This is a genomic window from Exiguobacterium sp. s48, assembly GCF_018617395.1.
In the GTDB taxonomy this organism is placed as follows: domain Bacteria; phylum Bacillota; class Bacilli; order Exiguobacteriales; family Exiguobacteriaceae; genus Exiguobacterium.
This window is the reverse complement of record NZ_JACSKC010000002.1, coordinates 172,720-229,755: the sequence shown is the minus strand read 5'-3', so window position 1 is coordinate 229,755 and position 57,036 is coordinate 172,720. Positions and strand designations below refer to the sequence as shown.

General features: G+C 47.9%; 58 protein-coding genes, 1 pseudogene and 1 riboswitch (2 of these 60 cut by a window edge). Of the genes and pseudogenes, 30 read left to right on the top strand and 29 right to left on the bottom strand.

Features of this window, described 5'->3' with window-relative positions; translation table 11 throughout:
- Positions 1-752, top strand: the 3' portion of a protein-coding gene (locus KNO66_RS11520; protein ID WP_214742613.1) for an MFS transporter. It extends 427 nt beyond the left edge of the window; the window shows 752 of its 1,179 coding nt (coding positions 428-1,179); its start codon lies beyond the left edge, outside the window; its stop codon occupies positions 750-752.
- A 35-nt stretch (positions 753-787) separates the two neighbouring features.
- Here the strand turns inward: KNO66_RS11520 and KNO66_RS11515 are convergent, their stop codons facing one another.
- Positions 788-1,492 carry an alpha/beta hydrolase gene (locus KNO66_RS11515; protein WP_214742612.1) on the bottom strand — a complete coding sequence of 235 codons (705 nt, stop codon included), beginning with the start codon at positions 1,490-1,492 and terminating at the stop codon, positions 788-790.
- A 73-nt stretch (positions 1,493-1,565) separates the two neighbouring features.
- On the opposite strand from KNO66_RS11515, the gene KNO66_RS11510 reads away from it, so the two are divergent.
- Entirely contained in the window at positions 1,566-2,831 is a 1,266-nt protein-coding gene (locus tag KNO66_RS11510; RefSeq protein WP_214742611.1) for a purine/pyrimidine permease, read from the top strand.
- 19 nt (positions 2,832-2,850) lie between these two features.
- Here KNO66_RS11510 and KNO66_RS11505 read toward each other — a convergent pair whose 3' ends face one another.
- Genes KNO66_RS11505 through KNO66_RS11490 form a run of 4 tightly spaced genes read right to left on the bottom strand, consistent with a single transcriptional unit; the run spans position 2,851 to position 5,804 of the window.
- The gene (locus tag KNO66_RS11505) at positions 2,851-3,243 is read right to left on the bottom strand and encodes an RDD family protein (RefSeq protein WP_214742610.1); all 393 of its coding nucleotides are present in this window, start codon (positions 3,241-3,243) and stop codon (positions 2,851-2,853) included.
- The gene (locus KNO66_RS11500; protein WP_214742609.1) at positions 3,240-3,887 is read right to left on the bottom strand and encodes an NAD(P)H-binding protein; all 648 of its coding nucleotides are present in this window, start codon (positions 3,885-3,887) and stop codon (positions 3,240-3,242) included. The genes KNO66_RS11505 and KNO66_RS11500 overlap by 4 nt, the downstream gene beginning before the upstream one ends.
- A gap of 34 nt (positions 3,888-3,921) precedes the next feature.
- Positions 3,922-5,226, bottom strand: a complete 1,305-nt coding sequence (locus KNO66_RS11495; RefSeq protein WP_214742608.1) for a nucleobase:cation symporter-2 family protein — start codon at positions 5,224-5,226, stop codon at positions 3,922-3,924.
- A complete protein-coding gene (locus tag KNO66_RS11490; protein WP_214742607.1) occupies positions 5,223-5,804 on the bottom strand; it encodes a xanthine phosphoribosyltransferase in 582 nt (193 codons plus the stop codon). Before KNO66_RS11490 ends, KNO66_RS11495 begins: the two co-directional genes overlap by 4 nt.
- A gap of 77 nt (positions 5,805-5,881) precedes the next feature.
- Positions 5,882-5,983: riboswitch (purine riboswitch) on the bottom strand.
- A 126-nt stretch (positions 5,984-6,109) separates the two neighbouring features.
- On the opposite strand from KNO66_RS11490, the gene KNO66_RS11485 reads away from it, so the two are divergent.
- The 7 genes and pseudogenes from KNO66_RS11485 (at position 6,110) to KNO66_RS11455 (ending at position 12,632) form a co-directional block, all read left to right on the top strand.
- Positions 6,110-6,718: an NAD(P)-dependent oxidoreductase gene (locus tag KNO66_RS11485; RefSeq protein ID WP_214742606.1), complete on the top strand. Its 609-nt coding sequence runs from the start codon at positions 6,110-6,112 to the stop codon at positions 6,716-6,718.
- Positions 6,719-6,778: 60 nt separating this feature from the next.
- Positions 6,779-8,332, top strand: a complete 1,554-nt coding sequence (locus KNO66_RS11480) for an ABC-F family ATP-binding cassette domain-containing protein (RefSeq protein ID WP_015880457.1) — start codon at positions 6,779-6,781, stop codon at positions 8,330-8,332.
- Positions 8,333-8,352: 20 nt separating this feature from the next.
- A complete protein-coding gene (locus tag KNO66_RS11475) occupies positions 8,353-9,480 on the top strand; it encodes a DUF418 domain-containing protein (RefSeq protein ID WP_214742605.1) in 1,128 nt (375 codons plus the stop codon).
- A gap of 102 nt (positions 9,481-9,582) precedes the next feature.
- On the top strand, positions 9,583-10,587 hold the full coding sequence (locus KNO66_RS11470; protein ID WP_214742604.1) for an ABC transporter ATP-binding protein: 1,005 nt from the start codon (positions 9,583-9,585) through the stop codon (positions 10,585-10,587).
- Positions 10,584-11,378: an ABC transporter permease gene (locus KNO66_RS11465; protein WP_214742603.1), complete on the top strand. Its 795-nt coding sequence runs from the start codon at positions 10,584-10,586 to the stop codon at positions 11,376-11,378. Before KNO66_RS11470 ends, KNO66_RS11465 begins: the two co-directional genes overlap by 4 nt.
- Positions 11,375-12,164 (top strand): annotated as a pseudogene (locus KNO66_RS15035) (ABC transporter permease). Before KNO66_RS11465 ends, KNO66_RS15035 begins: the two are co-directional and overlap by 4 nt.
- An 18-nt stretch (positions 12,165-12,182) precedes the next feature.
- Positions 12,183-12,632, top strand: a complete 450-nt coding sequence (locus tag KNO66_RS11455) for a GNAT family N-acetyltransferase (RefSeq protein WP_214742602.1) — start codon at positions 12,183-12,185, stop codon at positions 12,630-12,632.
- Between the two features lie 38 nt (positions 12,633-12,670).
- Here KNO66_RS11455 and KNO66_RS11450 read toward each other — a convergent pair whose 3' ends face one another.
- From KNO66_RS11450 to KNO66_RS11435, 5 genes are all read right to left on the bottom strand, one after another.
- Positions 12,671-13,600: a manganese-dependent inorganic pyrophosphatase gene (locus KNO66_RS11450; protein ID WP_214742601.1), complete on the bottom strand. Its 930-nt coding sequence runs from the start codon at positions 13,598-13,600 to the stop codon at positions 12,671-12,673.
- Positions 13,601-13,693: 93 nt separating this feature from the next.
- Positions 13,694-13,822 carry a hypothetical protein gene (locus KNO66_RS14960; RefSeq protein ID WP_285800741.1) on the bottom strand — a complete coding sequence of 43 codons (129 nt, stop codon included), beginning with the start codon at positions 13,820-13,822 and terminating at the stop codon, positions 13,694-13,696.
- A gap of 97 nt (positions 13,823-13,919) precedes the next feature.
- Complete coding sequence (locus tag KNO66_RS11445; protein WP_074034990.1) at positions 13,920-14,201, bottom strand: HesB/YadR/YfhF family protein; 282 nt, start codon at positions 14,199-14,201, stop codon at positions 13,920-13,922.
- A 67-nt stretch (positions 14,202-14,268) separates the two neighbouring features.
- Positions 14,269-15,228 carry a LacI family DNA-binding transcriptional regulator gene (locus tag KNO66_RS11440; RefSeq protein WP_214742600.1) on the bottom strand — a complete coding sequence of 320 codons (960 nt, stop codon included), beginning with the start codon at positions 15,226-15,228 and terminating at the stop codon, positions 14,269-14,271.
- A 10-nt stretch (positions 15,229-15,238) separates the two neighbouring features.
- Positions 15,239-15,472 carry a hypothetical protein gene (locus tag KNO66_RS11435; RefSeq protein WP_214742599.1) on the bottom strand — a complete coding sequence of 78 codons (234 nt, stop codon included), beginning with the start codon at positions 15,470-15,472 and terminating at the stop codon, positions 15,239-15,241.
- Between the two features lie 245 nt (positions 15,473-15,717).
- Between KNO66_RS11435 and KNO66_RS11430 the strand changes: the two genes are divergently transcribed.
- Positions 15,718-17,001, top strand: a complete 1,284-nt coding sequence (locus KNO66_RS11430) for an NCS2 family permease (RefSeq protein ID WP_031424359.1) — start codon at positions 15,718-15,720, stop codon at positions 16,999-17,001.
- A 134-nt stretch (positions 17,002-17,135) separates the two neighbouring features.
- Here KNO66_RS11430 and KNO66_RS11425 read toward each other — a convergent pair whose 3' ends face one another.
- Positions 17,136-18,167: a DUF4097 family beta strand repeat-containing protein gene (locus KNO66_RS11425; RefSeq protein WP_214742598.1), complete on the bottom strand. Its 1,032-nt coding sequence runs from the start codon at positions 18,165-18,167 to the stop codon at positions 17,136-17,138.
- Positions 18,164-18,484 (bottom strand): PadR family transcriptional regulator, encoded by a 321-nt coding sequence (locus KNO66_RS11420; protein ID WP_214742597.1) that lies wholly within the window; start codon positions 18,482-18,484, stop codon positions 18,164-18,166. The genes KNO66_RS11425 and KNO66_RS11420 overlap by 4 nt, the downstream gene beginning before the upstream one ends.
- Positions 18,485-18,673: 189 nt before the next feature.
- Here KNO66_RS11420 and KNO66_RS11415 point away from each other — a divergent pair, with 189 nt between their 5' ends.
- Complete coding sequence (locus tag KNO66_RS11415; RefSeq protein WP_214742596.1) at positions 18,674-20,629, top strand: ATP-binding protein; 1,956 nt, start codon at positions 18,674-18,676, stop codon at positions 20,627-20,629.
- Between the two features lie 33 nt (positions 20,630-20,662).
- On the opposite strand, the gene KNO66_RS11410 is transcribed toward KNO66_RS11415, so the two are convergent.
- Complete coding sequence (locus KNO66_RS11410) at positions 20,663-21,460, bottom strand: glucose 1-dehydrogenase (RefSeq protein ID WP_214742595.1); 798 nt, start codon at positions 21,458-21,460, stop codon at positions 20,663-20,665.
- A gap of 189 nt (positions 21,461-21,649) precedes the next feature.
- Here KNO66_RS11410 and KNO66_RS11405 point away from each other — a divergent pair, with 189 nt between their 5' ends.
- The gene (locus KNO66_RS11405; RefSeq protein ID WP_214742593.1) at positions 21,650-22,972 is read left to right on the top strand and encodes a hemolysin family protein; all 1,323 of its coding nucleotides are present in this window, start codon (positions 21,650-21,652) and stop codon (positions 22,970-22,972) included.
- A gap of 199 nt (positions 22,973-23,171) precedes the next feature.
- Positions 23,172-24,164: a 5'-3' exonuclease gene (locus tag KNO66_RS11400; RefSeq protein WP_214742592.1), complete on the top strand. Its 993-nt coding sequence runs from the start codon at positions 23,172-23,174 to the stop codon at positions 24,162-24,164.
- A 14-nt stretch (positions 24,165-24,178) separates the two neighbouring features.
- Here the strand turns inward: KNO66_RS11400 and KNO66_RS11395 are convergent, their stop codons facing one another.
- Complete coding sequence (locus KNO66_RS11395) at positions 24,179-24,982, bottom strand: VOC family protein (RefSeq protein ID WP_214742590.1); 804 nt, start codon at positions 24,980-24,982, stop codon at positions 24,179-24,181.
- 104 nt (positions 24,983-25,086) lie between these two features.
- Here KNO66_RS11395 and KNO66_RS11390 point away from each other — a divergent pair, with 104 nt between their 5' ends.
- Together KNO66_RS11390 and KNO66_RS11385 are read left to right on the top strand one after the other, a co-directional pair.
- Positions 25,087-25,413 carry a winged helix-turn-helix transcriptional regulator gene (locus KNO66_RS11390; protein ID WP_015880434.1) on the top strand — a complete coding sequence of 109 codons (327 nt, stop codon included), beginning with the start codon at positions 25,087-25,089 and terminating at the stop codon, positions 25,411-25,413.
- Positions 25,414-25,476: 63 nt separating this feature from the next.
- Positions 25,477-26,484, top strand: a complete 1,008-nt coding sequence (locus tag KNO66_RS11385; RefSeq protein ID WP_214742589.1) for a S66 family peptidase — start codon at positions 25,477-25,479, stop codon at positions 26,482-26,484.
- Positions 26,485-26,488: 4 nt separating this feature from the next.
- Here KNO66_RS11385 and KNO66_RS11380 read toward each other — a convergent pair whose 3' ends face one another.
- Positions 26,489-27,709 carry a helix-turn-helix domain-containing protein gene (locus KNO66_RS11380; RefSeq protein WP_214742587.1) on the bottom strand — a complete coding sequence of 407 codons (1,221 nt, stop codon included), beginning with the start codon at positions 27,707-27,709 and terminating at the stop codon, positions 26,489-26,491.
- 109 nt (positions 27,710-27,818) lie between these two features.
- Here KNO66_RS11380 and KNO66_RS11375 point away from each other — a divergent pair, with 109 nt between their 5' ends.
- Complete coding sequence (locus KNO66_RS11375) at positions 27,819-29,072, top strand: MFS transporter (RefSeq protein WP_214742586.1); 1,254 nt, start codon at positions 27,819-27,821, stop codon at positions 29,070-29,072.
- Between the two features lie 20 nt (positions 29,073-29,092).
- Here the strand turns inward: KNO66_RS11375 and KNO66_RS11370 are convergent, their stop codons facing one another.
- The 4 genes from KNO66_RS11370 to KNO66_RS11355 all read right to left on the bottom strand — a co-directional run bounded on the left by KNO66_RS11370 (position 29,093) and on the right by KNO66_RS11355 (position 30,889).
- Positions 29,093-29,389, bottom strand: coding sequence for a DUF3817 domain-containing protein (locus tag KNO66_RS11370; RefSeq protein WP_214742584.1), 297 nt, complete (start codon positions 29,387-29,389; stop codon positions 29,093-29,095).
- A gap of 80 nt (positions 29,390-29,469) precedes the next feature.
- Positions 29,470-29,976: a DoxX family membrane protein gene (locus KNO66_RS11365; RefSeq protein ID WP_214742581.1), complete on the bottom strand. Its 507-nt coding sequence runs from the start codon at positions 29,974-29,976 to the stop codon at positions 29,470-29,472.
- A gap of 181 nt (positions 29,977-30,157) precedes the next feature.
- Entirely contained in the window at positions 30,158-30,571 is a 414-nt protein-coding gene (locus tag KNO66_RS11360) for a pyridoxamine 5'-phosphate oxidase family protein (protein ID WP_214742580.1), read from the bottom strand.
- Positions 30,572-30,688: 117 nt separating this feature from the next.
- Positions 30,689-30,889 carry a cold-shock protein gene (locus KNO66_RS11355; RefSeq protein ID WP_015880427.1) on the bottom strand — a complete coding sequence of 67 codons (201 nt, stop codon included), beginning with the start codon at positions 30,887-30,889 and terminating at the stop codon, positions 30,689-30,691.
- Positions 30,890-31,150: 261 nt separating this feature from the next.
- On the opposite strand from KNO66_RS11355, the gene KNO66_RS11350 reads away from it, so the two are divergent.
- On the top strand, positions 31,151-32,749 hold the full coding sequence (locus KNO66_RS11350) for a glycoside hydrolase family 55 protein (protein ID WP_214742578.1): 1,599 nt from the start codon (positions 31,151-31,153) through the stop codon (positions 32,747-32,749).
- On the opposite strand, the gene KNO66_RS11345 is transcribed toward KNO66_RS11350, so the two are convergent.
- Both KNO66_RS11345 and KNO66_RS11340 read right to left on the bottom strand, forming a co-directional pair.
- Positions 32,713-33,219 (bottom strand): flavodoxin domain-containing protein, encoded by a 507-nt coding sequence (locus KNO66_RS11345; RefSeq protein WP_214742577.1) that lies wholly within the window; start codon positions 33,217-33,219, stop codon positions 32,713-32,715. The two genes, KNO66_RS11350 and KNO66_RS11345, sit on opposite strands and share 37 nt — an antisense overlap.
- A gap of 103 nt (positions 33,220-33,322) precedes the next feature.
- Positions 33,323-34,972: a glycoside hydrolase family 13 protein gene (locus KNO66_RS11340; protein ID WP_214742576.1), complete on the bottom strand. Its 1,650-nt coding sequence runs from the start codon at positions 34,970-34,972 to the stop codon at positions 33,323-33,325.
- Positions 34,973-35,096: 124 nt separating this feature from the next.
- Here KNO66_RS11340 and KNO66_RS11335 point away from each other — a divergent pair, with 124 nt between their 5' ends.
- From KNO66_RS11335 to KNO66_RS11320, 4 genes are all read left to right on the top strand, one after another.
- Positions 35,097-35,876: an AraC family transcriptional regulator gene (locus KNO66_RS11335; RefSeq protein WP_214742575.1), complete on the top strand. Its 780-nt coding sequence runs from the start codon at positions 35,097-35,099 to the stop codon at positions 35,874-35,876.
- A gap of 85 nt (positions 35,877-35,961) precedes the next feature.
- Positions 35,962-37,302, top strand: coding sequence for a globin family protein (locus KNO66_RS11330; RefSeq protein ID WP_214742574.1), 1,341 nt, complete (start codon positions 35,962-35,964; stop codon positions 37,300-37,302).
- A gap of 19 nt (positions 37,303-37,321) precedes the next feature.
- Entirely contained in the window at positions 37,322-38,221 is a 900-nt protein-coding gene (locus KNO66_RS11325; protein ID WP_214742573.1) for a class F sortase, read from the top strand.
- Positions 38,222-38,323: 102 nt separating this feature from the next.
- A complete protein-coding gene (locus KNO66_RS11320) occupies positions 38,324-38,770 on the top strand; it encodes a hypothetical protein (RefSeq protein ID WP_214742572.1) in 447 nt (148 codons plus the stop codon).
- Positions 38,771-38,818: 48 nt separating this feature from the next.
- Here KNO66_RS11320 and KNO66_RS11315 read toward each other — a convergent pair whose 3' ends face one another.
- The 3 genes from KNO66_RS11315 to KNO66_RS11305 form a co-directional block, all read right to left on the bottom strand.
- On the bottom strand, positions 38,819-39,526 hold the full coding sequence (locus tag KNO66_RS11315) for an ABC transporter ATP-binding protein (protein WP_214742571.1): 708 nt from the start codon (positions 39,524-39,526) through the stop codon (positions 38,819-38,821).
- Positions 39,526-41,163, bottom strand: a complete 1,638-nt coding sequence (locus tag KNO66_RS11310) for an ABC transporter permease (protein ID WP_214742570.1) — start codon at positions 41,161-41,163, stop codon at positions 39,526-39,528. Before KNO66_RS11310 ends, KNO66_RS11315 begins: the two co-directional genes overlap by 1 nt.
- A gap of 133 nt (positions 41,164-41,296) precedes the next feature.
- The gene (locus KNO66_RS11305) at positions 41,297-42,358 is read right to left on the bottom strand and encodes a Fe(3+) ABC transporter substrate-binding protein (RefSeq protein ID WP_214742569.1); all 1,062 of its coding nucleotides are present in this window, start codon (positions 42,356-42,358) and stop codon (positions 41,297-41,299) included.
- A gap of 226 nt (positions 42,359-42,584) precedes the next feature.
- Here KNO66_RS11305 and KNO66_RS11300 point away from each other — a divergent pair, with 226 nt between their 5' ends.
- Together KNO66_RS11300 and KNO66_RS11295 are read left to right on the top strand one after the other, a co-directional pair.
- Positions 42,585-43,160, top strand: coding sequence for a TetR/AcrR family transcriptional regulator (locus tag KNO66_RS11300; protein ID WP_214742568.1), 576 nt, complete (start codon positions 42,585-42,587; stop codon positions 43,158-43,160).
- 19 nt (positions 43,161-43,179) lie between these two features.
- On the top strand, positions 43,180-46,332 hold the full coding sequence (locus KNO66_RS11295) for an efflux RND transporter permease subunit (protein WP_214742567.1): 3,153 nt from the start codon (positions 43,180-43,182) through the stop codon (positions 46,330-46,332).
- A 43-nt stretch (positions 46,333-46,375) separates the two neighbouring features.
- Here KNO66_RS11295 and KNO66_RS11290 read toward each other — a convergent pair whose 3' ends face one another.
- Positions 46,376-47,113, bottom strand: a complete 738-nt coding sequence (locus KNO66_RS11290; protein ID WP_214742566.1) for a YwqG family protein — start codon at positions 47,111-47,113, stop codon at positions 46,376-46,378.
- A gap of 149 nt (positions 47,114-47,262) precedes the next feature.
- Between KNO66_RS11290 and KNO66_RS11285 the strand changes: the two genes are divergently transcribed.
- From KNO66_RS11285 to KNO66_RS11265, 5 genes are all read left to right on the top strand, one after another.
- Positions 47,263-47,616 carry a CidA/LrgA family protein gene (locus tag KNO66_RS11285; protein ID WP_214742565.1) on the top strand — a complete coding sequence of 118 codons (354 nt, stop codon included), beginning with the start codon at positions 47,263-47,265 and terminating at the stop codon, positions 47,614-47,616.
- Positions 47,613-48,287, top strand: coding sequence for an LrgB family protein (locus KNO66_RS11280; RefSeq protein WP_015880412.1), 675 nt, complete (start codon positions 47,613-47,615; stop codon positions 48,285-48,287). The genes KNO66_RS11285 and KNO66_RS11280 overlap by 4 nt, the downstream gene beginning before the upstream one ends.
- Positions 48,288-48,384: 97 nt before the next feature.
- Complete coding sequence (pepT, locus tag KNO66_RS11275) at positions 48,385-49,623, top strand: peptidase T (protein WP_214742564.1); 1,239 nt, start codon at positions 48,385-48,387, stop codon at positions 49,621-49,623.
- Positions 49,624-49,675: 52 nt separating this feature from the next.
- Positions 49,676-50,125: an SACOL1771 family peroxiredoxin gene (locus KNO66_RS11270; RefSeq protein WP_396136464.1), complete on the top strand. Its 450-nt coding sequence runs from the start codon at positions 49,676-49,678 to the stop codon at positions 50,123-50,125.
- A gap of 134 nt (positions 50,126-50,259) precedes the next feature.
- The gene (locus KNO66_RS11265) at positions 50,260-51,885 is read left to right on the top strand and encodes an ABC-F family ATP-binding cassette domain-containing protein (RefSeq protein ID WP_015880408.1); all 1,626 of its coding nucleotides are present in this window, start codon (positions 50,260-50,262) and stop codon (positions 51,883-51,885) included.
- Between the two features lie 30 nt (positions 51,886-51,915).
- Here the strand turns inward: KNO66_RS11265 and KNO66_RS11260 are convergent, their stop codons facing one another.
- Entirely contained in the window at positions 51,916-52,665 is a 750-nt protein-coding gene (locus KNO66_RS11260; RefSeq protein ID WP_214742562.1) for a FixH family protein, read from the bottom strand.
- A 265-nt stretch (positions 52,666-52,930) separates the two neighbouring features.
- Between KNO66_RS11260 and KNO66_RS11255 the strand changes: the two genes are divergently transcribed.
- The gene (locus KNO66_RS11255; RefSeq protein ID WP_214742561.1) at positions 52,931-54,127 is read left to right on the top strand and encodes a LysM peptidoglycan-binding domain-containing protein; all 1,197 of its coding nucleotides are present in this window, start codon (positions 52,931-52,933) and stop codon (positions 54,125-54,127) included.
- A 65-nt stretch (positions 54,128-54,192) separates the two neighbouring features.
- Complete coding sequence (locus KNO66_RS11250; RefSeq protein WP_214742560.1) at positions 54,193-54,456, top strand: LlsX family protein; 264 nt, start codon at positions 54,193-54,195, stop codon at positions 54,454-54,456.
- A 26-nt stretch (positions 54,457-54,482) separates the two neighbouring features.
- On the opposite strand, the gene KNO66_RS11245 is transcribed toward KNO66_RS11250, so the two are convergent.
- From KNO66_RS11245 to aceA, 3 genes are all read right to left on the bottom strand, one after another.
- Positions 54,483-54,920 (bottom strand): hypothetical protein, encoded by a 438-nt coding sequence (locus KNO66_RS11245; protein ID WP_214742559.1) that lies wholly within the window; start codon positions 54,918-54,920, stop codon positions 54,483-54,485.
- A complete protein-coding gene (locus KNO66_RS11240) occupies positions 54,917-56,242 on the bottom strand; it encodes a PepSY-associated TM helix domain-containing protein (RefSeq protein ID WP_214742558.1) in 1,326 nt (441 codons plus the stop codon). Before KNO66_RS11240 ends, KNO66_RS11245 begins: the two co-directional genes overlap by 4 nt.
- 216 nt (positions 56,243-56,458) lie before the next feature.
- Positions 56,459-57,036: the end of an isocitrate lyase gene (gene aceA / locus KNO66_RS11235; protein ID WP_214742557.1), read on the bottom strand. It continues 691 nt past the right edge of the window; the window shows 578 of its 1,269 coding nt (coding positions 692-1,269); its start codon lies off the right edge, out of view; the stop codon is at positions 56,459-56,461.

Genomic DNA, 57,036 nt, shown 5'->3' with positions numbered 1-57,036 from the left:
GTGGATTCACAATGGCAAACGTGTTCGGGGTTCCGATTGGGACGTTTATCGGACAACAGGCAGGCTGGGAGTCAACGTTTTGGTTGACGACTCTGCTCGGTGCAGTCGCCTGGATTGCCATTTATCGTGTCTTGCCAAATCAATTGTCTCAAGAAAAAGCATCACTCCGTGAACAAATGGCACTCCTGACGAACCCTCGCATCTTGATCGCCTTCTTGATTCCGGCATTCGGTTTTGGGGCGACATATGTCGTGTATACGTATCTCGTGCCGATTTTAAAAGATGTCCTCGGTGTACCGGTCGCTTGGGTCAGTCCGATTTTATTCGCATACGGCTTCATCTCGATTTTCAGTAATATCGCTGCCGGAAAGATTGCCAGTCACAATCCAATCGGACGCTTACGGTTCGTCTTTCTCGTCCAGGCGTTCGTCTTGGCCGCTTTATTCGTGACGACGTCGAATGTGACGCTCGGTCTCCTCAATATCGCCCTTATGTCGTTCATGGCGATTTTATTGACGACATCGACACAGATTTATTTGATTGATTTGGCGGAGAAGTTCAATCCGAACGCCAAAGGTCTCGCCTCATCACTTATGCCCGTGGCGAGTAACGTCGGGATTGGGCTTGGTTCCGCTCTCGGTGGTGTCGTCTATGCGACGAGCCCCATCATGACGCTCGCACTCGTCGGTGGTCTGGTCGCACTCGTTACGGCCGGATTGACCGCAGTCAGCTATTCGCTCGATCAACGCTAAAACGTGCGCACCTCGATGAAGGTGCGCACGTTTTTTCATAACCATTCGAGAATTGCTGATAATACTTCGTCGAGTTGTTCTTTCGATGTGAGCGGACTTTCCTGATCGCCTTTTTGAGGACCATACATTCCGAAATTCGCATGATTCCCGTCTTTAATTTGTACGAATTGACTATCGTCAGGAAGATCACTTCGACTCGCCTCGATGTCTTCTGGGACAGCCAATCCATCTAGCTCACCCGAGATAGATAGCACGCGTAAGTCACTATCGACCATCGAGCTGATCGGATATGATGCAAGGAAAATGACACCTTCCACTAACTCTTGATGCTCAAGCGCGTAACCAGATGCCGCTGAACCTCCGAGTGAATGACCGGCTACGATCCAACGTTCAATCTCCGGATGTGCTTCGATGATGGGATCGGCTGCGTCGATATCTAAAATGCCTAAATTGAGACGAAGCGATGGAATGGCAACGAAGTATCCTTCCTCGGCCAAACGTGTTCCATAATACGCATACGCCTCTTTCTCTACTTTCGCCCCAGGGTATAGAATGACACCGACTTCACTCGCCGTGTCTCCAAACTCGAGACGGTTGTCGACCACTTTCCCCTCTTCCGCATACTGGGTCGCTTCATCGGTCGGTCCATACGTAAACTGTGTCCAAATCAAAAAGCCAGCTACCGCGACAAGGAGCAATCCTACGATTGTGAGTGCGGTCCACTTGAAGAATTTCTTCATTATATAGCCTCCATTTGCATCCACTTCACCATAACGTTACACTAATAAGAAAAAGTATGATCAGGGGGACACCATGACCAAAAGTAATGTAACCACGACGATTCAGTGGTTTATTTTTATTTTAGCTACAAATATTGTACCACCACTCTCCATCGCCGCCTTGTTTGAACTTTCGCCAGATGAGACGATGACCTTCATATCCCGCTCACTCTTCATCTTCGCACTCTTCAGCATCATCCAGACAATGCTCGGCCATCGCCTCCCTATTCTCGAAGGACCTGCCGGCATTTGGTGGGGCGTCTTCACCTTATACGCATCCATCGGTCCCGCCTTATATGGAAGTCAACAAGAGACGCTACAGGCACTCGGATTCATGCTATTTTTGAGCGGTGTGATCGGTGTGTTGCTGACTGTCACCGGTATCTTAAGACGCATGCTCTCCCTCTTTACACCACAAGTGCTTGGCGTCTATATGATTTTACTCGTCCTCCAATTATCAGGAGCCGTCATTAAAGGTGGCTTCGGGGTGACGGAAAACGGAATCAATGTCGTCCAAGCTGTCGCGACGGCAGGGCTCGTTTTGTTCGCGCTCACGCTCGAACAAAGTCGCTTCAAACAATACGGACTCGTCATGACACTATTCGTCGGGTTCGGCTTGTTCCATTTACTCGACCTTGGAAATCCAATCGTTCGTTCAGAATCCTTCTTCCTCGTACCGGAACTGCTTCCGTTCGGGAATTGGATGTGGGATTGGAACTTGTTGCCGACGGCTTTCGTCATCACCTTGCTTCTCATGACAAACGTCCTTGCGAACATCAAGTTGATTGAGCGCATCGTCAGTTCTCGCGAAAAACGAGAAATCAAAGGGAACGTTCCCGCATCGGGTGTCGCCAGTGGCGTCAGTCAAGTCGTGGCCGGTCTGTTCGGTACACCGGGTCCTGTCGCCATCTCCGGGACAGCTGGTTTCCTTTCTTCGACGGAGAGCGTCCAGCGTGCTCCGCATTTGATTGCCCACGCCCTCATGATGGGGTTAGCACTCATCGGTCCATTCGTCTCGTTGATTGCGAGTATCCCGGCTGCTGTCGGTTATGCGATTGTGACTCCGCTTATCGCGACGATGATCATCATCGGAATCAATGAGGCCGCCTTCGAATTAAAACAATCGACGGCCTCACTTACGGTCGGTCTCCCACTCGTCATCGGTGCCGGGGCGATGCTTCTGCCACCCGGTTCCATGAATGACTTGCCACCGCTCCTTGCGACCGTCTTTTCGAATGGACTCGTCCTCGGAACAATCGTCGCCTTAACGACTGCCATCTTAAGTAAAATCAAGGATTGAAAAAAGAACTGGCCTATGGTCAGTTCTTTTCACGTACATGCATATGGTAACGGGCATCGTGCGGTAACACGGCGCCGTCTTCTTGTTCGAAATGTGCACGGTCTTTCCAATAACGAACGACTGACGAAGTATCACGGTGTAGGGCGCGCTGTAGTGCTTGTTTCGCCGTGACAGGCGTTTCGTCATCGTTTTTCAATTCAAGCCCCATCAGTTTATAGCCGATGGTTTGTCCGCCTCGACTCATTTGGCAGGCTTCCATGGCGTACGTCAGCAGTGTCGGTGTGATGACCGCATGCACGAACTCGCTCTTTACTTTCTTGCGTACGAGTTGTTCCACGCCAACGCTGACAAGACCTGCAATGACACTATCAATCAAGACGGCTTTCGTTCGTTTTTTCGTCAATGGAGTCATCGGCTCATCCTCTGCATCATCCCTGACGTCAGCACTTCGACCCCTTCGCCTTCTTCAGATGCCATGATCAAGGCACGGGCGACATGCAGTGCTTGAATCGGTGCGACTTCCGGTGCCTTTTCCATTAACCATGGTTGGAACGGTCGACTGAGAACTTCAGCCGCTTTCTCTCCGAGTCGGAATGAATCACGTTCCCCAAGCAATAAAGACGGACGTGCGATAATCAAATGGTGGAAGTTGAAGATCCGTAACGCATTCTCAAGCTCCCCTTTTACCCGATTGTAAAAGAAGGATGAACGTAACGATGCACCTTGCGCCGATACGACCGCATAGCGTGTTGCACCATGTGCCTTAGCGATCCGGGCAACTTCAAGTGGCAACTCCAGGTCGACTTGTTTGAACGCTTCTTGCGATCCAGCGACCGCAATTGTCGTACCGAGTGCGCAATACGTGTCATCGATATGCGGAAGGGATGCATCCATTTCCTCGAACCCGACGACTTCATGTAGCTTCGGATGGCTCCAACGCTTCGAGCGACGGACGACAATCCAGACGGCATCATAACGATCACTTTCTAACAACTGTTCAACCAATTCGCGGCCAATCAATCCGGTCGCGCCTACGACAAGTGCAGTTTTCCCCATTCAAGACTCCTCCTCGACTACTATTTCCTTCAGTCTAGCCGACTTGTCGTTCCTCGGCAATGATTGTCCCGGGACGGAAACGGTCCATCATACGGAAGAATCCGTTCAATAATAGTGCTGTGAAGGAGCCTGCCACGATGGCACTATCTGTGAACAATTGAAGCCATTCCGGCATATTGGCGACGATGGCCGGATTTGCTGTAATACCGAGTCCGACACCTATCGAAAGTGCAATGGTGATCAAGTTCTCGTTTTTCGAAAAATCGACTTGGCTCAGAATCCGAATCCCAGAAGCGGCGACCGTTCCGAACATGACGAGCATCGCCCCACCTAAAACAGGCTTTGGAATCAAGGTTGTGAATGTGGCCACTTTCGGGAGGAACCCGAGCAAGATGAGTAACCCACCTGTCCAGAAGATGACACGGCGCGATTTCACACCTGACAATTGAACGAGTCCGACATTTTGACTGAACGTCGTGTATGGGAAGCTGTTGAAAATTCCTCCGAGAATCGTTGCGACGCCTTCCGCACGATACCCTTTCGTCAATTCTTTTGCACCGATCGGCTTTTTCGTGATGTCACTGAGCGCCAAGAACACGCCGGTCGATTCAATCATCGAGATAATGGCAACGAGCGTCATGACGAGGATGGCAGACACATCGAATGTCGGCACCCCAAAGTAGAACGGTTGAACCATTTGGAACCAACTCGCTTCACGGACAGGACTAAAATCGACGAGACCGAGCGAAGCAGCGACCCCTGTTCCGATGAGGACGGCAAAGAGGATGGCAGCGGCACGTGTGAAGACGGTCCCGACTCGGTTCAAGAAGAGAATGAGTAAAATCGTCAAACCACCTAATCCGAGATTCTGCATAGATGCGAATCCAGGCTCACCCGGCATCCCGCCACCGATGTCATTGATGGCAACCGGGATTAGTGAGAGACCGATAATCGTCACGACCGAACCGAGCACGACCGGCGGAAAAAAGCGTGCAAGTTTCCCGACAAAACCGGAAATGAGGATGACAATGAGCCCGCTCGCAATCAACGCACCATAAATAGCGGTGATCCCGTTCGCGCTTCCGATGGCAATCATCGGCCCGACCGCCGTGAACGTACATCCGAGGACGACCGGCAATCCGACACCCGTGAAGCGTGTCGTCCATACTTGTAGTAACGTCGCTACCCCACACATGAATAAATCAATTGCGACGAGATAGGCGAGTTCGGTCGGTCCAAGCCCGATGGCACCACCGACGATGAGCGGGACGATTGCCGCTCCCGTGTACATCGCGAGGAGATGCTGGAACCCTAGACTGGCTGTCTTGAACGTATTCATCGAACGACCTCCACGAACGAGATATGGTCTTTCTCTAATTTCGCGATACGTGCCAACGATTCGACGCGATAGCCACGCTCCATCAATTTATCGCGCCCTGGTTGGAACGACTTCTCGATGACGATGCCAACCCCTGCGACCTCTGCACCTGCGGCTTCGACGAGTTGTGTCAATCCGAGTGCCGCTTCCCCGTTCGCGAGGAAGTCATCGATGACGAGAACACGTTCGCCTGGTAAGACGAAACGCCGGCTCAAGCTGATGCGGTTCGTCTCCTGCTTGGTGAACGAATACACGTCTGCTTCCACGAGATCATCTTGGAGCGTCAGCGATTTCCGCTTACGCGCGAATACGAACGGGATGCCCATCTCAAGCGCCGTCATCATCGCCGGTGCGATTCCGCTCGATTCAAGTGTGACGATGCGGTCTATTTGAGCGTCTTTGAAACGCTTCGTGAATTCTTTACCGATTGCTTGCATGAGTACGGGATCGACTTGATGATTCAAAAAAGCGTCGACTTTCAACACTTGGTCGGATAAGGCCCGACCCTCTTCACGGATTTTGTCTTCTAACTGCTTCATTGTTGTTCCCTCCAATAAAAAATGCGATTCGTCACCCCTCATCGGGAGGCAACGAACCGCATGGAAATCAACGACAGCATACGACAAGCGCCACCCGTAGTCGAACCATTTACGGTAGTTCGGTAGAGACTTGCGGACCATATTTCCGCTGATATACGAGTGCGAATCTATTTTTCTAAGATAGACCTTATTGTAGACGAGCTGAAGAGAAATGCAATAGGTTGGAATCAAACGGTGAAATGTTCGATTTTTCTGAAACTGCTGTATACTGTAGATACTGGATATGAGAGAGGAGCCCTGCCCTTATGAAGTTATTCGTATTAGGCGCAACCGGTCGGACCGGACATCAATTCATCGATCAAGCCATCGAGCACGGTCATGACGTCACCGCGTTCGTTCGTGAACAGAAAAAGTTGATTCGAACCCCACAACTTGAAATCATCGAAGGCGACTTATATGACATCGATGCATTGACGGAAGCAATGCATGGTCACGATGCGGTTGTCAGCTGTCTCGGTACGGATTTAAGCGACCCGGACTTTTTAGCGAGTGTCACAGACAAACTCGTCCCGGCGATGAAAGCGAACAACATCTCACGTATCATCTATCTCGCTTCAGCGGGAATCGACAATGAAATTCCGGGACTTGCGGGGAAAGCCATTACGTTCATGCTGCGGAAACCGCTCCGCGATCATCGGGCAGCCGTGGACTTATGGCGAAATTCGTCATTCGACTATACCATCGTACGACCGATGCAATTGACGGATGGTCCTCGCACCTCGACTTATCGCATGGCCATCGATGAAGTGCCAGAGAACGGGAAACACATCTCACGGGCAGACGTCGCTCAGTTCATGCTTCATGCGATTGAAGAACAAGAACACGTACGGGAGTCGGTCGGACTGGCGTACTAATTTAATCGGATTCATGCTACAATATCGGGTAGTTTACTTTGAAAGGAACGAAAACGAATTATGAGTATATTAACGGTACAAAACTTGAGCCACGGCTTTGGTGACCGCGCTATTTTGAACGATGTCTCTTTCCGCCTTTTAAAAGGAGAGCACATCGGTCTCGTCGGAGCGAACGGTGAAGGAAAATCGACGTTCATGAACATCATCACACGCAAACTGCAACCGGATGAAGGAAAAATCGAATGGGCGAAAAACGTCCGTGTCGGTTACCTCGATCAACATGCGGTGCTTGAGCGCGGGATGACGATTCGGGACGTCTTGAAAGGTGCTTTCCAATACTTGATCGACATGGAGACGCGCATCGGCGAACTCTACATGGAGATGGGTGACGCGACACCGGAACAGATGGAAGACATGCTCGCTGAGGTCGGTGAACTTCAAGAGACGCTCGACTCGAACGACTTTTATATCATCGATGCGAAAGTAGAAGAAGTCGCACGTGGTCTCGGTATTTTAGACGTTGGTCTCGATCGTGACGTCACGGACTTATCAGGTGGACAGCGTACGAAAGTATTGCTCGCGAAGTTGCTTTTAGAGAAGCCAGATATCTTGCTCCTCGATGAGCCGACCAACTACTTGGATGAAGTGCACATCGAGTGGTTGAAGCGCTACCTCCAAAACTACGACAATGCCTTCATCTTGATCTCACACGATATCCCGTTCTTAAATAGCGTCATCAACTTGGTCTACCATATGGAAAACCAAGAGTTGAACCGCTACGTCGGCGACTATGACAAGTTCATGGAAGTGTACGAGATGAAGCGTTCGCAACTTGAAGCCGCCTACAAGCGTCAACAAGCTGAAATCGCGGATTTGAAAGATTTCGTTGCCCGAAACAAGGCGCGTGTGTCGACACGAAACATGGCGATGTCACGTCAGAAGAAACTCGATAAGATGGATGTCATCGAATTGAGCGCGGAACGTCCGAAACCAGAATTTCGCTTCTTGCAGGCACGTACGTCGGGACGCCTCATCTTTGATGCGAAAGGTCTTGTCATCGGATACGACGAGCCGCTCTCACGTCCGCTCGACCTCCAGATGGAGCGCGGTCAGAAGATTGCCCTCGTCGGAGCGAACGGAATCGGGAAGACGACGCTCTTGAAGAGTCTGCTCGGCTTGATCAACCCGCTTGAAGGAACCGTCGAACGCGGTGAGTTCCTTGAGATGGGTTACTTCGAACAGGAAGCAGCATCGAGCAACAACACATGTATCGAAGAGATTTGGAGCGAGTTCCCGTCACTCAACCAACAACAGGTACGCGCGATGCTCGCGAAATGCGGTCTCATGACGAAGCACATTGAAAGTAAAATCTCTGTCCTCAGTGGTGGGGAAAAGGCGAAAGTACGCCTGTGTAAACTCTTAAACAACGAAACGAACTTGCTCTTACTCGATGAGCCGACGAACCACTTGGACGTCGACGCGAAGGAAGAGTTGAAGCGTGCGTTGAAAGAGTACAAGGGAAGCGTCCTCCTCATCAGTCACGAACCAGAATTCTATGAGGATATCGTCACAGACGTCTGGAACTGTGAATCATGGACGACGAAAGTATTCTAACTCAGTAAAGGACGTGTCGTATGGCTGGCCCAATTCAAACGAATGAACGGATTATTTTGTATGATATTATCCGAGGGTTTGCCCTCTGCGGCATTTTCCTCGTCAATATCCCAAGCATGCTCGGGAGCGACTGGCTATTCGGTCGTCCCGACTATTATGGGAGCGACCTGTTCGTCCGCACACTCTTCGATTTGTTCGTGCAGACGAAGTTTTATACGATTTTCTCCCTCTTATTCGGAATCGGCTTTTCGATTTTCCTCGAGCGTTCTTACGCTCGTGGCGAATCGGTCAGTCGTTACATACGCCGCATTGCAATTCTTTTCTTATTCGGACTCGCACACTTGGCGATTTGGTCAGGCGATATCCTCCATACGTACGCGATGTGGGGCATATTGCTTCCCCTTTTCTATAAGTTGAGCAACCGTGCCATTCTGACGTGGGCATGGGGACTGTTGATTGGAAGTATCCTGCTCTTATATGGAACTTCCGCATTGAATGAATGGAGCGTGGGCGGAACCTATTACAGCGGTATTCCGTTCCCTGATGTATTCAATCAAGGGTTTGGTGCCTGGTTCGATTATCGATATTCTGTTGAGATCTTTAACGCCTTCTCCAACTCTTTCGTTGTCGGCTTCGAGATTCTCAGTTTATTCTTATTCGGACTGTACATCGGACGCGAACGAAAACTCCTGACGTGGCGTCTAGAAGGCTTAATGCGAACGGCCATCATCTGCGCCGTCCTCGCCCTCCCTTTCTTCGGCGTGATCATTTGGCATCACTACGGTGAAGGGTATCCATACTTTTGGCTGAACTTGTTCGCCGTCTTGATTTCCGGGAAGTTACTCGCCACGACTTACGTCTGTCTGTTCACGGTAGCCGTTCGTAAAGGTCGTACGTTCGTGCCGCTTCAAGCGCTCGGTCGGATGGCACTCACGAATTATTTGACGCATACACTGATCGTCTTCATACCGGTGATCGCACTCGGGGCATACGGGGCGCTTTCTTTAACCGAAGGCTTATTCCTCAGCATCGGAATTTTGATTGTCCAGGCGTTCTTCTCGATGTGGTGGCTGAAGAGTCACCGCTATGGACCGTTTGAGAAACTATGGCGTCTCGGAACGTACGGGCGACAAACAAAATCATCGTAAGATCGGACTTCATCGTCCGGTCTTTTTTTGTACAGGTAGGAAATCCCAGATTCACATGCTATTCTGATGAAGGAAAACGCTTGCATGAATGAGGAGGAACGTATGTCACAGTCAGCTATCGAGGTCCACGATCTCGTGAAACACTATCAAATTTTAGAACGTGATGCCGGCTTAAAAGGCGCCATCAAGGCTTTGTTTTCAAGAAAGTATCGCATTAAAGAAGCCGTGAAAGGAATCGACTTGTCCATCGCTCCAGGCGAACGCGTCGGATACATCGGCTTCAACGGTGCTGGAAAATCGACAACGATCAAAATGCTCGCCGGCGTCCTTCGTCCGGATGCTGGATCCGTCCGTGTCTTCGGCATCGATCCACACGAGGACCGGATTCAAAACGCTCGCCAAATCGGAGCAGTCTTCGGTCAGCGAACACAGTTGTTTTGGGATATTCCGGTTCGGGAGTCGTTTGACTTGCTTCGGGAAATCTATGAAGTGCCGCGTTCAGAGTTCGATGAGACCGTTGCTTGGTTCATCGAGCAACTCCAGCTAGAACTTCTGCTCGACGTACCTGTCCGCCAGCTATCACTCGGACAAAAAATGCGCTGTGAGCTCGCTGCCGCTTTCTTACATCGCCCCCGTGTGGTGTATTTAGATGAGCCGACAATCGGTCTCGATATCGATATCAAAGAGACGATTCGGGCGTTCATTCGGGAAATCAGTGATGCCTGGGGGACAACAGTCATTTTGACGACACACGATATGCAGGATATTGAAGAAGTGTGTGATCGGGTCATCGTCCTAGACGAGGGACGCATCATTTATGACGACCGCATCGAGACACTCAAACAGACGTTCAACAATGAACGGACGCTTGAAATCACACTCGACGAAGGGACAACATTCACCATCCCGCCGTCGGTGACAGGAGTCGTCACGGAACTTGCGTCCGAGACAGATACCATTCAACTGGCATTCAACCATCATGAAATTTCAAGCGGACAATTGATTCGTGAAATCGTGAACTGCAATCAAGTGAAAGACTTATCCGTTGTCGTACCGAAAATGGAGACGTTGATTCGAAACCTGTATCAGCCTGAGGTGAGCGCATGAGGCTTCAAAAATATGTAGCGCTCGCTGCCTCACAAATTAAAGTCGATATGGCTTATACGGCCTGGTACTGGGCAAGTATGTTCTCGGTGACGATGCGCCTGTTCATCTTATATTTCTTTTGGCAGGCCGTCTATGAGAATAAAACCGACGTGTCAGGCATCTCGCTCTCGATGATGTTGACGTATGCCGTACTTGCAACGATGCTCGATCAATTCCGAGGAGGCGCCGGACGTGAACTCGCGCATCTCATCAAACATGGCGGGGTCGCCGTCGAACTACTTCGCCCCTATCATTTACTGGATAAATTACTCGCTCAAGACATCGGGACAAAAACATCGACCTTTTTCCGTTCGACGCTACCGCTTCTTGTCATCGCCATGCTATTTATCGGGGTTGACCCTCCGACTTCCCTCGAGAGTGTGTTCGCCTTCTCAATTAGCGTCATACTCGCGATTTTACTTGCGACACTGATTGATTTACTCGTCGGCGTGTTGTCCTTTTATACGGTGAACGTGTGGGGACTTTCCGTATTACAGGAGGCGGTCATTACCATCATGTCTGGGGCAATCATTCCGCTCACCCTATTCCCGGAGTGGTTCCAGACAATTAGTTTGTATTTACCGTTCGCCTCACTCGTCTATGTGCCTGTCGCCATCTATACAGGTGGGATCGATGCATCTTCAATATGGTCGTCGATTTTGATTCAACTCGCATGGGTCGTTGCCTTCTTTCTATTTGTAAGACTCTTATTCGCGTATGCGGTTCGGAAAGTGACGGTGTTTGGCGGATGAAACGATATACGAAACTGTATTGGCTCTATGCCAAAAATCATTTTAAAGTGATGATGGAATATCGGATGGATTTCTTGATTGGGGTCTTGTCGGTCTTCGGTCAACAATTTGCCGCACTCTTCTTTTTATCGATTGTCTTTCAACACATCGAATCGCTGAACGGTTGGGGATTTTACGAGATTTTGTTCATCTATGGCATCGCGTTTTTAGGTCGAGCCGTCCATCATATCTTTTTTGATAACCTTTGGACGATCGGCTGGCAATACATCCGTACAGGGAACTTGGACCGTATTCTCATGCGTCCCGAATCCGCTGTTCCAAATCGTCGCCGAACGGGTTCAACAAGACGGGTTCGGTCAACTCTTGATTGGGGGGAGCGTACTATGGCTCGCCTCGAATGAGCTCGGAATGACATGGAGTGTGATGGACGTGATCGTTCTTCTCATCATGGTTCTCGCGAGCGGAATGATTTATATCGCGGTCAACTTATTCTTTGCGACGTTCTCGTTTTGGATGATTGATAGTCTACCGGTTGTGTTCGCTGTATTCAGTTTGAGTGATTTTGCACGCTATCCGATGACCATCTATTCGAAAGTCATCATGTTCGTATTGACGTATATCATCCCATTTGGCTTTACAGCATTTTATCCGGCGATGTATTTCTTTGAAGGACGTGGGTTCACCATGTTTGCACTAGCGACCCCGCTTGTCGCAACCCTCTCACTCGTCATCGCCTATCGGTTTTGGTTATATGGACTGCGCGCTTTTGCAAGTACAGGATCGTAATGAAGAAAGGGTGAGTGGATGAAGATTGTTCAACAGTGGAATCAGGAAGATCGCGAATATATTCGACAGCGTTTGATTGAATATAACGCATCACAATTGCCGGATGAAGTGAAGCACCCCATCGAACACGTGAGTTTCATCGTTCGGGACGATGACAATCAGATTGTCGGGGGTGTAACCGGGACGGTGTTTTGGTACTCGATGCATATTCATTTCTTATGGGTGGACGAACAGCTTCGAGGAGAGGGATATGGAACAGAGTTGATGACGCGTATCGAACAGTGTGCCATCGAGCATCAATGCCATCTCATTCAACTCGACACGTTCAGCTTTCAGGCACCTGACTTTTATATCGGACTCGGTTATGAAGTCGTTGGAGTAATCGAGAACCATCCGACAACAGAGCATAAACAATATTATTTGAAAAAGACTCTTCTTCAACAAAACGAAAAAACTGCAGACGATTAATCGGCTGCAGTTCCGCTCGAGGCATTCGCTTCGAGTTTTTATTTTGTTGCCGCTTCTGTTAAAACAGGCACGATTTGCTTCTTACGCGAGACGACGCCCGGAAGTGTCGCTAATCCGTTTTGAAGCGTGACGTTGAACGCTTGTTCGAAGAGTTCTGGTTTTGGTCCGACGACGATGGCTTCCGAATCGTTCGTCAAAATATTCGTGATGGCGAATACGAACAAGTCTAAGTTTTTCGCTGCAACCGTGTTGGCGATTGCGGCTTCGACTTCTTTTTTACGGTTCAAGACATCGTTCGCATCGACCGTGTTCACTTGCGCGATTTCAACACGATAGTCGCCCATTGCGAATTCTTTCGCATCGAGTGAGATGAGTTCTTCAATCGTTTTTTGGCTAAGGTCCGCCCCGGCTTTGAGCATCTCAAGCCCGTATGCTTCTGCATCGACGCCAGCGATCTCAGCGAGTTCTTTCGCGGCTTTGACGTCTTCATCCGTGCATGTCGGTGATTTAAAGAGAAGTGAGTCCGAGATGATAGCTGAAAGCATCAAACCGGCCATATCCGCTGCGATTTCGACACCATGCTCTTTATACAACTTCAACAAAATCGTCGCCGTACAGCCGACTGGCTCTGCACGATAGTAGAGTGGGTCTGCCGTTTGGAAGTTTGCGATGCGGTGGTGGTCGATGACTTCAAGGATTCGCACGTCCTCGATACCATCCGCACTTTGTTGGAACTCGTTATGGTCGACCAAGATGACTTCTTCGGTCTCACCTTTCACGCTTTCAATCAAGCGTGGTGCTTTTACGCGGAAGTGATCGAGCGCATATTGTGTTTCCCCGTTCACTTCACCGAGACGAACTGCCTCTGCGTCCATTCCTAATTTCTTTTTCAACTCGGCATAGGCGAGCGCTGACGTGATTGTGTCGGTATCTGGATTTTTATGTCCGAAGACTAGTACTGTACTCATGTCTCATTCTCCTCACTAAATAGTTTTCCCTTATCCATTATAACGTCCACGGCATTTCTTTCAATTCCCAAACAAAAAGAGCCGTGTCGGCTCTTATGATTGTTCGTCTTCATCTGTCTCTTCGAGGTCGGAGTGATCTCCTTTTGAATCTTCTTCATGGGAGATGTCCGGTTGATCTCGTTTCAACTTTTCTTCTTGCTCACGCTTTTCTTTGTCTGACATATCGTGTCATCCTTTCGAAAATCCGACTTGTCGTAATCTGTTCCCCAAGCCAGATTTCGTCAAACGACATTTCATTAAACGTAAACAAACTGAAACGTCAGGCCTGCACGAAGACGATTTCTTCTCCGCGAAGTTCGACTTTCACGTCTTGTCCTTGGAACAACCACTCATCTTGTTCCGCCACGACGAAACGAATGCCGTCTTCTTCGGTCTCAACAGCCGCATTGTTCACGTCTTCCGTGATGACCCCAACGGAGAAACCGTGCGTCAAGTCTGTCGAACCCCCATATTTTGCAAACAAACGAACCGTTTGGCCCGCTTCGACTTCCATTTCTTCTTTAAACCATTGGAGCGCTTCTTCTGTTACTTGAATCTTCATAACATCTCCTCCTCTCGACTACTCCTTTCATTCTAAACGTTTCAAAAGAGTCGAGCGAGGATGTTGCCTAAAGTGTCATTCCCGCTTGATAGTTGACAGTCATTCCGTGAATCTCTGGGATGGCTCCATTCATCTCAGCGAGCGTCGTTTCAAACAGGCGACGACCAATCTGTTCATTCGGGGAAAGCATCGTCGATAGTCCGAATGCCTGACCGATCGGATGTCCGTCAAACCCGAGCATGGCGACTTCCTCAGGAATCTTGATGTCTCGCCGTTGCATCTCTCCTAAAAATCCGAGAGCGACATAATCAGACGAGAAAAAGAGCGCTCGAGGACGCTCTTTTTGAGAGAGAAACGTTTCAGCTAACCGAATACCGTCCTCACTCGTCAAATAGCCGGTCCAAATCCATTGCTCACGCGCATGCGCTACTTCATCGAAATAGGCTTGCTGACGCGCAAGGGAACTTGGACTATGGCTTCTTGACAAGATGATTCCAATCTCTTCATATCCATGCTCCTGTAGCACATGAATACCTGATACGAACGACGCGTAATGATCGACATGGATCGACGAGATCGTTTCCGGTGCACCGACGGTCGCCACAGCAATCGGTCCGTACGCACGATATGTCTCCATTTCTTTAAAGGACATCTCGTGAGACAAGACAATTGCCCCATCGACTTCACGATGTTTCAATAAATCGAGCGCTTGTCGTTCCTCGCTCAACTTATACTCCGTCTGCCACATGACGAGCCGGTAATCGTGCTCGAGCGCCGCCTTGGCAAGCCCATTGACGAAGAAACCGTAATACGGATGATCCATATAAGGTAGAATGACGACGATTCGTTGCGTCTTCCCTGTCGACAACGTCAGTGCCTGTTGATTTCGCAAATACCCGAGTTCTTTCATCGCTTCGTGGACACGGGTCCGTTTTTCTTTCGATACGTACGGATGCTCGTTCAAGACGCGCGAAACCGTCGTCACCGAAACGTCAGCGTGCTTTGCGATATCTCGAATGTTTGCCATTCGTCTCACCTCAACTTGTCAGTCTTTGCATATAGTGTACCCACTCTGCTTGCTGACTGTCACCTCTTTCGATGACTTGACAACGAATCGCTTGAACGAGACGGAAGCGCTCTTCTAACGGCAGATGAAGAAACTCTTCACGGAAACGGGTACACAACATTTTTCCAAACGGTGTATACAACTGATTGATGACGAGCTCGTATACGATTCCACTGCACCATGTCTTCCACGTTGTCGGTTTCATATCGGTTCCCCTCCCTTTGTCTATACCGTATCTTCTGAAACGCGTTTCAGAGCAAGTATCTTTTTTAAAAAAGTTTATTTCCGAACATTATTTGTCTTCAATTTTCATTTTTCATGTTTTTTACTCAAAACAATTGACGGGAATCAAACATTTTTGTATAGTCATCAAGTTGATAACGTTAATTTAAACATTTTTCTCAATTAATGTTCGGAAATAGACCGAAATAAGGAGTTATATCGATGAATATTTTTCAATTGAAACAACATGGTACGAATGTTAAACAAGAAGTGACTGCTGGGATCACAACGTTCGTGACAATGGCGTACATCTCTGTCGTCAACCCAGCGATTCTATCTGACGCAGGGATTCCGTTCGCACAAGCATTCACAGCGACAATCATTGCCATCCTCATCGGGACTGGCTTGATGGCGTTTTATGCGAACTTACCAATCGCCGTGGCGCCAGGAATGGGGCTCAACGCATTTTTTGCTTACACGCTCGTCGCCCAAGAACAGATTGCACCGTCTGCCGCGCTCGGCGTTGTCTTCGTCTCGTCCGTCTTTTTCTTAATTTTGTCGCTCTCTCCAATTCGGACGAAGTTGATTCAAGCGATTCCGACTTCGTTGAAGCATGCCATCACGACCGGAATCGGTCTTTTCATCGCTTCACTCGGATTAAAATTATCAGGCTTAATTGTTGCTGACGAAGCAAACTTGGTGCGTCTCGGTGACGTGTCTTCTCCAGAAGTACTACTTGTACTCGGTGGTTTGATCGTCTCAGCACTCCTCTTCTCACGAAACGTACCCGGTTCTTTACTCATCGGGATGGTACTCACTGGGATTGCAGCATACTTCATGGATATCTTAAAAATCGATGGTGTCACGGCGATGCCGACGCTTCCGGAAGGACTCATGGTCAACCCCGTGACGGCATTTAGTGATGTCATTCAATACGGTTTGTTCGGTGCTGTCCTCTCGTTCTTCCTCGTCACATTGTTCGATACGACAGGTACGCTTGTCGGTGTCGGAAAACAGGCAGGTCTCTTAAAGGAAGACGGAACGATTGAAAATGGTCACCGTGCACTCTTTGCCGATTCACTTGCCACAATGGGTGGATCACTAGTCGGAACAAGCCCGTCTACGGCATACATCGAGTCTGCTGCCGGTGTCGCGCAAGGTGGACGTACAGGGCTCACGACGGCCGTCGTCGCTGGGTTATTCGGATTGACACTCTTCTTCAGCCCACTTATCGGCGCCATCTCTGGCGTTGCGGCGATTACGGCTCCTGCACTCATCATCGTCGGGGCACTCATGTTGACGAACGTCCGGTATATCGACTGGAGTGACTTTAGCGAATACTTCCCGGCGTTCATGACGATTTTGATCATGCCTTTGTCAGGAAGCATCGAACGGGGAATCGCCTTCGGCTTCATCTTGTACCCAATCTTCAAAGCGATGAACAAAGAGACGGTTCATCCGCTCATCTACTTGTTTGGCGCACTCTTCATCTTGGAAATGTTCTTCCTATAAATTTGACAGAAGATCCTTGTCATATGACGAGGATCTTTTTCTGTTGTACGTCCTCCATACCCGTTCGAGTCGCCTATGTGTTGGTGCATGACCTATAAATAAAGTCCCACCATCGATTGATGGTGGGACTTTATTTATCCTGATACCGTGACGCTCCCGTTTGAGCTTGTCAACTTCACTTCAATCGATCCGTCTCCGAATACGCATTCTTTCGAACGCTCCCCGAATACATTGACTTTCCCGTTTCGCGACTTCGCTCGGATTGTAACATCGTCCGGACGCTCATCGACTTGTAAGTCAATCTTCCCGTTGTTCGTTTTCAACCGAATTGGTGATTGAATCGATTGAACACTACAGTCAATTCGTCCGTTAGAGGTTTTGGCATCGATGGCTCCCTCGACATGATTGACATCGATTCGACCGTTCGAGGAATGGATGTTGATCCGCTCGAGTCGAGAATGTTTCGCTTCGACGCGACCATTTGAGGAATGGAGCTCCCAGTCGTGACCGTTGCAACTCGATGCGACCACTTTTCCGTTCGAAGTGCGCAGGACACCCTGTTTCGCTTGAATCTGATGCGCGACGATTCGACCGTTCTCACTCTCCACATGGAATCGTTCCGCTTGGAGATCTTGTACATCACTCGAACCATGACGATTCTTCAACTGAATCTGATGATAGGCGTGATGTGGTAATTCCACTCGAAGTACTGGTGCCTTCGACCCAAACCATGAGAACAGATCCGAAAGACCGAAACGACGTTCGGATTCAATGCGAATCTCCAACGTATCCCCAACGATATCCATCACGACCCCATGATCGGTCTCTGTTTCAAGCGTCGCATAAGCGTATCCGTCTTGTGAAGGAGTGACGAACACCTGCGCATGTTGAACTTGAACGAGGACACTTTGAAAAGCTACGGCCGAACTTTTCACAACCGCCGGAGGTCGTGTCGATACTGACTCTTCAAAGTCTACAGAGGCAAGTAATTCCGATGCGAGTACGCTCGGTTCCCCTAACTCACGTGCCATTTCTTCGTCACTTCTTCCTTCTAATCGACCGCTCGTGAAATATTCAGACACATCCCTTAATATATCGAGCCGATCTTTCACCTTCACGTTCATCAATAGTTGTTCGAGCTCTAACAAGTACTGTTCTTCATTCATCTGTCGTCTCCCCCTCGAATTAAGTCATTGACACCGTTCGTAAATACATCCCATTCCGTTCGCAAGTCAGACAAGTGCTCGCGGCCCTGTTCCGTAATTTGATAATACTTCCGTGGAGGGCCTTCCCCGGATTCCATTAAATATGTCGTGAAATAACCCTCTGTCGTCAATCGACGCAACAACGGATAGACCGCACCTTCTGAAATCGCCACTTTGGCCGAAATCGCCTGGACGAGCTCATACCCATAGCGGTCTTGTTCCGCAACGAGTGCTAACACACACAGATTGAGCACACCTTTTTTGAATTGAGGATTCATCATCCCACCCCCTATTATACATAGAACAATAGCATACTATCCACTACTGTTCAATGACCAATAGTGTTCATTACCTTGATTTCTCAATATCTAGCATCTAAAGAGTTGAATCTGTACAATGAAAGAACGACACACGTAGAATATTAGTCACAGTCGGAATGTTCAACATTCTAGGAAGGAACGGTCTTTATGAAGTCATGGATTGACCAACGGATCGGGAGACAATTTTTATTCGTCTTCTATTTATTCATCGGACTGATCCTCCTCACGTCGCTTGCCGTATATGTGTATACGGAAAACCAAATCGAACAGACGACGTCATCGCTTGAGAACATCAGTGAACGGCGCACAAATGCGACCGAATTGTTCGAGACATGGCAGTCGATGCAATATGAAATGCGCGGTTATGTCCTCCTTGGGGACGATGCGATGTTAGAACGTGTGCAAGATAAACAAGTCTTGATTGACGAACAGACGACTTGGTTCGAACAGAACGCAGTGACCGAAAAAGAAAAAACATACGCGAGCGATGCGCGTACACTGTTTGTCGCGTATCAGGAACGTGTCATGCCAAGCCTTGAACGTTATGTAGCAGGAAAACGGGACGGTAGTGTAACCGAGCCCTTTTTAAAGATGCCAACGCTCGGTAAGGTGAACCCTCAAAAAGAGCCACCGGCAGATCGTAAATTCAAAATCAATTCGAAAAGTGCTGCGGATATGAGCGCGAGCATCGTCGACATGGAGAGCGTCTTCACGGAATACCGGAACTCACTGAACGCAGAAGAGGATGCACTCCGTGCTCAACTTGCGACACATACGAAATGGGCACAGGCGCTCTGGCTCCTTTCTTTACTCGGGGTGCTCTTCATTCTCTTCATCGTCGCTCGACCTTACGTCAGACGCTTAACGGGTCAACTCCAGGAATTGATTGAAAACAGTAAACGTCTTGCCGGAGAGCGACAACCAGTCGCGACAGCTACCGTTCAATCTAAAAACGAAGTCGGACAATTGACGACCTCTTTCCGTCAGATGGCTTCCTCTCTCACGACACAGCGTCATCGAATCGAGGAAGAACGCGAGAAGACAGCACGGCTCCTTCACTCCATCCGTGATGCCGTCATCTACGTCGAACATGCGACAAGCGAAAAATTAGCGAACCAAGCGCTCTTCGTGTTGTTCAATCAGCCGATTACGAAACGAAATGAAGTCGATTTATATCGTTTGGATGCAAGTCTCGAAGAGCTTGGATTACAAGTTGACCAAAAGGATGCCTTTTTCGCGTTCATGGAACGATCATTCGATGGACAATGTAAAGAAGAGAGCGTCACGTTCTCAATGAATCAGGAAGAACGTTTCATTCAAATGTATGCGGAAAAAATTTACTTGAGAGGGACGCGTCACGGGACGATGCTCGTTTTCCGTGATGTGACACACGAAACAGAAGTCGACCGTTTGAAAACTGAGCTCGTTTCGACCGTTTCTCACGAACTCCGTACTCCGCTCACGAGTATCATTGGATTCACCGAGCTTCTCCGTTTCCGAAAGCTTTCAGCTGAACGTTCCGAAAAATATTTAGGGATGATTCATCAAGAAACACTGCGTCTCGAAGACCTGATTTCAAACTTACTCGATGTACAGCGGATGGAATCCGGAAAACAAACGTACCACAATGAGCCGGAACGCCTGTCTGATATTTTGGAACAGGCCATCACAGTGCATCGAGGATCAAGTCAACATCATCATATTTCGTTTGATTGTCAGGAAGATTTGTATGTATTTGGGGACCGGTCGCGACTCAATCAACTGTTCATGAATTTGCTCCATAATGCCGTGAAATATTCTCCTAATGGCGGAGAAATCAACGTCCGCATCTCATGTGAGCAACCGGATTGGATTGATATTTCGATTGAAGATCATGGCATCGGGATTCCCCAAACTGCACTCTCGAAGTTGTTTGACAAGTTCTATCGCGTTGACAACTCTGCCAGTCGTAAAATCGGAGGGACCGGTCTCGGGCTTGCGATTTGTAAAGAGATTGCAGAAGGTCACGGTGGAACGATTCACGCGACATCGAGTATTGGAAAAGGCTCTACTTTCACCGTCCGTCTCCCTAAAATGGATATGACCAATCAAATGAGTAGCTAAACGAAAAGAGGGTGCATCAGCGCACCCTCTTGTTTATTGGACTTTGTTCTCTGGGCCGAATGACGGATAAAGCGAAAGTCCGCCATCCGCAAAGATCGTCGTCCCCGTCACATAGGACGATTCATCCGATGCGAGCCAAGCAGCGACGGCTGCGATTTGTTCCGGCTTCCCGATGACGTGAGATGGGATGAGCGCTTCTAACCCCTTCTTCTCTTCCGGGTCGCTCATCGTCTCTTCGTTAATCGGCGTATCAATCGCCCCAGGTGCGATCGCATTCACACGAATGTGATTCGGTGCATATTCGAGAGCGACTGATTTCGTGAACATTTTTACGCCGCCCTTACTTGCTGCGTAATGTGTGTAACCAGGACGTGGAATGACTTCGTGAACAGAAGACATGTTGATGATATTGCCTTCAATTTTGTTCTCAACGAAGTACTTCAAGGCAGCCCGGACACCAAGGAACGTTCCGTTCAAGTTGACGTCGATAATTTTTTTCCAATTATCGAACTCCATCTCATGTGTTTTCGCTTCGACTTGTACACCGGCATTGTTGACGAAGATATCCATCTTCCCAAACTCAGAGATGGCTTTCTCGATCATCTTCTCGGCGAGTCCTTCTTCAGAAACGTCCCCTTTTACGGCGACAGCCTTCCCACCACCCGCCTCGATGCCACGGATGACTTCTTCCATCTCTTTTTCACTGCTACGATAGTTCAGGACGACGTTCATCCCTTCTTTCGCGTAGCGTTCCCCAATCGCACGTCCAAGTCCCTTCGAACTTCCTGTGATGACCGCGACCTTTCCTTTTAACTCTGGATAGTTTGCCATATCAATTCCTCCTTCATCTTCTCGGATTTAGTTCCCGCATTCACCTCTTCATCAAACATGTTTGACTGCATTTTGAATAATTCAAACAAATCAACTATACTGAAACAAACTATTCGTTTTCAGGAAACGCCTGAAAGACGTTTGATCTTATACTCAATGGAGGTGACTCCCCGATTTTTGGGGGAATTGTTGGACAGTCCCATGTTACTCAGCTTACTCGTCGTTGCGCTTTTAATCTTTCTGACTGCTTTTTTTGTAGCAGCCGAATTTTCAATTGTGAAAGTGCGTAGCGCTAGACTCGATCAGCTCGTGCTCGAAGGAAATAAGAAAGCGGTCAGCGCAAAAAAAGTCATCGAGAATATCGACGACTCGCTCTCTGCCTCACAGTTTGGCATTACACTGTCCGCACTAGGTCTCGGGTGGATTGGTGCCGATCAAATCGAAACGTACGTTCACACGTTGGTCGAACAGTTGAATATTTCACAATCACTCGTGACGTTCTTATCGTTCCTGATTGCGTTTCTCGTCATCGCGTTCGTTCACGTCGTTATCGGAGAATTGGTACCGAAAACGCTCGCCGTTCATGAAGCGGAAAAATTAACGCTCCTCGTTGCACGTCCGCTTTACGTGTTCACGAAACTTTTCTATCCGTTCATCCGTGCCTTGAACAGCATGGCTCGACTCACACTCCGTCTATTCGGTGTTCAGACGACTGCGCAGGAAACGGCACATTCCGAGGAAGAGTTAAAAATCATCATGACAGAAAGCTTCCGTAGTGGTGAAATCAACGAAAATGAGTTGGCCTATGTACAAAACATCTTCTCGTTTGACGAGCGCATCGCCAAAGATGCCATGGTTCCACGGATGAACATGGTCACGATCGATGAAGAAGATACGATTGAAGAGATTATTTCAGTTGTCGAAGAGCACCAATATACACGCTATCCGGTCACACGAGATGGCGACCGTGACGACGTGCTCGGATTTGTGAATGCAAAGCAACTCTTTACCGCGCAACTTTCAAAAAATGATGCACCGTTTGAGTCATTCATTCATCAATTGCCACTCGTTACCGAGTTCACGCCGCTTCAAGAAGCGATGGTGAAGATGCAAAACGCACAGACAATGATGTGTCTCGTCATCGATGAGTACGGGGGAACTGCTGGCCTCTTAACGATTGAAGACATCCTGGAAGAAATCGTCGGTGAGATTCGCGATGAGTTCGACCGAGATGAACAAGCAGAAATTACGGAAATTGCTCCGAAACATTATCGTCTCTCTGGACTTGTGTTAACACAAGAACTCGAGGAACGATTTGGAATCGAAATCGAAGACGATGTCGATACAGTTGGTGGATTTGTCTTATCGCAAAAAGCGAACGCTCGGACGGGCGAACGCTTCCTCTTACCTGGCGACCATGAATTGATTGTCAGTGAAGTTGATAACCACCGAATCGTCTTCGTCGACCTGATTTTGGCCTCACGTGAAGAGGAAGAGCCTCTCTCAGAATAAGGTTTCTATTAAACCCTTCTCTTTGATTTGGAGAAGGGTTTTTCATGTGTGAACCGAACTGTCGCTATATTTTCGCCTCTTGCCGTGATATACTGCACATATGTTGCTTATTTGAGTGTCACGCACTCAATGACACAACATCACCGTAACATGGCGAAATGTTCGGTTTAAACAGAAAGAAATAGAAAGAAGGTTACGCATGGAACGCAAACTATTTTTGATTGACGGTAACTCCATGCTGGCCAGTGCTTATTATGGTGCCGCCGCGAGCCGAACGAAAAAAGGACGCGAGGTATCCAAAAACGATCGGAGTGCCGTCATCGGAATGACCGGCCTCATTCGGACGATTCTACGCAGACATCGTCCAACTCATTTTGTCGTCGTCTGGGACGTCTCACGTGAAACATTATGGCGTCGAGAGTTATACCCGGGCTATAAACGCCGCAGACGCCAAACACCGCCTGAATTGAAAGCGCAGATGGAACTCATGCGCCAACTACTTGAGGATAGTGGCATTCCACAATTCCAAGTAGAGGGATATGAAGGGGAAGATTTGATTGCCCACATCGCACGTAAATTCAGTTGCAGTGCCCCTGTGGTCATCATGACAAAAGACAAAGACTTGTTACAGCTTGTCAGTCCACGAATCACCGTTTGGTTACAGACACAGGAGCTTCAGCAAATGCAGGCTCGCTGTGACATTCGTGATAACCGTCCGTTGCCGCTCAAGCGTCATTTAGAAATTCGACCAGAAGAGATTGCGGCGTTATACGAAGGATTGAAACCGAAGCAATTGTCAGCCGTCAAAGCGTTGACAGGAGACCGTTCTGACGGGATTCCTCCAGTTGCAGGACTCGACGAAAGCCAATCGGTTCAACTCATCAAGCGATTCGGTTCGCTCGATAAGCTGTATTCTGCCTTGAGTATCAAGGGTGACAAACGACAACAAGTAAATGAAACGATCGCGGCACTGACGTCAGAGGAGGTGCCCCGTAACTTGAGACGAACACGCAAAAAAGCAGAGCGCAACATGGAGCTCGTTCGTCTTGATGTCACGGTGCCGGCACTTGACCACTTGAAACTAGCTCATCTCGAGCTCAGTCTCAACCCAAAACGAGTCGAGCAAGCGTATCAAAAACGCGGACTTCGTCTCTCGTTTAACGCAAGTCAGAAGAAAACATCCGCACGTTAAAAAGAACGGACGCCTCAAGCGTCCGTTCTTTTAATATGCACCGTAATCCCATCTTCATCTGTCAATGACCATTCAGAAGACGTCCCTCCTAATGCCTGATTCGTCTCCTCATTGACGAGCAGCGTCCATGCCTCGATTCCAGCTTCCGCTCCGAGAGTTTCACTCGAACGGGCCCACACGTTCGTCCCAATGTGATGATGATAGCCATCTGCCGCAAGGAACAGCGCGCCTGGATAAGAATCCGTCGTGATAGAAAAACCGAGTCGATCATGATAGAAGCGTTTCGCCGCTTCGATGGACCGGACTTTAAAATGGACATGTCCCATGATCGTACCAATCGGTAAGCCATTGAACGGTCGATTGCTCGCCTCTTGAAGCATCGATTCATAGTCAACCGGTTCAGTCGCCATTTTCACATGACCGTTTGCTTCATACGACCATTGTTCTTTCGGACGATCGGCGTACAGCTCAATCCCGTTTCCTTCCGGATCATTTAAGTAGAACGCCTCACTCACTAAATGATCGCCTTGTCCGACTTCGATGCGCTGCTCAATGAGATGCGCCAATATACTTCCTAACTCCACGCGACTCGGCAAGAGAATCGCTAAGTGAAACAATCCAGCCGCACGCGGATTTGTCTTCGCCTGAGGGACACTGTGCAAGATGACAAGTGAACGCTCCTTCGTTCCGAGCGTAACCCATTCTTCGGCTTCTTCTAAAACGCTCATCCCAATCACATTTACATAAAATCGTGTCATTTGTGCGATATCTCGGACACGTAACATCACCGGTCCTAATTCAATATTCTCAATTTTCATTTCATCACCTCACCTTCACTATACCCGCTCGGCTCACATTGCAGAAGTAGGCACAAAAAGGTGGTATAGTTACCTCAACGATACTATTAGAAAGGAAGAGCAATGTGACCAATATAACAAGCTGCGAAGTCGATACGGCTCTCGAGCTGATCACAGGAAAATGGAAACACTCCATCCTCCTCGTTCTGATTAATGGAGATACGTTACGCTTCAGTGAGTTGAAGCGAGCGTTACCGAAAATCAGTCAAAAGATATTGACCGCGCAACTCCGCGACTTAGAAGAACAAGATATTGTCATCCGAACCGTCTATCCAGAAGTCCCTCCCCGCGTCGATTATCGCTTAAGTGAGTATGGAAAAACACTGATCCCGATTCTCGAAGCGATGAACGAATGGGGAATGCGTCATGCCGAACGGATGCGCTCCAACTAGTTGTCCACATGTGGATAACCTGCTTCTTTTACCGTACACATCACTTATCCACAGGAGGTCGTCATGATTCGTTATCCACAATTGACCGGGCATCACGTCGGTGTCACCGCCCCTTCGTCGGGCATACCAGAAGAACTACACCATTTATTGCATCAAGCGGAACAGAAGTTTTCCAATCGAGGATTTACGCTACAGTTCACTCCGAATGCGTGGAAACAACAATTCGGGAAGTCCGCCCCGGCTCGGGTACGCGCCCACGAACTGTCACATCTCTTGCAGGACGATACTGTCGATTTGATCATTCCGCCTTGGGGTGGAGAACTTTTAATGGAAATCCTCAATCAAATCGATTGGCAGTCCTTACCCGCAAAATGGATGCTCGGTTACTCGGATACGAGTTTATTGCTCTTCGTCTATACGCTAAAAACCGGAATCGCCTCGGCACACGGTCCGAATTTGGTCGACTTGCGTGCGGATGTGTGGGACGAGACGAGTTCACGCTGGCTCGATGTCCTCTCGACCCGCGTAGATGAGACGGTCATCCAACGCTCATCGGAGAAATTCCAAAAAGAATGGCAATACGACAATCCGACGCCACATCTGTTTCATTTGACGGAAACGACTGAATGGAAAGCCGTCGGTGGTCAACACGCGACTGGTCGATTGCTCGGTGGATGTCTCGATGTGCTCTTACATACAATCGGGACGCCATATGGAGACGTCAAGACGTTCCAGCGCGAACATCTGAATGATGAACCAATTCTTTGGTATTTTGAAAATGCTGAGCTAAACGTTCCGGCATTAAAAAGGACCCTCCTTCAAATGAAGTGGGCCGGTTGGTTCGATCATACGTCTGGTATTCTGTTCGGAAGGAGTGACGCCCCATCTATCCATCAAGACTATACGGCCGAGATGGTGTATGAGGAGCTCCATCACATGCTCGGAGTTCCTATCTTTTTCGATATCGACTGCGGACACGTTCCCCCGCAGATGACGCTCGTCAATGGGGCACACGCTTCTGTGCAAGTCGAGCATGGCAAAGGGACATTGATTCAAACGTTCAAGGGCTGATCCGTCAGCCCTTGATTTTAATAAGTAACTCCGTTAAGTTTTGGTGATAGTACCCTTCAGGGAATTGATCAATAAGCGCTTCAATCTCCTCTAACCATTGACTCCCACATCCGTAAAGGGTACCAAGTAACAGTCCTTCTAAATAAATGGCTTGATCAATCAAACTATGCTTCAGCTGCCATTCATTTCTTCTCTCCCACAATTCATTTAAGAATACATCTGCTTTTCCGATATCACCTTTCATCGCATAATACACTCCTTTGAACATTTCAAGAGGAGTAATGAAGCGTTTTTCTTCGTTCATCAACACATAACGTTCTTCTTTATGCAAGATATCTTCGATAATATTTAGTTGAACCCCCATCAAATCCACATTATTCTGCTTCATCGCCACTAAACCTTCTGTAAACGCCAACCTCATTTTAGAAGAATCATCTTCGGTAAAATCAACATACTGCCGAGCTTTCATGATTGCTTTCTGAATCAATTCGTTCTCTTTTCGATATAGTGCGCAAATGACGAGAGCTCGATATACATCATCTGCTCGATAATAAGTTCGTGTCTGTTTCATATAATTTAACGCTTCTTCTAAATATTGAATAGCGCGAGACAACTGAGCGTTATAAAGTAACTCTTTAAAAACGAGCAACATATAAAATTCGATACGTGTTTTTGTTTTCATCGCTTGAGAATCGAGCTGTTCAATCAATTCTATTTTTTCACTCGCTTCATCAAATCGATCCCAATGCATTAAATAGTATGCTTGACCGATTCGAGTCATTGCAATTTCATCTTTTTCTCCTAATCTTTCAAATAACTCAATCGCGCGATCATAATAATTTAATACTAAATCACGATTATCATTCGTCAAAATCGCATCACCATAAAAAACATACGCACGTCCCAACCAAATTGATTGCATGTCATTATCAAGAAACGGTTCTAAACGCTCGATAATATCTTTATTGTCCCATTTCATAAAACCCATATCTGCATATTCAATTTCCTCTACAAGTTCTTGTAGTTCAGACTCTCTAGGGTCTTTGAGCAAAAACTGTACTGAGACATCCAGTCGATTGGCGAGTTCTCGCAAACTGCGCATCGATGCCTCCGCTTTTCCATTCTCAATCATACTAAGCATTGATTTCGTGACAATGCCTTCCGCCAACTGTGTTTGAGTCATTTTTTTCTGTTTTCGCAATGTTTTAATGCGCTCTCCAATCATATGACACCCCTAAAAGTTAAATTATATTGAACTTTCTATTTACATTTCATCCCGATACCTTTATGATAATGTTAAATCACATTTAACTAATTTGTAAAGGAGACTTCCTATGAAAAAATCATTTTCGAATCTACACATCTTGTTAATCGGAAAATTCATGTCGTTGTTCGCCTCAAACTTGTTCACATTTATCGCCGGATTGACCGTTCTCACCACTTCTGGGTCTGGGTTACAATTTGCGATTGTCTTATTAGCAGGAACCCTACCTCGCATCCTACTTTCACCTTTCGCTGGTGCTTATGCAGACAAACTAAATCGTAAGCGTGTCATCGTAAATATGGAAACATTAAATGGATTGCTCTTTGTTCTTGCCGGAATTGCGAGCTTAATTTGGACATTTAATGTCCTTACTTATCTTTTGATCACCGCATTACTCTCTGTTTTTTCAACTTTCCTATCAGTGACTTTGTCTAGCTCGATTCCTCTTCTGTTTAAGGAAGAAGAGTTACAACGAACCAACTCATTAATCCAAAGTATCATCTCATTTTCAAGTATCGGCACACCTTTATTGGCCGGAGCTTTATTTAAAATTCTACCGATTTCCGTATTCTTGTTCAGCTCAGCTGTCTTATTTTTCATTGCAGGATTAGTCGCCACCCATCTTAAATTTCAATCCCGTAATACTCAAGAGACGTCTCAGTCGACTTGGAAAGAAGTGCAATCCGGTTTTCAATATCTGAAAAAACAGCGCGTTTTATGGACCATCGCCCTCCTCGCTACATTTCTTAATTTCTTTTTTGTCGCATCCGAAGTCTTATTCCCTATTGCCGCATTACAAGAAGTCGGAGTCTCACCTCTTCAGTTTGGATTTTTAGAAAGTATGTTCGCTATCGGATTTTTAGTCGCTTCGTTATTACATGCATTACCGTTCTTTAAAATTAAATACCGACTTTCAACGATGAGAAGTGCCTTAATTGTTTTAAGTTTATTGTTCATCGGTCCTGCCATCCCACTTTACTTTAAGTTCAGCGTATTGCCTGCTATCGTATTCTTTTCGTTTTTCGCTTTACTAAGTGGTCTCTTCGTTATTCGAGCCAATATCCCGATTCAAATGTATTTACAAACGAATACAGATCCCAATTATTTAGGTCGTGTAATGGGAGTTCTCGAATCGCTGGCGATGGGAATCACACCACTCGGTTTCATTCTTTTCGGATTTTTAAGTGATTTAATACTAGTCTCTCTCCTCTATACCATTTGTATGATTTGTTTGCTTAGTCTCACTTTATTTTCCATGCACCGTATCCGTCATGACATTCGAGCAGAACGAGCAACAGCTCAGTCAATGGAACAAGTGTCCTAACGAAAAAGACATCGAACGAATCAGTTCGATGTCTTCTCTGTTGACGGGAGTACCCGTTTTTCTAATAAAAATGGTCCAAATGGGATGACCGATGCCATCACGGCAAGCGTCAACACTTTGAATCCCCAGCGGTAGCGCCATGCCATATAGATGGCTGCAAGTACGTAGGCAACAAACAAGAACCCGTGTGCCGCACCGACGATACTGACCGCGAGTGGGATACCGGCCATATACTTGAGTGGCATCGCAATCAATAGTAACAACAGGAAGGATACCCCTTCTGTGTAACCAAGCCATTTAAAATGAGTCGTAGTCATATGCGTTCTCCTTTATCTCTGTAGGCTATATCTATCGTAGCCGAAACATGAGAGATTTGTCACAGGAGAGAGCACGGAATTTACGAGGCTATTTGACGATTTGGTGAACGGTGCATGACTTTCGTTTCGACAAAGCGACGAAGGAACAATCCATCCACACCGATTTTTCCAGCATTATGTCCAGCCACCAAAATCAATACAGATACGATTAACATGGTCGGGTTCGTACTGACCGTTCCAGAAAGTAAGAAGGCCATATTCATAACCAATCCGAAGAACGCCGCGCTACGTGTGAGTGCACCGAGCAATAATCCAAGACCGACTAAGAACTCGCCGTAAGGAATGAGGACATCGAATAATCCAGCGTTCGGAATCGCAAAGTTTTCCAAGAATGCAGCCCACCATCCTGCGACGGCTGGATGATCTCCAGTTGCGAGAGTCAGTGCGTTATTTAAAAAACCTTCCGTTCCAAAACCACCTGTGAGTTTACCCCACCCTGCTGTTAACCAATGATAACCGAGCCATACACGCAACACTGTCAAGATGGCTGTGGCAATGTTGTGATTTTGCCAAAATTTCGTGAACATGATGATTCCTCCCTTTCAAGAAGTTGAATAAATGAATAATGTGATTACATTCACAATATACCATTCATGCTCACCTATTCACATATGTATTTCCCTTTGTTCATGATTCGTCCATATGTATGCCATATTCTATTCACATTCATCCAAAAAAAGACACCTGATTTAGGTGCCTTTAAGGAAATTATAGTGTCACTTCTTGAGGTGGCTGACCTTTTTTGTTCATTACACGCATCGATTCTGGTTCGATTTTGAGAATAACGAGTTTCGGATCGTCCGGTCCGTCGAACCAGCCCTCGAGTTTCTCGTTCCATACTTTTTCTTTCATCGATTCATCATCTGAAACGGTCGCTTTCCCTAAGATTTCTAAGTAGGTGTCGCCCACTCCATCTCCGTCATAACCAATTAAAATATGTGTATATGGATTCTTCTCTAATTCCTCCACTTTATCTGTCTCATTTGAAGTTGCCGTATAGAGTGTGAGATCATCATGGAAAAATGTCATGTATCGACTATGTGGTTTTACCTTATACACCGTAGCCATCGTACCGACATCACTCGAATCTAGGATTTTCAAAGCTGTTTCTTTTGCACTCATTCCAAATTCCTCCTTCATGATTTGTCGCTCGTATACTGTTCCCTCAAACTATAGGATTAAACACAAAAAAACCTGCTCGCCGATGCGAGCAGGTATCATATTCCTTAGAAAGGAAGATTAGATTTTTTCAACGTTAGAAGCTTGTGGTCCACGAGCTCCGTCAGTGATTTCGAAAGTTACTTCTTGGCCTTCTTCAAGTGTTTTGAAGCCGTCGCCTTGGATTGCTGAGAAGTGTACGAATACGTCGTCTCCGCCTTCCATTTCGATGAAGCCGTAACCTTTTTCTGAGTTAAACCATTTTACTTTACCTGTGTTCATGAATGAACCCTCCTGAAATAAACGCTATGCGTTATAGTAGTGCCTTACTAGAAAAAACTTGACCAAAAAAAATACAAGCCTTTGGATTATCTAATGAAAAATAATCCCAAGCACTTGTGAATTATGATTCCAGCTATTCTTAATTAAGCACATACTGAATATAACACGACTAGATGCTTCTGTCTAGTAAATACTTCTGATTGCTAAAAAACGGACCGAAACGGGTACAAGCTAGAGAAGATGACGCTAGGAGGATTTATGATGAAACACTCACCTGAACAACAGTCCATTGCATCAATGATTGCCTCTTATTCCGATTGGTCCGAAGAAGATTTAATTCCACAAACGCTCGAATGGCATAAAGCTACGCGTGAAACGTCTTACTCAAAGAAACAACAAACCATCCCTTGTCGGATTCCGTTGACGGAACGGATCACCCCTATCGAAACGTCACTCCCGCTCGAACTCGTTGACGGAATTGTTCGCCCCGTCTGGATGCGCCGACTCGATGCTGAATATTTGAACTTGATGCAGACGACGAAACAACACGTCGATGTTACGAACTATGGCGCTGTCGGAGATGGAAAAACGGATTGTACCCTCGCCTTTCGTCTTGCCATCCGCTCGAACCGGCGCGTCTTCGTCCCGGCAGGTGTGTATGTCGTGCGAGGCATCCGTCTTCCTTCGAACTGTGCGCTCGAAGGCGCCGGACAAGATGTCACGATTCTCAAACTATCTGACCGTGCACCGAAGCATCGCCAACTCTTGCGGAACGCTACGCCTTTTGCCGGAAATCACCACATCGAGGTATCTCATCTGACACTCGATTGGAACGTCGCGCGATTAGGTGATGTGAAACGGACGACGAGCGGTGACACGACATCGAGCGCCTTAACGTTTGCGCATGTGACGTATGGCTGGGTGCATCATGTGACGGCTAAACATGCCGGTCTTCATGCGTTCGATATCACGTCTCCGCACTATCATTACTTAGGAGACGGACTACGTGCGGCAAACGGGAGTCGATATATCCATCTCGACCATCTCGAAGCGACGAATTACGGGGATGACGGGATCACGACACACCACAGTGACGCCATCTACATCACTAACTGCTATTGTCACCATCCTCATGGACGGACACACGCCTTAGGGTTCTCCAACTCGAACGGAATCGAGATTGATGACGGATCGCGACACGTCACGCTCGTTCACAATAGAACGGAAGGGTGTTTTGGAGGCATCGAAGTAAAAGCACATGGAACGTCATCAGCAGCACACGATGTCCATATCTTCGGACATCTCTCCGTTCACGACAATCGCTCGTTTAACTTCCGCCATATCGGTCATCATTTGGCAGACGATCCGAATTCAGAAACGGCCCGCTTCCTATCTGGTACGAACTTAGTGTCCCTCGAGCCGATTCGCAGTCCGTTGTATGCAAAATCCTCACCCCGAAGTTTGGTCGTTTCTGCCTACCAGGATGTCTTGATTCATGGATTGACCGCAATCGGAGATCCACTTTACGATTACGAACAGCACCCGGCGCTTGCGATTCAATACAAATCGAGACGCGTTCAACTGAAGCGTGTCTCCGTACGCGGGTTCACCACAGCCCGAGCCGACCTCGAACTGTTCGGAGGAGATAACCGGACCGATGATGTGAGCATCGAACAATTACGATGCCACGAATCGGCACCCATCGCTTTAAAAATCGGTCGTCAACTCGAACACCTCGCCCTTCATCAGATTGAAGGGCAGAAAAAAAGCGGAGATGTGCTCATCTCCACGAAAAGTCCGATTGATGCGAAAGACTTGCTCGCTCAGGGATTTTCAGATCGTGTCCGTTCGGATGTTTGAGCCGCCTCCACGAGCTGGTTTAATTTGCTCTCATCGAGTTCAAGTGAGCTTTCTTTCTGTTTGGCCATCATGCGGACGATTGCTTTGTCCAAAAAGCCCATTCGTTCAAAGTCATAGCCGCTCCCGACGACCTCGACGAAATAAGCATGGTTGCGGAGTGTGGAACGATACGCTTCTTCTAGCTCACGAATCCGTTCGGACTCTGTCGGTGTTCCCGCGCACAAGTACAAGGCGAGAGGGCGCTCAAGCAAATGTGCTTCATGAAGCATCAACCATTCCTTCATCTCGTCTTGGATGGTGCCCATTCGAATCGAGCTGCCGACGATGACGTGGTCTACCATTTCCCACATGATGTCTGGCTCTTCTACGATATTTTGGACACGAACGTCACCCGATAGACGTTCGGCGAGTAAAGCCGCCACTTTTTCACTCGTCCCATATCTGGAAGAGTACGCAATCAAAGTACCCATGTCGTTCCCTCTTTTCATGTCAGACGTTACTTACATTATTCCCGAATCATCGAGAGAAGATACGTATGCACTCAAAAAAGCTCGCCGTCTGGCGAGCTTTTCGTCACAGTTTATACACTTGTGCCTCGTAAGGACGAAGGGTGAACGGTTCAATCGGTTCCATATTTCCGATGACACGTTCTTTCACGTCATATGGTAACTCTCGTTGTTGTGTCTCGTCGGAGAAGTTACAGAGTACGAGCCAGGTCTCACCTTCGAACGACCGTGTGAACGCATAGACCGCCTCATCTTCCGGTAACAACAGCTCATACTTCCCGTAGACGACGATTGGGTTCGCTTTACGGAGCGCAATCAACTGACGGTAGTAATGGAAGAGTGAATTCGGATCTTTTCGTGCCGCTTCCGCGTTGATGTCGACATAGTTCGGGTTGACCTCAATCCAAGGCGTCCCTGTCGTAAATCCACCATGTGCTTCGTCTGACCACTGTACCGGTGTGCGTGAATTATCACGTCCTCGCTCATGGATGCCACGGAAAATCTCGTCGTGCGTCAATAACCCGTTTGATGTGTAATCGCGATAGGCGTTCAACGTCTCAATGTCCCGATACTGGTCAATGGAGTCAAAGGCGACGTTCGTCATACCGAACTCTTCCCCTTGATAAATGTATGGTGTCCCTTTCAATAGATGGAGAAGCGTCGCGAGCATCTTCCCGGAACGGACGCGATACTCGGGCGAATCGTTTCCAAAGCGTGAGATGGCACGAGGCTGGTCATGGTTACTCCAGTACAAGCTGTTCCACCCTTCCTCTTCGAGCCCTTCTTGCCAACGCGAGAAAATCGTCTTCAGCTCAGTCAACTTCCAGTCCGTCGGATTCCACTTCCCGAAGCTCCCGTTCCCGACATCCACGTGTTCAAAATGAAAGACCATGTTCAATTCGTTGCGGTCTTCTCCCGTGTAGAGCTTCGCTTCGTCCACACTGACCCCTGGCATCTCTCCGACCGTGATCGTGTCGTATTTCGACAAGACTTCCCGATTCATCTCCTGCATGAATTCATGGATGCGTGGTCCGTTAAAGAAGAATGGCGTGCCGTCACCATACCCCGTCCCTCGCGTTTGACCATCAGGATAGCTTTGATCTTTTGAAATCATATTGATGACGTCCATCCGGAACCCGTCGACCCCTTTATCGAGCCAATATGTCATGAGGTCGTACACTTCACGACGAAGCGTCTCGCTTTCCCAGTTCAAATCCGGTTGTTTCTTACTGAAGAGATGGAGGTAGTACTCATCGCTCGCTTCGTCATACTGCCACGCGCTACCGCCGAAGAAGGCCCCCCAGTTCGTTGGAGGTTGACCATCTTTCCCTTTTTTCCAAATGTAGTAGTCACGGTATGGGCTGTCTTTTGAAGAACGCGACTCCATGAACCATTGGTGCTCATCCGAAGAATGGTTGACGACGAGGTCCATCATGATTTTAATGCCGTGACGATGCGCTTCTTCAAGCATCGCATCAAAATCATCCATCGTACCAAACTCGTCCATGATGGCACGGTAATCACGGATATCGTATCCATTGTCGTCGTTCGGTGAATCGTACACCGGCGAGAGCCAGATGACATCGATTCCGAGCTCTGCCAAATAAGACATCTTTTCTGTGATCCCTTGAATATCGCCGATCCCATCTCCGTTTGAGTCATTGAAGCTACGTGGATAAATTTGATATACGACCGCTTCTTTCCACCATTGTTTCATGTTAGGTCCTCCTTGAAGTTCGTTTTCCGTTTCAACGCTTTCATCGTACTGCCTTCAAGTTTCCGAGACCATTCATGATATGATTAAAATATGCACAATTTTGCTATTAAATGAGGAGATTATTATGGAAATCGGCTTTTGTGGCTATTCGTACCATACAACGACTTATACTTTTCCATTTGCTACTACACTAGACACCTATTTAATCCGTCTGCAAACAGAAGGGACGGCACGGGTTGTCGTAAACGGAGAAACGATGTTGACACGCCCCGGTGACTTGTTACTCGTTTCTCCCGGAGATATGTATGAATTGCATGTCGATACGCCTGCGAGCGGAGACTATCATATTTTTTGTACCGGCTCCTCCATTGATTCATGGTGGAACGCCATTCCGCGCGAGCGCACCTATTCTATAAATGTTGACCCCCGACTACTTTCCCTTTGGCAACATATTACGGAAGAAGTACGTCGGCCACCCTCTGAACAGAGCGATGCCTTAATCGAAACGCTCGTACAGGCTCTTTTACTCATGCTTGATCGTTCGACGCAAGATGCCCATGTCCATTCTCGACCTCCCGTCGTCTCACGCATGATGCGCTTTATCGAGGCACGTGTAACAACTGACTTCAAAGTGGCGGATGTCGCCACTGCGGTCGGACTCAGTGTTTCAAGAACCGTCCATCTCTTTAAAGAAAACACTGGAATGACCATCATCGAATATGCACAATCAATTCGTCTTCAGCTTGCCGAGGAGCAAATGCGCTATACAAAACATTCATTAGAAACGATTTCAGAACTGTCTGGATTTCGAAGTTATCCATATTTCCACAGAATTTTTAAACGAAAATATGGCGTCGCACCGGGGGTTTATCGCACTCTTCAACAAAAAAACGAAAAAAAATAAAAAAAGAGTGATCCATTTTTTGAACCGCTCCGTTAGATGGGTGTAAATAACGACAACACTCACTTACGAAAAGGAGCGATTACCCATGAAGAAGAAGACGTTAAACAAAATCGTAGCCCCGGCACTTGCCTTAGGACTACTCGTACCAGTGAACGCGCAAGCAGCGGATCACACGCCGACAGCGAGCACACCAGCAGGTGACCTTCGCGCGACACTCGACCAACTGTTATCTGAGCACTACGTATTAGCCGTCACATCGATGATGAAAGGATACGACGAGGCCGCAGATGCTGAAGTTTCGATGAAAGCACTTGATCAAAACGCACTCGACATGACGCCAGCGATCTCATCAATTTATGGGGAAGAAGGCGGCATGAAGTTCGAAGAAATCTTCCGTGGTCATAACGACTACTCAGCTGATTTTGTAGAAGCAGCAAAATCAGACAATAAAGAATTACGCATGGAAGCGGAAGCAGAAGTCGATGAGTTCGTAGATGAGTTCTCTACTTTCCTCGATGCAGCAACAGAAGGTAACTTACCGAAGGAAGCAGCAGCTGATGCACTTGAACTTCATGAAGACCAAGTCCTCTCTGTATTCGATAACTATGTCGAAGGAGATTACGAAGAAGCTTACATGACGTTCCGTGAAGGCTACAAGCACATGTTCAACATCAGTAAAGCCCTCTCAGGTGCAATCGTCACACAAATGCCTGACAAATTCACGACTGGAGCCGACACACCAGCTGTTGAACTCCGCTCAACATTAAATAGTCTCGCAGGTGAACACTTTGCCCTTGCTGCCATCGGTATGCAAAAAGGGTACGATCAAGCAGAGGACTATGACTACGTGACATGGGCAGAAGATCAAAACACACTCGACTTTAAAGCAGCCATCGCATCCGTATATGGCGATGAAGGTGCCGCACAGTTCGAGAAAATCTGGAACACAGACCACATCACAGCACAAGGTGATATCGTTGCCGCAACACTTGAAGGTGACGAAGAGATGATTAAAGACGCTCGGATGCGCCTCGACACATTCGCCGTCGACTTCAGCACATTCCTCGATGCAGCAACAGAAGGTAACTTACCGCAAGCTGCAGGTGAAGAAGCGATCAAACAACACGAAGCGCTCGTACTCGACACGTTCGATCAATATGTCGCAGGTGATGCAGAAGCGGCTTGGATGTCATTCCGTGAAGGATATGCGTTCATGTTCGGTGTTGGTGAAACACTCGGTAACGCGATCGTGACACAAATGCCTGACAAGTTTGAAGAAACAATGATGCCTGAAGAGATGCCTGAAACAGGTCTCGGTGGCGCTCAAGAACAATCAATGAACAGCCTCTACGCTGCACTTGCTGTCCTTGGCGGAATCTTACTCGCCTTCGTGACGCTTCGCAAACGTAAAGTGTCTGAACAATAATCAATAAGGAGGGAGTCCCATGAACAAGCGCCTTTTGTTTCTGGCGCTCTCTCTCTTTTGTTTTAGCTTCTGGACGTGGACGAGCGCCCAAGAATCGTCGTCACCACCTGTAGAAGAAAAACAAATAGAGGAGAGCCCGGATTTAACGGCTGAATTCTCACTTCTACAGGAAGAGGTGAAGAAGCTCCGGTTAGCAGAGGAAGAAGAACATGCGAAAGCCGTCACACCCGTTCAAATTCAAATTCCCAAAATCAAAATCGATACCGCAATCGAACAAGTCGGTGTGTTAGAAAACGGACAGATGGGCGTTCCAGAAGACGAAAATCAAGTCGGATGGTTCGAACCCGGTGTCACACCAGGTAGTAAAGGAAATGCCGTAATTGCTGGTCATGTCGACAGCAAGACCGGTCCAGCCATCTTTTATCAACTTGACCAATTGACTAAAGGCGATGACGTTCTGATTCAAGATGAGGCGGGAAACACCTTACGATTCCGCGTCACGAAAACAGAACGATATGATACGAAAACCGCGCCAATCGAAGAGATTTTCGGTGCCACATCAAATCGAAACTTAAATTTGATTACCTGTTCGGGTACGTTCGGGGACGGGGGCTATGATAAACGATTCGTCGTCTATACAGAGCTAGTGGAGACCAATCTGAACGAAACTGTCGATCTCGAGACACCAACGGCAGTCGAACTAAAAGGAAACTTGTTGACATGGCACGCCGTTCGTCAAGAGAGCGTGATTGGATATCGCGTCTATGAAGTCGTCAACGGAACAGCGACTCGTATCGAAAGTGTCCCATCCCATGCTAGAAAGAGTATCGAGGTCACAAATGAGAACAACGCATCCTACTACGTGACTGCGATTGATCAGCTTGGAAATGAGTCGAAGCCGTCCCAGACAGCACAGTAGTACGAAACGTCCTTAGTCTAACAGCTAAGGACGTTTTTCTATTTCTTATGTGTAGTGAAGGTAGTAACATGCATCAACTTTAGGATAAGGAGTTTACATGTCATGAGGACTCAGCTTTCATCACCTCTCGCCAGTCAATTAAAGAGAAGAATTCGCTCCATTTGGGGTGTGACCGATTCACATTATTGGTACCCTCTATCGACTGCCCGGCGCCCCGATGTGATTGCGTTCGATAGCGACTATATTGACGAGGATGATCAAAAAATCAAGGAAATCCAACAATGGATATTGCGTCGAGGCGCGGATGTCGTCTTTGAACTACACGAGGACCTTACGCTCTGGCAAATCGATACCGATTCCTTGGATCCTTGTTACGATGGTCGTTATTTAGAACGTTATTGGTTTGACCAACACATGAACTGGGTCATTTATGCATCTCATGAAAGTACGATCAGTTTCGGTGGGCATGAATTTCTCACATCACTTCAGTCCTATTGGCCAGATTGGCAGGAACATCTATCTGTTTTAGACAATCGATACGTCGAATGATGGAATCGACATAAAAACGCACTCATTTTATCAATGAGTGCGCCGAACTTATACGAAGCAAGGAATCTGCGGGTTGAACGTCTTGTTGTTCTCCGTCATGACCTGCTTTTTAATTTTGCCTTCTCCGAGATAGACGATGCGGTCAGCAAGCGCCTCGGCATCTTCCTCATCGTGTGTCACGAAAATCGTCGTCGTGCCCGTCTGCTTCAAGAGACGACGAAGGTCGTCACGGATCCGATGTTGAAGTGACGTATCCAAGTTACTGAACGGTTCGTCTAAAATCAAGAGCGCTGGTTTTGGTGCGAGTGCACGAGCGAGCGCGACACGCTGTTGTTGTCCCCCACTAAGTTCGTACGGATAACGGTGACGGAACTCCGTCAAGTTGACGAGCTCGAGCATCTCTTCGACACGCGCATTTCGTTCTTTACGACTCAGTTTATGAAGACCGAACCGAATGTTCTTTTCAACGGTCATGTGTGGGAAGAGTGCATAGTCTTGGAAGACCATCCCGACGCCACGATCTTCTGGCGGCATGAACTGGCAATCGTCGCAACAGACACAGTCATTCACGACGACGACGCCCTGGTTCGGCATCTCGAGTCCGGCAATCAATCGGAGAATCGTACTTTTACCAGAACCGCTATCCCCGAGAAGCGAGACGATTTCGCCTTTTGTGATTGAAATCGAGAACCCTTTGATGGTCTCTTCATGTGCACCTTTATAGCTAAAATGTAAATCGTTGATTTGAACGAACATTAGTCGGCCTCCTTATCAAGCACCTTATGGGAAACGAATATCAACAGTCCACTCATGAGGACGATGACGATGGAAGCGAGTGCCGCTTCGTGAATCTTCTCATCACTCACGTATTTGAACGCCTGTGTCGCAAGCGTTGAAAAGTTAAATGGTTGTAAAAAGAGCGTCAACGGCAATTCTTTCATAATATCAATAAAGACGAGGATAAATGCGCTCATGATTGCGCCCTTGATCATCGGAATATCGACGCGGAAGAACGTTTGGACCGTATTCCACCCAAGCATACGGGATGCTTCCGTGAACGACTTCCCGACCTTCTCGAATCCACTCTCAATCGAGTTATATCCAATCGCAAGGAAGCGAATCACGTAAGCAAAGATGAGCATGATGAGCGTCGTCCGAAATACGAATGTCTGGCTTAGGTCAAGCGCCCGTGCCATGTCGAGTACTTTGTCATCGAGCCACAAAAAGAGCGTGATGACCGCAATCGCAATCGCTGCTCCCGGAATCGAATACCCGAGTGTCGTCACCTTCGAAATGACACGCGTCATGTTCGACGGGAAGAGTCGTGTATAGTTCGCGATAATGAGTGCGAACAGTAAGATGATTACGGTCGCGGTAAAGGCGACTCGTACCGTATTCCAAACGAGTTGCCAAAATTCTTCCGTGAAGACCGTATCGAACGTCAGGAACGTCCAGGCAATCAACTGCGTGAACGGAATGACAAATGCGATCGCAAAGACGAGCGAGACATATGTGAATACAGCATAGCGATGCCAGCCTTGAAGCGGTCTCGGTTTGAGCGGCTTTACTTTCGTCGAGGCGTAACTGAACTGCTTCCGTCCCCGGACGAGCCGTTCCATCGTCAAGATGGCGATGACGAGAATCATGAGCGTGCCCGCCAGTTTCAGCGCCGACGACGTATCCTTCATCCCGAACCATGTGCTGAAGATAGCGGTACTAAACGTCTGAATCCCAAAGTATTTCACGACACCATAGTCGTTCAGTACTTCCATCAACACGAGACTGACCCCACCGATGATGGCGACTCGTGATATCGGAATGACGACCGTGAAGAAAATATCCCACGACCCGCGACCGAGGATTCGTGCATTCTCAATCATTGAAGACGATTGGTTGTGCAGGAACGCTCGTGTAATCGTATAAATGTAAGGATAGAGGAACAACGTGAAAATAAACACGGTTCCTTGAATCGACATGATGTTGAAGTACGATTGATCGACCGTGATCCCGAACTGATTCCTTAGCGTCGTTTGAATCACTCCGGTGTAATTTAAAATGCCGTGATACGTATACGCCCCGATATAAGGCGGGATTGCGAGCGGCAGGATGAGTGCCCATTTAAAGAAGCGGCGGAACGGAAAATCATAGACGGTCACGAACCAGGCAAGGCTCGTTCCAATCACTGTCGTCAGGAGGCCCGTAGCCACCATGATGAACAACGTGTTCCGCACATAACGGGGCAACAAATACTCTTGAATATGTTGCCAGTTGTCATTGACCGGTGCGAATAATTCCACGAGCACGACAATCCCCGGCAAGACGATCAATAAAATCGCAAGAAAGCTGAGGATCGCCCATCCATTCAGTTGTCGTTTTACCGCGTGCCAGTTCATGTCGTACCGCTCCCGTTCTGTAAACAATCAATTCCTGTCCCATCATATCAGTTTCTACGCGTCCCGTGTAGCGCTTAGGGTGTGAGAAACGCAAAAATCTCCGGCCTGAACTCGCGTTCAAGCCGAAGTCATCTTACTTCCAACCTACTTCGTTAAAGATGCGGATTGCTTCTTGTTGGTTTTCTCCAAGTGCAGAGAGGTTGATGTCTTGCTCTTTGAACTCGCCCCATGATTGAAGAAGTTCGTTCGGTTCGACTGACTCATTGACTGGATATTCGTAGTTCACACTCGCAAACTTCTCTTGAGCTGACGGTTCTGACATGAACTCCATCAATTTCTGAGCGTTCTCTGTATGTTTCGATGCTTTCGTCATCGCGATACCCGAAATGTTTACGTGCGTGCCTGTTGTATCTTGGTTCGGGAAGAAGACACCGAGCTGTTCAGCGACTTTCTTCTCTTCTTCGTCTTCAGAATTCAACATGAGCCCCATGTAGTACGTGTTCATGATGGCCACGTCCCCTTCACCGGCGACGACCGCTTTCGCTTGGTCACGGTCGTTCCCTTGTGGGTCGCGTGCCATGTTGTTCACTAAGCCCTTCGCCCACTCTTTCGCTTCATCGACACCGTTTACTTCGATGAATGATGCAAGGAGTGAGATGTTATACATGTTTTCAGATGGACGGACGAGTACTTTGCCGTTCCACTGTTCTTCTGTCAACGCTTCGTACGTCGATAACTCTTCTGGTTTCACGCGATCTTTCGAGTAGACGATGACACGTGCACGTTTCGTCAAACCGAACCATTCATTGTCCGTATCACGGTATTTTTCAGGGATGTTTGATTCAAGCTCATCGCTATCGACCGCTTGAAGATGTCCCGCTTCTTTCGCCTGGTACAAGTTACCGGCATCTGCCGTGATGAAGAGGTCAGCCTCTGTGCTCTCACCCTCTGTGTTCAAACGCTCGAGAAGCTCGTCACTCTTCCCTTCCACGACGTTGACCTTGATGCCCGTCTCTTCTTCAAATTGTTTATATAGTTGCTGATCGACATCGTAGTGGCGACTCGAATAAACATTCACGACATTCGAATCGTCCGAACCTTCATTTGAAGTCGTTTCGTCTGTGCTTGCGCAAGCGGCAAGGAGTGATGTCGTCAACGCTGCTGAAAGCCCTAACGCTACATATTTTTTGTTCATCTGTCATTCCCCCACGTTCGTTTATTTCTCTCTGGTAATGATAATTACTCTCAGTACCTATCATCACTGATAATCATTCTCACGTCAAGGGTTTTCTGTAATCGTATCCAAGGCTAATATGCGCTTTCTAACAGTTTTAAAGGCATCATTTCTTGACTTCAAAAGAAAGCGTTCGCTATAGTGAAATCAAACAAACCGTCTGGTCGGTACAGAAAGAGGTGGAGACATGACAAACCGATCGAACGTCACGAAACAAAAGCTTCTAGATGCGGCAACGGAAATCATCATGAATCATGGTGTGCATCACCTTACATTAGATGAAGTCGCCAAAACAGCAGGTGTTTCAAAAGGTGGACTTCTCTATCACTATGCGTCAAAGGAAGCATTACTAACGGCCATGGTCGAACGATTACAACAAGAACAAAACGAGCTATATGCTTCATTGCAACAAGAAGGCTATGGACCTGTCGAGGCATTCGTTCGTCTATTTGATGAAACGAAGTTGCATCCTGAGCGTGCTGCCATCCAAATCGACGTCGAGAAGATGATTGCATTTCTCACGTTGTTCGCTGTTGATCAAGAGTATGCGAATCGATGGAAAGAGGACTTGGATGCGTTTTTCGAACAGTTTCAGAAAACGGCAGATCCTGTTGAAACGATGATCATTCGCTATGCGCTTGAAGGCATGATGATGTCCGAACACTTCGGAGTCGGGGTGCCGCCTGCCGAACTCAAACAAGCCATCATCGCCCGCTTGATTGAACGGGCACACGATATCGACAACCAATCAGAAAAACAATAGATATAGGAGATTAAAAACCATGCAGAAAATCACATCCTTCTCCGTTAACAACAAGTTTGCGGTTTGGTTGATGACCATCATCTTGACGGCCGCCGGTCTTTTCGCCGGTCTAACGATGAAGCTCGAGACATTACCAGACATCACGACACCAACTGTCTCGGTCACGACCATCTATCCAGGTGCATCCCCTGAGCAAGTGCTCGAAGAAGTCAGTACCGTCTTAGAAGACCGACTTCAAAGCTTGAACGGTGTGGAACAAGTTCGTTCTTCTTCGTTCCAAAACGCCTCAAATATCCAAATCGATTATGACTTCAGTACAGATATGGATGAAGCGGAACAACAAGTCAAAGACGCGTTAAGTAACGTCGAACTACCTGAATCAGCTCAAGAGCCTCAGGTATCACGTCTCAGCTTTGATGCCTTCCCGGTAATCGGGGCTGCCATTTCCGATGAAAATCTGGATTTAGCAGAATTGACGAAACTCGTCGAAGAAGAAGTGCAACCTGCTCTTGAAGGAGTAGAGGGTGCGCAAACGGTTCAGATTGCCGGACAAGAGATTCGTCGGGTTGAACTTCAATTCGACCAAGACGCCCTCGCTGAATACAATTTGACCGAAGATGCGGTCAAGCAATTGATTCAAGCGAACGATGCGCGCATCGCACTCGGATTATACGAACTTGGTGACACAGAACAGGCCGTCGTCATTGATGGAAAATCGGAGACGCTCGAAGCGTTCCGTGATCTTCAAATCCCATACTCACCGGCGCAGTCGACTCCAGCGACACCGTCTGCTCCAACTGACGTACCAACCGGTCAAACACCTGAAACACCGACAGAAGTTCCGACAGAAACACCGTCAACCTTACCGCCAAACGTTCCAACGACCGTCCCGACTGTCGCGTTGAGCGAACTCGCAACGATTGAGGACAAAGGAATCGAAGAGTCGATTTCTCGCTCGAACGGCGAGCGTTCAATCGGGTTACAAGTGACGAAAACACAAGATGCAAATACAGTCGACGTGGTCAACGCTGTCAAAGAAGTACTCAATGACTTCGAGGCAGAATACGACACGGCGAACGTGTCCATCACACTCGACCAAGGTGAACCGATTGAAGAGTCGGTGAACACGATGCTTTCGAAAGCACTACTTGGTGGTTTGTTCGCTATTTTAATTATCTTGGTGTTCTTACGAAACTTCCGTTCGACCATCATCGCCGTCATTTCAATTCCATTGTCGCTTCTCATGGCTCTTATCGTCTTGAAGCAATTGGATATCACATTGAATATCATGACACTCGGTGCGATGACCGTCGCGATCGGACGGGTTGTCGACGACTCCATCGTCGTCATCGAGAATATCTATCGCCGACTCACGCGTGCGAATGAACCGCTCCGTGGAAAAGAATTGATTATCGCTGCAACGAAGGAAGTATTCATCCCAATCGCCTCGTCGACAGTCGTCACAATTGCCGTCTTTTTACCACTCGGCTTTGTCACAGGGTTTGTCGGTGAGTTGTTCCTACCGTTCGCTTTGACCGTTGTCTTTGCTTTACTCGCTTCATTGCTTGTCGCGATCACGGTCGTACCAATGATGGCCGACTCGTTCTTTAAGAACCGCGATAAACTTAAGCCGGAAGAAGGTCCAGGGAAACTCGCAGATTGGTATCGTGGTGTCCTAAACTGGTCACTCAACCATAAACTAGTCGTTTTCGGACTCGCGACGGCGCTTCTGATCGGAAGCTTCGCACTGGTTCCGACAATCGGCGTCAACTTCTTGAACCAGGAAGCAGATAAGACACTTTATGTCACATTCGACCCAGAACCGGGGCAAACGCTTGAAGATTCGATTGCCGCTGCAGAAGTGGCAGAAGAATACTTCATGGATGAACAACCGAACGCAACGGACGTTCAGTTTACGGTCGGTGGAGAGAATCCACTGAACCCCGGAAACAACAAACAAGGAATCTTCATCGTTCAATATGATCCAGACACAGAAGATTTCGCTGATGTGAAATTAGCGGATATCGAGAAGTTGAACGAGCTCGCTTCGAATGGGGAGTGGAAAGAACAAGACTTCTCAGGTGGTGGCGCTACGAGCGGTGTCACGTATAACGTCTACGCCAACTCGCTTGAAGATTTAGAAGCGATTGTGCCAACCTTCATCGAAACAATCGAAGAAGAGACAGACTACGTCCGTCAGGCGACTTCTGACTTACGTGAGTCCTATGTACAATACACGTTCAACGTCGACCAACAAGCCGCTGCAGAAGCTGGTGTGTCAGCGGGACAAATCGCGCAAGTCATCAGCCAGTTCCAGGCACCAGAAAGCCCACTTGCGAGTGTGACAGTGGATGACAAACAGTTAGACGTCGTCATCCCGAACGAGCAAGTGACGTATGACAGTGTCGATGACCTGCAAGCACAAGAAATCACGACACCGTTCGGTCCACGTCCGATTTCAGACTTCATTGAGATCGAAGAAGGCACGACACCGGACACGCTCGTCGAGCGTGACGGGAAGCTACTCGCCCAAGTAAGTGTTGAACTCAGCACGGATAAAGCGACCGAGGCATCCACTGCGATTGAAGAACGCGTTTCAGACATCGAGCTCCCGTCTGGCGTATCGTATGATGTCGGCGGTGTAACGGAACAGATCCAAGAATCGTTCACACAGCTCGGTCTTGCGATGCTCGCCGCGATCGCCATCGTCTACTTGGTACTCGTCATCACATTCGGTGGGGCACTCACGCCATTCGTCGTGTTGTTCTCACTCCCGTATGCGATTATCGGGGGACTCGTCGCCCTTCTCATCACAGGTGAGACGATTTCGGTTTCTGCCTTGATCGGAGCACTCATGTTGATCGGGATTGTCGTCACGAACGCCATCGTCTTGATTGACCGCGTCATTCATAAAGAAGAAGCTGGTTTATCAACACGTGAAGCGTTACTCGAGGCAGCGGGCACACGCCTTCGCCCAATCTTGATGACCGCACTCGCGACAATCGGTGCACTCGCACCGCTCGCACTCGGTCTCGAGGGTGGGGCACTCATCTCGAAAGGTCTCGGTGTCACCGTGATCGGCGGACTCACAAGTTCGACGCTCCTCACGTTGCTCATCGTGCCAATCGTCTATGAGTTCTTCGCACGATTCCGTAAGAAAAAACAAGCGTAAGCAAAAGAGAGTCGACCTTAAAAGTCGACTCTCTTTTTTGTGCTTAATAACACTGCATGATGATTTCGGTTTCTTCGAATCGTTTTGCACGGAGGGCATCATTTGGAATGAGAAAATAGAGCATCCCTGCATCTCCAAACATAATATCCAACTCCTCAGAGGTGTCCATTTGAAAGAGCAAGAATGGATCATCGAATCGTTCTCCATAGGTTTCTTGTACTTCTTCAAAGACATCACCTTGTACTTCACTCGGATGTCCACCGATTGCATGAAGTTCTTCTTGTTCGAATTGTTCGAGTAACCGATCATACATCTCTTCGTCGAGCAGCTCATATAAACTGTATTCATTCTCTGCATAGCTTTCTTCAAAGGAAACAGCACGTTCATTCAATGCTTCTCCAACTCGCACTCGCTCAAGTTGCGTGTCTTCCGTATACACGACACGCCAAAGATGACGTTCGTCCGCATCTCCCCAAGGTTGTTCTTCCAAGTCATAGAAGAAAGACAACAAACCTTCTTTCGGGAGTGCATCTACGGATTCAAACTCAGCTAAATCACTTAAACGGAACTGGGCTAAAAACGTCATATTCTCCCCTGGATGCAAGTCAGCATGTGGCAAATCAGGATGCCCACCGAATTTTGAATGACCGATTTGAACTTCTTCTCGTGTGGTTCGTGGTACAAGCGCCAAATTGACTCGCTTCGTGAACGCACGTAAAATGTCTTCCCCGTTTTGTAATTCGTGCTCTTGAATAAATTGCTCAATCGTTTTTAGTTCCATCTCGACACCCCGCTTGTTTATGATAGATGTAGTATAGCATGCCGAACGTATGTACCCCTCACCTTTTTTGTTATACCCTTTTCTTGACCTCTCTCGTTGAATTTGAGAAGATTCATACGTTTTGAATGACGTGAAAGGAAGTCATGTATATGAAATTATTAAAATGGATGATTGGGCTCGCTCTTTTATTCGGACTGAGCACACTCGGCAATTGGATGGTCGAGACGTTCGCTTGGAAAGTACCGGGCAGCGTCATCGGCATGGTGCTGTTGCTCATCCTCTTACTAACAAAAGTCATTCGCGTGGAATGGATTGAGGACAGTGCCGGATATTTGACGAAGCATCTCGCTTTCTTCTTCATCCCCATTGCCGTCGGCCTTATGGCGTACGGTACGTTGTTAAAAGCTGCCGGTATCCCGCTCCTTATCACGTTACTCGCCAGCATGGCGGTGGGGATGGTCGTGACCGCGTTTGTTTCCGGGAAAGAAGGTGAGACATCATGACATACGTTTGGATCGGATTGACGATTCTCGTGTATTCGCTCAGTCGTCGACTTTCCATGAAGTGGGCATCTCCGTTCACCAATGTCGTCTTCTTAAGTACAGCGATTTTGATTCTTCTGTTACTCGTGACAGGACAATCCTATGATGCGTATGAACCGGCTACCGATCTCATCACCATCTTACTCGGACCAGCGACTGTCGCCCTCGGATTACCGCTCTATCGCAACTTACCCGTACTACTTGCCCGGGCAAAGCGAGCACTGAGCGCGATTGTCATCGGATCACTTTCCACAATCTTTGTGGCTGTACTTTTTGGCAAGTTATTTTCGTTCACCGAAAACGTATTGATTGCACTATCGGTCAAATCGGCGACGTCCCCGATTGCCCTTGAATTGGCTCGACAACTAGAGGGGGATGCGACACTTGCCGCCTCGATCGCCGTCGCCTGCGGTATTTTAGGGGCGATGCTCGGACCGGTACTCTTGACATGGATCCGTATGGACGACCCGTTCACACGTGGACTCACACTCGGGACGATCAGTCACGGGATTGGGACCGCTCAAGCGGCAACGGAACATCCGTTGTCCGGCGCAACAGGTGGAGCCGCGATGGGATTGACGGCCATCTTCACCTCGTTTATCTTGCCGATTCTATATCCGTTTCTCTTTTGAACAGGTCGCGTCCATCGATGGGCGCGACTTTTTTGTTTCGACTTCGATTGCGCGTGATAAACTAATGAAGATGAAACTTATTAGAGGAGGGCAATCCATGCAAGCAAAATTAATTGAACGCTTAATGACGTACGCGAAGATTGATACACAGTCGGATTTCACAAGTACGACAACACCATCGACGGCCAAACAATGGGATTTGATTCGCCATTTGGAGAAAGAATTGAAAGATCTCGGACTGACAGACGTCGAGACGGACGAATACGGCTATCTCTTCGCCACACTTCCGAGTAACGTCGATCATGATGTCCCGACAATCGGCTTCCTTGCCCACGTCGATACAGCGACCGACTTCACAGGAACGAACGTCTCCCCACAACTCGTTGAGCATTATGAAGGTGGCGACATCGTCTTGAATGAGTCATTGAATGTCGTTTTATCACCAAAAGACTTCCCTGAACTCGACGGGTATGTCGGGCATACGCTCATGACAACGGACGGGACGACACTCCTCGGCGCGGACGATAAAGCGGGAATCGCCGAAATCGTCACAGCAATCGAATACTTATTGGCGCACCCTGAGATTCCACACGGGCCGGTCCGCATCGCCTTCACACCGGATGAAGAAATCGGACGTGGACCACATAAGTTCGATGTCGCCCGATTCAATGCGGACTTCGCTTACACGATGGACGGCGGTCCACTCGGAGAGTTGCAGTATGAGAGCTTTAACGCGGCCGGTGCGACCGTCACCTTCCACGGGACGAACGTGCACCCAGGTAGCGCCAAAAACAAGATGGTGAACTCGATGAAGCTCGCGATGGCGTTCCAAAACCGTTTGCCTGCAGATGAGGCACCGGAACGGACGAGCAACTACGAAGGATTCTTCCACTTGAACGGCTTCAATGGGGACGTCGAGAAGACGACGCTTCAATACATCATCCGCGATCATGACAAACAGAAGTTCGAAGCGCGTAAAGCGTTGATGGAAAAACTTGTCCTCGAATGGAAACAAAAATACGGGGAAGAACGGATTGAACTCCAGATGGAAGACCAGTATTACAACATGGCCGAGAAAATCGAGCCGGTCAAACACATCGTGGATACCGTCGCTGATGTCATGCGTGGTCTTGGCATCGAACCGAAGATCGAACCGATTCGTGGTGGGACAGACGGTTCGCAACTTTCTTACATGGGACTCCCGACGCCGAACATCTTCACGGGTGGGGAGAACTATCACGGGAAGTTCGAATATGTCTCTGTGAATAACATGGAAAAAGCGACAACAGTCATCATCGAAACACTTCGCACATTCGCGAAGCGTGCACAAGCATAACAAATGCGCCTCCAATCATTCTCTTTTACACTAGAGACATTGGAGGCGATTTTTGATGAAACATACATTTAGCATGAACCTCGGCTGGGATGGCGGACGAAATGACGTCGGTACCCTCGAGGCCGAGCGATTAAAGACACAGATTTCAATTCCGCCCGAGATGGACGGTCCTGGAGTCGGCACGAATCCGGATGAGATGCTCCTCGGGGCAGCGGCCACGTGTTATATCATCACACTCGCAGCCGTACTCGGGCGGAGTGATTTGACTCACCGTGGCATCACGATTGATGCGGAAGGCATCGTCGATGTGACGAACGGCATCTTCACTTACGAGACGATTCGCTATGCGACAACGATTCAAGTCCCGTCAGAGATGACGGATCGAGAGATCACACTTGTTGAACGCATCGCCAAAAAAGCGAAAGATCAATGTATGATTTCACGCGCGCTCTCAGGCAATGTGGCGTTTGAATTAAATACGACCGTTGTTCGAGTCGATTGAAGCCATCGTAATGATGGCTTTTTCCAATATGACGACCACACTACTCTATTAGATTTTTTGCGACACTGCGCGATTTTCAAAAACGTGATACAATACACGTCGTAAACTAATCAGAAAAACGAGGGATACCATACATGATTACAGTAAATAACGTCAGCCTACAATTTGGCGGTCGCAAGTTGTTTGAAGAGGTGAACATCAAGTTCACGCCAGGCAACTGTTACGGATTGATTGGTGCGAACGGTGCCGGAAAATCGACATTCTTAAAGATTTTATCAGGTGAACAAGATACGACGACAGGTGATGTCAGCATCACACCGGGTGAGCGTCTCGCGGTCCTCAAGCAGGACCACTACGCGTATGAGGACAGTGCAGTTCTCGAGACCGTCATCATGGGTCACGAGCGTCTCTACAAAGTAATGAAAGAAAAAGACGCCATCTACATGAAAGAAGACTTCTCAGATGAAGACGGGATGCGCGCAGCTGAACTCGAAGGGGAATTCGCTGAGTTGAACGGTTGGGAAGCAGAGTCGGAAGCCTCGATGGTCCTCCAAGGTCTCGGTATCTCTGAAGCGCTCCACCAGAAACAAATGAGCGAACTCACAGGTGGGGAGAAAGTCAAAGTCCTTCTTGCCCAAGCGCTCTTCGGTAAGCCAGATATCCTCCTCTTAGACGAGCCGACCAACGGACTTGACCTAAAAGCGATTCAATGGTTAGAAGAATTCTTGATCAACTTTGAAAACACAGTCATCGTCGTTTCCCACGACCGTCACTTCTTGAACAAAGTCTGTACGCACATGGCCGACCTCGACTTTGGAAAAATCCAATTGTATGTCGGGAACTACGACTTCTGGTATGAGTCTAGCCAACTCGCTACACGTATGGCGGCAGACCAGAACAAGAAGAAAGAAGAGAAAATCAAAGAGCTTCAAAACTTTATCGCACGTTTCAGCTCGAACGCATCGAAAGCGCGTCAAGCGACGTCGCGTAAGAAGTTGCTCGATAAGATCACACTTGATGACATCCGTCCGTCATCACGTCGTTATCCATTCGTCGGATTCACGATGGAACGCGAAATCGGGAACGATGTTCTCTATGTCGACAACGTTTCGAAAACGATTGATGGTGTAAAAGTGCTCGACAACGTCACGTTCTCACTCAACAAGACGGACAAAGTTGCATTCGTTGGTCGTTCTGACGTTGCCATCACGACACTCTTCAAAATTCTCATGGGTGAGATGGAACCAGACACTGGATCGGTCAAATGGGGCGTGACGACGACTCAGTCGTACTTCCCGAAAGACAACTCGGAGTACTTCGAAGGCTCAGAAAAGAGTATTTTGGACTGGTTGCGCCAGTTCTCACCAGCCGATGAGTCAGATACGTTCCTCCGTGGATTCCTTGGCCGTATGCTCTTCTCAGGTGAGGAAGTCATGAAGAAGGCGTCTGTCCTCTCAGGGGGAGAAAAAGTACGCTGCATGCTCTCGAAGATGATGCTCTCGAACTCGAACGTGCTTGTCCTTGACGATCCAACGAACCACTTGGATCTCGAATCGATCACGGCACTCAACAACGGTCTCGAGTCGTTTAAAGGCGTACTCCTCTTCAGCTCACATGACCATCAGCTCATCTCGACGATTGCGACACGCATCATCGAAGTGACACCGAATGGCATCGTGGACAAAGAAGCAACATACGATGAGTACTTGGAGAACGAGGCGCTTCAACAACAAGTAGAATCACTTTACCAAAATGCATAATAAAAAATCGGCTCAACGTGAGCCGATTTTTTATTTAACGTTTACCGTCTCCATGACGTGCTCATGAATATCATGACCTTTCGTGACATGGACTTGGACGTTGTATGCGCCTGATTCAGCAAAGGTGTGTACACCTTTATACATCCCAGCATCTGCTTCCTCTAACTTCACCCACTCATGCTTCTCTGCCCCGTCTTGGAAGATTTCGAGTTGTACTTCCGCCCCAGCGAGCATCTCGTCTTCAATCATGACGTGCACCATGAATGGTTGCTCTTCTCCCGCTGTCGCCTCTTTCGGGTCAAGCGTGATATCCGCTCCGGCATGGTGATGATGCTCACTCTCTTCTTCCGCTTCAGCAGCCGTTTCTGGATGTCCGACCGTCACATTTGTCGTAGGCATCGTATGCATCGAACGCGCTGTCACGTGCACTTGAACTGTATAAACCGCTTCTTCAGCGAACGTCGTCTCGGCTTCATAGACACCGTCTTTCGTGAGTGACGCCTTGATCATGTCACTTTCTTCTTTCGCACCGTTCTTCCATACTTCGAACTTGATTTCATCCGCATCGTCTACAGGTTGACCATCTTGCGTGACGTGAACCGACAAGGGTACAGCTTCTCCTTTTTCAGCTGTTGCCTCAACCATCAATTCTGCATCTACTGGCTCCATTGATTGCGGAACAGTTGCACTTTCCGCTTCTTTCTCCGTGCCGCACGCACCGAGTACAAACAGCCCGATGAGCCCAAACACGACCCCAAACCGTGTCATCATCTTTTTCATTATAAGTCCTCCTTATAAATCGCTTACATCTTTCACACATTGTTCATGATACCATCTCTTTCCAAAAAGAGTGTGAGCATTCTGTGATATAACCCACGATATGTTCTCACAAATTTCACACATATAGTTGAATCGAAATTTGTTGTGTACATTTCCGTATTTTAGTCCATCACTTCTAAAAAGGGGTATATAAAATATATTAAGGTTAAACATTTGGAAAGTCTTAACATCAAGGGAGTTACATCATGACTGGAGGCGAATTCAGATGAAACGTAAGGTCATTCGTGGGGCGATGGCACTGTTCATCTTATTAGCGATGGTGATCACACAATCGATTTCCGTCAGTGCCGCCGCTTCAACATTTATCACGAGCGTGAATACGACGAGCAAGGTCGTCGCATTGACGTTCGATGACGGGGCAGACGGGGCGAACACGAACAAGATTTTAGACATTTTAACAAAAAACAACGTCAAGGCCACTTTCTTTTTAACGGGTTCGGGCGCAAATAATCATCCACAGTACATTAAAAACATCGCCGCAAAAGGGCATCAGCTCGGAAACCACTCATATACACACCCAGACTTCACCAAACTGACTGCCACTCAAATGAAATCCGAGCTCGACCGCACGGAAGCTTTGATTAAATCGTTGACGGGAAAAACAACAAAACCGATTTTCAGAGCCCCGTTCGGTGCCGTCAATAGTACCGTATTGAACGGTGTGGGGGCTGCCGGATACGGCTACACGATTCAATGGAACATCGATACGATTGACTGGAAAGGATTAACCGCAAGTCAAATCAATACGAAAGTTCAGACCAACATTAAGCCGGGTTCAATCGTCTTGATGCATACAGGTGCGGGTGCACCGGGTACCCCACTCGCATTACCGACGATGATTTCACAACTGAAAGCAAAGGGCTACAAATTTGTCACGGTCTCGCAATTACTGGCGTATCAAAACACATCGACGAACAAAACGTATACCGTGAAATCAGGCGACACATTGTATAGCATCGCACGGACGTATGGCGTCACCGTATCCGCTCTTGCTGCTACCAACAACATCACGAACTATAGCTTAATCTACGTCGGACAAGTGCTCATCATTCCAGGAACAACCGTCGCACCGCCACCTACAACGACTGTGAAATATACTGTGAAATCGGGCGATACGCTCTATAAGATTGCGACGATGTACAATACAACTGTCGCAAAAATCGCAACCGCCAATAACATCACGAACGTTAACCTCATCAGCGTCGGACAAGTGCTCATCATTCCAGGAACGACTGTTACACCACCACCTACAACGACCGTGAAGTATACGGTGAAGTCGGACGATACACTCTATAAGATTGCGACGATGTACAATACGACCGTCGCAAAAATCGCAGCCGCCAATAACATCACGAACGTCAATCTCATCAGCGTCGGACAAGTGTTAACCATTCCGAAATGAGTGCACTGCGAATCTTTTCCTCTTTCTGTGACGTATGCTAGACAAACAGGAAAAGAGGAACCATTATGACTCGAATCGCAATCCGCGTTAGTATCACTGCACTCATCGGATTTGTTGTCTCCATTGCCACATTCTCGATTTTGATTTGGCTCGGTTATGAACAAGCACTCACATCCGGTGAGCCAATTCAATTCTTCACTCGTGACATTTATCAATTCGAAAACGGAATCGGGGTCGCCAACCAGAATCAGATGGCCATCCTCGGTGCCGGATTCGTGGGCATTGCCATTCTCATTGGAGAGATCGGGATACGTCTTAAACGAAAGTAACCGCTGCATACGCAACGGTTACTTTTTTAATGCTGATGTTCACCGCTATGGTCGTGTGAGTGAACGATTGGTTGTTGCAATTGGTCGATTTGGTCTTGCGGTACATCACCGACAATCATCCACGCTGAAGGCGTATAGACCTTCTGCCCTTCATGGACCATGCCGTTCACTTGATAGATTCCCTGGTCGAGCTTCACGCTCGTCACGAGATAGCTATCCTTTTCTGTCACTTCATACGTCCGGGTCTCTTCCGAATCGTAAGGTGTGACTTGGATATGGCTTTCCGTCACGCGTTCGTCATTCGATACTTTCATCGCAAGCGTCGTCGCTCCAACTTCTACACGTTCAGGTACGATCAGTTGAATCCCGATCGGATCAATGGTGCGTTCTACTGGTTGAAGCTGACACGCGCCTAACCAAATCGTCGCTAGGATGACAGGAAGCACTGTTTTGAATCGTCTCATGCTGCCACCTCCGCTTTCAACTTCCGGCGTCCAATCAACCAATCAAATACAAGAACGACAAGGATACTGATTCCTGCGAGCGGTAATGTCACACCGAGCAGTAAAATCAAGATACCGACGATTCGTTTGATCCGGTCGTCTTCAAATCGTTTCATCTGTTCGATTGATCCGACTTTTCGTTTACGCCACATCACGAACGAGCTGATGACAACGAAAATGAGACTTAGACAAAGCGTGACTCCGACCAATTGATTAAGCAAACCGAATAGGCGACCTTCATGGAAGGCAATTCCGACCGTAATCAGTTTTCCGAGAATCCCGTAATCTGCGTATGTCACAGAGCTGAGTGTTTCACCACTGTATTGATCTAAGTTCACCGTCGCTTCTTTAAACGGATGACCCGCCGCCGAGGTGACGGTATAGACGCCAGTTTCGCCTTCCGGAAGTGAGATCGTATACGGTCGATCGATCGACGTATTGTTCACGACCTGATTCAAATCAATTGGCAGAAGCGTACTTGGAGAAGACGTTGGAACGAGATCTGCCTGGGTCGCCCAAGGCACGTCTTCCGCCACATCTTTTGTCGTCACGGTCGATTCTGGCTTGGCGCCAAACGCATAGGCATATATTGGTGCTCCCGTGTTCGTCGACGAGGAAACCCACTGCAACATCGCACCCGAAACGGATGACCAGGCAAGACCTGAACTGATGATGATGACGAGACCGAATGATGTCCATAAAGCGACGCTACCATGCATCTGTTTCCACCACTGCCGGCCTTTCCCGAGCTTCGGCATAAGCATCCGAATCGGATTCTTACCGCGCGGCCAGAATAAGAACGTTCCCGTGATGAGTAGAATAATCGCCCATGACGCCGCGAGCTCGACAACCCAGTTCCCAATTTGTCCCCCCAACAGCGTGCCATGAATGACAAACAGTAAATCCATGCTACTTTCAGCAGTTCGTGTTCCTAAAACTTCTGTCGTTTCCGGATGAATATATGTATACATCATCTCGTCTTCGTTCATCCAACCGATTCGAGTCGATTCACCTTCATCCGGCAATCGAATTGAAGTGATCATCGCATCCGGATATTCTGACCTAAATGATTCCTTTTGAACTTCTATCGGCTGTTCTTCCGTGAATGATGCCGTCATCATGTCTTTGTACTGCATCTTCGTTACTTGTGGTTCAAATAAATAAATGCTCCCTGTCACAGCCAGGATAATGAAAATCGGTGCAAATATAAGACCTGCATAAAAGTGCCAACGCCAAACCGCTTGATACCAAGCGTTGCGTTTGTTCAATCGTTCCCCCTGCATAACGCTTCCCCCTTTATCATTGTGTCCAACTTGTGAACAGATTGAGTATACAAGGAATGGAAACGGTTTATTATTACTATTTGTGACAACTATTCGTCGAATTGGAGAAGTGAAAATGAACTTCGATTCACCCTTATTTCACATATTCATCGACTGGTCTCACACACTTTCACATAAAGAAAGAGACACCAACAAATTGGCATCTCCAAAATATGATCAATTTGTGAACTGCTCTGCTTCTGTCGATCCAGCCAGTGCAGTCGTTGATGATTGCCCACCTGAGATGACGAGCGAGACTTCATCGAAGTAACCCGTCCCGACTTCACGTTGGTGACGTGTCGCTGTGTAACCATGTACTTCAGCCGCAAATTCTGCTTGTTGTAACTCCGAGTAGGCTGCCATGCCACGGTCTTTGTACCCACGTGCGAGCTCGAACATGCCGAAGTTGAGCGCGTGGAATCCAGCGAGTGTGACGAACTGGAACTTGTAGCCCATTGCGCCGATTTCTTGTTGGAACGTGGCAATCTCTTCGTCTGACAACTTCTTCTTCCAGTTGAACGATGGTGAGCAGTTGTAAGCGAGAAGTTTTCCTGGATACTTCGCATGAATCGCTTCGGCGAATTGACGTGCCTCTGCCAAATCTGGTTCAGACGTCTCACACCAGACGAGGTCTGCATACGGTGCATAAGCGAGTCCACGAGAGATTGCTTGCTCGATACCAGCTTCCGTACGATAGAAGCCTTCCGATGTACGCTCTCCAATGATGAACGGGTGATCGATTGGGTCGATGTCGC

What these genes read in the sequence shown, in the direction of transcription:
- KNO66_RS11360 (WP_214742580.1), bottom strand. Translation starts at nt 30,571, where the DNA reads ATGAGTGCAAAAGAAACAGCTTTGAAAATCCTAGATTCGAGTGATGTC.
- KNO66_RS11435 (WP_214742599.1), bottom strand. Translation starts at nt 15,472, where the DNA reads ATGAAACCGACAACGTGGAAGACATGGTGCAGTGGAATCGTATACGAG.
- KNO66_RS11385 (WP_214742589.1), top strand. Translation starts at nt 25,477, where the DNA reads ATGATTCGTTATCCACAATTGACCGGGCATCACGTCGGTGTCACCGCC.
- KNO66_RS11445 (WP_074034990.1), bottom strand. Translation starts at nt 14,201, where the DNA reads ATGAAGATTCAAGTAACAGAAGAAGCGCTCCAATGGTTTAAAGAAGAA.
- KNO66_RS11240 (WP_214742558.1), bottom strand. Translation starts at nt 56,242, where the DNA reads ATGCAGGGGGAACGATTGAACAAACGCAACGCTTGGTATCAAGCGGTT.
- KNO66_RS11285 (WP_214742565.1), top strand. Translation starts at nt 47,263, where the DNA reads ATGAAATTATTAAAATGGATGATTGGGCTCGCTCTTTTATTCGGACTG.
- KNO66_RS11485 (WP_214742606.1), top strand. Translation starts at nt 6,110, where the DNA reads ATGAAGTTATTCGTATTAGGCGCAACCGGTCGGACCGGACATCAATTC.
- KNO66_RS11315 (WP_214742571.1), bottom strand. Translation starts at nt 39,526, where the DNA reads ATGTTCGTTCAAATCAACGATTTACATTTTAGCTATAAAGGTGCACAT.
- KNO66_RS11370 (WP_214742584.1), bottom strand. Translation starts at nt 29,389, where the DNA reads ATGACTACGACTCATTTTAAATGGCTTGGTTACACAGAAGGGGTATCC.
- KNO66_RS11335 (WP_214742575.1), top strand. Translation starts at nt 35,097, where the DNA reads ATGGAAATCGGCTTTTGTGGCTATTCGTACCATACAACGACTTATACT.
- KNO66_RS14960 (WP_285800741.1), bottom strand. Translation starts at nt 13,822, where the DNA reads ATGTCAGACAAAGAAAAGCGTGAGCAAGAAGAAAAGTTGAAACGAGAT.
- KNO66_RS11425 (WP_214742598.1), bottom strand. Translation starts at nt 18,167, where the DNA reads ATGAATGAAGAACAGTACTTGTTAGAGCTCGAACAACTATTGATGAAC.
- KNO66_RS11340 (WP_214742576.1), bottom strand. Translation starts at nt 34,972, where the DNA reads ATGAAACAATGGTGGAAAGAAGCGGTCGTATATCAAATTTATCCACGT.
- KNO66_RS11490 (WP_214742607.1), bottom strand. Translation starts at nt 5,804, where the DNA reads ATGAAGCAGTTAGAAGACAAAATCCGTGAAGAGGGTCGGGCCTTATCC.
- KNO66_RS11310 (WP_214742570.1), bottom strand. Translation starts at nt 41,163, where the DNA reads ATGAACTGGCACGCGGTAAAACGACAACTGAATGGATGGGCGATCCTC.
- KNO66_RS11410 (WP_214742595.1), bottom strand. Translation starts at nt 21,460, where the DNA reads ATGGCAAACTATCCAGAGTTAAAAGGAAAGGTCGCGGTCATCACAGGA.
- KNO66_RS11495 (WP_214742608.1), bottom strand. Translation starts at nt 5,226, where the DNA reads ATGAATACGTTCAAGACAGCCAGTCTAGGGTTCCAGCATCTCCTCGCG.
- KNO66_RS11420 (WP_214742597.1), bottom strand. Translation starts at nt 18,484, where the DNA reads ATGAATCCTCAATTCAAAAAAGGTGTGCTCAATCTGTGTGTGTTAGCA.
- KNO66_RS11325 (WP_214742573.1), top strand. Translation starts at nt 37,322, where the DNA reads ATGAACAAGCGCCTTTTGTTTCTGGCGCTCTCTCTCTTTTGTTTTAGC.
- KNO66_RS11265 (WP_015880408.1), top strand. Translation starts at nt 50,260, where the DNA reads ATGATTACAGTAAATAACGTCAGCCTACAATTTGGCGGTCGCAAGTTG.
- KNO66_RS11480 (WP_015880457.1), top strand. Translation starts at nt 6,779, where the DNA reads ATGAGTATATTAACGGTACAAAACTTGAGCCACGGCTTTGGTGACCGC.
- KNO66_RS11415 (WP_214742596.1), top strand. Translation starts at nt 18,674, where the DNA reads ATGAAGTCATGGATTGACCAACGGATCGGGAGACAATTTTTATTCGTC.
- KNO66_RS11375 (WP_214742586.1), top strand. Translation starts at nt 27,819, where the DNA reads ATGAAAAAATCATTTTCGAATCTACACATCTTGTTAATCGGAAAATTC.
- KNO66_RS11395 (WP_214742590.1), bottom strand. Translation starts at nt 24,982, where the DNA reads ATGAAAATTGAGAATATTGAATTAGGACCGGTGATGTTACGTGTCCGA.
- pepT (WP_214742564.1), top strand. Translation starts at nt 48,385, where the DNA reads ATGCAAGCAAAATTAATTGAACGCTTAATGACGTACGCGAAGATTGAT.
- KNO66_RS11305 (WP_214742569.1), bottom strand. Translation starts at nt 42,358, where the DNA reads ATGAACAAAAAATATGTAGCGTTAGGGCTTTCAGCAGCGTTGACGACA.
- KNO66_RS11295 (WP_214742567.1), top strand. Translation starts at nt 43,180, where the DNA reads ATGCAGAAAATCACATCCTTCTCCGTTAACAACAAGTTTGCGGTTTGG.
- KNO66_RS11505 (WP_214742610.1), bottom strand. Translation starts at nt 3,243, where the DNA reads ATGACTCCATTGACGAAAAAACGAACGAAAGCCGTCTTGATTGATAGT.
- KNO66_RS11380 (WP_214742587.1), bottom strand. Translation starts at nt 27,709, where the DNA reads ATGATTGGAGAGCGCATTAAAACATTGCGAAAACAGAAAAAAATGACT.
- KNO66_RS11290 (WP_214742566.1), bottom strand. Translation starts at nt 47,113, where the DNA reads ATGGAACTAAAAACGATTGAGCAATTTATTCAAGAGCACGAATTACAA.
- KNO66_RS11355 (WP_015880427.1), bottom strand. Translation starts at nt 30,889, where the DNA reads ATGAACACAGGTAAAGTAAAATGGTTTAACTCAGAAAAAGGTTACGGC.
- KNO66_RS11455 (WP_214742602.1), top strand. Translation starts at nt 12,183, where the DNA reads ATGAAGATTGTTCAACAGTGGAATCAGGAAGATCGCGAATATATTCGA.
- KNO66_RS11500 (WP_214742609.1), bottom strand. Translation starts at nt 3,887, where the DNA reads ATGGGGAAAACTGCACTTGTCGTAGGCGCGACCGGATTGATTGGCCGC.
- KNO66_RS11400 (WP_214742592.1), top strand. Translation starts at nt 23,172, where the DNA reads ATGGAACGCAAACTATTTTTGATTGACGGTAACTCCATGCTGGCCAGT.
- KNO66_RS11510 (WP_214742611.1), top strand. Translation starts at nt 1,566, where the DNA reads ATGACCAAAAGTAATGTAACCACGACGATTCAGTGGTTTATTTTTATT.
- KNO66_RS11450 (WP_214742601.1), bottom strand. Translation starts at nt 13,600, where the DNA reads ATGAGTACAGTACTAGTCTTCGGACATAAAAATCCAGATACCGACACA.
- KNO66_RS11330 (WP_214742574.1), top strand. Translation starts at nt 35,962, where the DNA reads ATGAAGAAGAAGACGTTAAACAAAATCGTAGCCCCGGCACTTGCCTTA.
- KNO66_RS11245 (WP_214742559.1), bottom strand. Translation starts at nt 54,920, where the DNA reads ATGAGACGATTCAAAACAGTGCTTCCTGTCATCCTAGCGACGATTTGG.
- KNO66_RS11345 (WP_214742577.1), bottom strand. Translation starts at nt 33,219, where the DNA reads ATGGGTACTTTGATTGCGTACTCTTCCAGATATGGGACGAGTGAAAAA.
- KNO66_RS11475 (WP_214742605.1), top strand. Translation starts at nt 8,353, where the DNA reads ATGGCTGGCCCAATTCAAACGAATGAACGGATTATTTTGTATGATATT.
- KNO66_RS11470 (WP_214742604.1), top strand. Translation starts at nt 9,583, where the DNA reads ATGTCACAGTCAGCTATCGAGGTCCACGATCTCGTGAAACACTATCAA.
- KNO66_RS11255 (WP_214742561.1), top strand. Translation starts at nt 52,931, where the DNA reads ATGAAACGTAAGGTCATTCGTGGGGCGATGGCACTGTTCATCTTATTA.
- KNO66_RS11280 (WP_015880412.1), top strand. Translation starts at nt 47,613, where the DNA reads ATGACATACGTTTGGATCGGATTGACGATTCTCGTGTATTCGCTCAGT.
- KNO66_RS11260 (WP_214742562.1), bottom strand. Translation starts at nt 52,665, where the DNA reads ATGAAAAAGATGATGACACGGTTTGGGGTCGTGTTTGGGCTCATCGGG.
- KNO66_RS11515 (WP_214742612.1), bottom strand. Translation starts at nt 1,492, where the DNA reads ATGAAGAAATTCTTCAAGTGGACCGCACTCACAATCGTAGGATTGCTC.
- KNO66_RS11440 (WP_214742600.1), bottom strand. Translation starts at nt 15,228, where the DNA reads ATGGCAAACATTCGAGATATCGCAAAGCACGCTGACGTTTCGGTGACG.
- KNO66_RS11365 (WP_214742581.1), bottom strand. Translation starts at nt 29,976, where the DNA reads ATGTTCACGAAATTTTGGCAAAATCACAACATTGCCACAGCCATCTTG.
- KNO66_RS11465 (WP_214742603.1), top strand. Translation starts at nt 10,584, where the DNA reads ATGAGGCTTCAAAAATATGTAGCGCTCGCTGCCTCACAAATTAAAGTC.
- KNO66_RS11350 (WP_214742578.1), top strand. Translation starts at nt 31,151, where the DNA reads ATGAAACACTCACCTGAACAACAGTCCATTGCATCAATGATTGCCTCT.
- KNO66_RS11300 (WP_214742568.1), top strand. Translation starts at nt 42,585, where the DNA reads ATGACAAACCGATCGAACGTCACGAAACAAAAGCTTCTAGATGCGGCA.
- KNO66_RS11320 (WP_214742572.1), top strand. Translation starts at nt 38,324, where the DNA reads ATGAGGACTCAGCTTTCATCACCTCTCGCCAGTCAATTAAAGAGAAGA.
- KNO66_RS11250 (WP_214742560.1), top strand. Translation starts at nt 54,193, where the DNA reads ATGACTCGAATCGCAATCCGCGTTAGTATCACTGCACTCATCGGATTT.